Here is a 54,162-nt window from a genome sequence, read left to right as displayed (position 1 = left end):
CTTTCGGCGCGCGGCCAGCAGCGCCTGGATGCGGAGTTGATCCTCGGCCAGGTCGCCCTGCAGCGCCGGGATTACGGGACGGCCGAGACGCGCTTCCGCAACGCCCTGGGTCTGCGGCCGAGCCTGCGCGACGCCCAGACGGGCCTCTATTTCGCGCTGACCGGCCAGGGCCGGATCGCCGAGGCCGATGCGCTGCAGCGCGAGGCGGGGCTGACCATCGCCGGCGCCGGCGAGGCGCGCGCCATCGTCATGCGCGATCGCGCGCTGCTGCTGGACGATCCGGAGGCCCGGCTGGAGGCCCTGCGGCGCGCGCTGGCCCAGGATCCTGGCAATGCCTGGGTGCGGCTCGACGTCGTGCGCCAGCTGCGCGCGATGGATCGGCTGGACGAAGCCCGGGCCCTGCAGGCCCAGATGGAGCAGGACACCAGCGCCGACAGCTCGACGGCCGCGGCCCTTCTGGCGGCTGAGGACGAGCGCTACGGCACCGTGCTGACCCTGCTGGACCGTATCCCGGTCCGGCTGCGCAACAGCGACACGAACCGCCTGCTGGCCAATGCCCGGCGCGAGGCCGAGGTGCGCCAGGTCGAATACCAGGTGCGCGAGGGCCGTCCGGGCGCGCGCGAGGCGCTGCTGGCCCTGGCCGGCCGTCGCGACCCCAGCTTCGCCAGCGGCCCGGCGGCGGTGCGGGCCTTCGCCCGCCTCGGCGACAGCTACGGCGCGGGCCTTGCCGCGCGCGCGGCGCTCGTCGCCAATCCGATGACGACGGCGCAGAACCGCATCGACCTTGCAAGCGCGCTGCTCGAGGCCGACCGGATGGAGGACGCCGCGGCGCTGGCCAATCCGCTCGCGGCCGATACTAGCTTGCCGGTCGAGACGCGGCGTGAGCTCGCGCGGGTGATGGAGCAGGGCGCGGTCCAGCAGGCCGATGCGCTGAACGCCCGCGAGGCGCCGGAGGAAGCCTATCAGGCGCTGCGGCCCAACCTCGAGGCCCAGCCGACCAGCGTGCCGCTGAACATGGCGCTCGTGCGCCTCTATGTCGGCGCGCGCCGCTTCGCCGAGGCGCGGGAGCTCGTGCAGGCCGTGCTGGAGCGCGATCCGCGCAACCTGCAGGCGCGCCTCGCGCTGATCGACGTCGCGACCGCGGAGGGCAACTTTCGCGAGGCGGATGCGCTGCTCACCGAGACGGCCTTCTTCCATCCCAATGACAGCCAGGTGCTGATGGCGGAAAGCCGCGTGGCCCGGGCGCGTGGCGACTATGTGCGCACGCTGCAGGTGCTGGAGCGGGTCGCGGCGCGTCGGCTGGATCACCTGCGGCAGAGCGGGCAGATCGTCGAGGCGGACCAGACCGCCCGCGCCTTCAGCCCCACGCGGCGCGGCACCACCAGCGGCCTCACCGACCGGACCTCGATCCAGATCGCGGAAGAGCTGGTGCGCGCCCGCGACGAGGCGGCGACCTGGCTGCAGGCCGGCGTCCAGATCCAGAGCCGCACGGGCGATGCCGGCCTTTCGCGTGCGACGACGACGGTGGTGCCCGTCGAGGTCTCGACGCCCGTGCCGGGGATCGGCGGGCGCGTCGTGGTCGGGCTCGACACGGTCTCGATGAATGCTGGGCGTCTCGCCAACAACCTCGCGGCGGGGCGCCAGTTCGGCACCAACCCGCTGCTGCCGCAGTCGGAATTCCGCCGGCCCAATGCGGCGGTCGACGGCGCGGCGCTGCGGCTGACCTATCTGCGCAACAACTTCCGCGCCGATATCGGCTCGACGCCGCTTGGCTTCGCCAACCCCACCGTGGTGGGCGGCGTGGAAGTCGTGCCGCGCATCAACGAGCAGTTCCGCGTGCGCATGACCTTCGAGCGCCGCGCCATGACGGACAGCATCCTCTCCTATGCCGGCCAGCGCGAGCGCAACTGGCCGACGAATTGGGGCGGCGTGGTGCGGACCGGCGGCCGGGTGCAGCTGGAATACACGCCGGGCGGACGCTGGGGCGCCTATGCCGGGGTCGGCGGCTATTCGATCGACGGCCAGAACGTGCAGTCGAACAAGCGGATCGAGGCCTCGGTCGGCGCCTACTACAACGTGCTGCGCAACCGGAACCAGAGCCTGACCCTGGGCGTCGGCGGCTTCTACACCGGCTACGACCACAATCTGAGCGGCTTCACCTTCGGCCATGGCGGCTACTTCAGCCCGCAGCAGAGCCTGCAGGGCCAGGTCCAGGCCGAGTATATCGGCCATTGGGGCGACTGGTCCTTCCGCACGGTGGGCGGGGCTGGTTACCAGGCCTATCGCACGAGCTCGAGCGCGGTCTTCCCCACCAATGCCGCCATGCAGGCGCAGCTGGAGCAGGCGGCCGCGCTGGACAGCTCGCTCGCCACGCGCGTCGCGGGCTACCGGAGCACGGGACCGACCGGCTCGATCTTCGCGAACCTGGAATACGCGCTCACGCCGAACCTGCGCCTGGGCGCGGCCGGCCGCTACGAGCGGGTGGGCAACTGGGACGAGGCGGCGGGCTTCTTCTACCTCCGCTGGCGCCTGGATCAGCCGCGGGCGGATCTGCAGCCCTTCTATGACGGCGCGGCCTATCCGCGGCCGAACGTGAACGACCCCATCCAGAGCAGCTACCGGCAGGGACGGCCGGAATGGGTTCAGCTCCCGCAGGGCTCGACCCGGCCGGTCTGGTGAGCCAGGGGATGCGGCTGTGGCTCACGGCCGCCGCCCTGGCCGCCGGGCTCGCCTTGCCCGCCTTCGCGGCATGCCCGGCGCCGCACCGGGGGCTCGCGCTACCGGCGGAAGCGCAGGCGAGCCGGCAACCCTGGCCGCCCTGGGGGGTGGGCGCCGACGCGCTGACGGCGCGGCTGCGGCAGACCAATGTATCGCATAGCCGGCTGGTCTTCCTCGGCGATTCCATCATCGAGGGCTGGCAGGCACAGATCTATCAGCAGTTCTACGGGCATCGCGCGCCGCTGAACCTCGGCCTGGGCGGCGACGCGACCCAGGGCCTGCTGTGGCGGCTGGAGAACGGGCATTGGCCCAACGGGCTGCGCCCCGAGCTCATCGTGCTGATGATCGGCACGAACAATCTCGGCTACGGCTCGACGCCGGAGAATACCGCGGCGGGCATCGGCGCCATCGTGGCCAAGCTGCAGCAGCTTTCGCCGACGTCGCGGATCCTGCTGCTGGGCATCCTGCCGCGCGGGACCACGACGGCCGATCCGGTGCGGCCGCTGGTCGAGCAGACCAACCGCCTCATTGCCTCCTGTGCGGATGGTCGGCGCGTCGTCTTCGCCAATCCTGGCCCGCTGCTGCTCGATGGGGCGGGCAATCTCGGCAACTACGTGTCCTTCGACACGCTCCACCTCACCATGGTCGGCTACGCGATTCTCTCGACGGCGATCGAGCCGATCCTGCGCGACACGCTGCGCTGACGCGGCCTATCGCTCGAGAAAGGCCCGCTCCTCAGGCGTGACGGGCTGGCCGATCACCCGCTCCGGGATTTCCCAGATGACCAGCCGCGGCGGGCTCTCGCGGAAGGTCGCGCCGGAAAAATAGTCCGAGGCGGCGCCGGAGAAGCCGCCGCCCGCCCGGGCCAGATTCGTGACCCTGGTGCCCAGCGCCTCCTGCAGGGCGCCGTGGAAATTGGCGTTCACCGAATAGGAGGAGCCGATCAGCGCCACCTGCGGCGCGCCGGCATCGTCGTCCAGCAGGCCACCGGAGGCCTCGGGCTCGCGGGTATGGGCGAGGTACTGCCGGTCGATCGGCGGCCGCAGCCCGTCGGGCAGGATGTCGAGGCCCATCAGGCGCAGCAGGTCGCCCGGGCCAGGGGTCAGGATGACGTCGCGGGTCGTGGTGAAGCCGCCGGGCCGGTCCAGCGTGAGGCCTGCCGCGCGGGCGGCAATGGCCTGGGCGGCCGTGGCCGCGCCGTCCTGGTTCCAATGGGTGTCCGTGCGCCAATAGGCGTCCTGCCGGGCGGTCAGGGCCTGCAGCGGCGCCAGCAGCGGCAGGGGGGAGAGGTTCCTAGCCTCCAGCGCGGCGAGGAAGCGGTCGTGACGCGCGGCCGCCTGGGCGGAAAGCGGCGCGCCGCAGAGCCGGTCGCCATGCACCCGCGCCTTGTCCGGCACCACCGCCACCAGCAGGGCGATGTTCCGCGCGGCCAGCCGGTCGCGGATGCGTGCCAGCGCCGCGACGCGCTCGCCCATCGCGGCCTCGGCATCGGGCCAGGGGCGGAGTTCCTCGTTCAGGAAGAGCCAGCCGTCGCAGCCCACACGCACCTGCGGCCCGCCGGAGCGGAACAAGCCCCAGCGGAACAGGCCGCCGGCCGCGCGCGCCCAGGGGTCGATGGGCAGGTTGTGGGCCATGATGTGGTTGATCGCCGCGGCCGTCCGCCCGGCGATGAAGGCCTCGCCGGTCAGCGTGGGCTGCAGACGCTGCTGCGCCGCCGGGAGGGCGATGGCGCGCAGCCCCTCGGAGAAGCCCCAGGCGAGGATGGCGATGACCATGACGGCCTGCCAGAGGGCGATCTTGCGAAGCCAGTTCCGAATCCGCATCGCGCCCTCAGAACTGGAAATAGAGGAAGGGGACGGCGGCGCGGCTGTAGAGCAGGATCATGCCCAGCACGAAGCCCGCCAGGGGCGCCGCGGCCCAGCCGTAGCGCCAGAAGGCGCCCATGCTTTGCGGTGCCCGCAGAAAGGGAAGGTGCTCGCCCAGCAGCGGCAGATAGACCAGCACCGTCGCGATCAGCAGGCACCACCACTGGTCCGGCGTCACCTGCCAGGCCAACTCGTCGGAGACCCTGAGGCTGCCGGGCGTGAACATGGCGCCGTACATCGCCAGCGCATTGCCCATGTCGTGCGCGCGGAAGGCGACCCAGCCGAGGATCACTACCAGCATCAGCAGGAGATGGCCGGGCAGGTAGGGCATCGGGCCCCTGCCGGCGGCGCGCCAGGCGCGATGGAGGGCGAGCAGGCTGCCGTGCCAGAAGCCCCAGAAGATGAAGGTCCAGTTGGCGCCGTGCCACAGGCCGCCGATCACCATGGTCAGTAGCAGGTTGGCATAGGTGCGGAAGGAGCCTTTCCGGTTCCCGCCGAGCGAGATGTAGAGGTAGTCGCGCAGGAAGCGGCTCAGCGTCATGTGCCAGCGCTGCCAGAATTCCTGGATGTTCCCCGACAGGTAGGGATTGTTGAAGTTCTCCGGGAAGCGGAAGGCGCACATCTGCGCGAGGCCGATGGCCATCGCCGAATAGCCCGCGAAGTCGAAGAAGAGCTGCAGCGTGTAGCCGACGGCGCCGGCCCAGGCGTCGGCCATGCTGGGATTGGGCAGCGCATAGACGGCGTCCACCATGGGCGAGATGGTGTCGGCGATCAGCACCTTCATGCAGAAGCCGATCATGAAGCGCCGCGCGCCCAGCCCGAACTTCTCGAGCGTGTGGACGCGGTGCTTCAGGTCCTCCTGGAGCTCGGCGTAGCGCACGATGGGGCCGGCGATGAGCTGGCTGAAGATGGCCTTGTAGGCCGCGTAGGAGACGAAGCTGCGGCTGACCGGAACGGTGCCGCGCCAGACGTCGACCAGGTAGCTGACCGATTGCAGCACGTAGAAGGAGAGGCCGATCGGCAGGATGATCTCCGACCAGGCCGTGGGCGTCAGGCCCAGCGCGGTGACCGCGTCATTGAAGGTCTGCACACCGAAATTGGCGTATTTGAAATAGGCCAGCACGCCCAGGATGACGGTGAGGCCGAAGGCCAGCAGCCGGTTCCTCGCTGGCCCGGGCGGGAGGCGATCAATCAGCCGGGCGGTGACGAAGCTGAAGGCCGTGACGAAGACCAGCAGCCCCAGGAAATCCACCCGCCACCAGGCATAGAAGGCCCAGGAGAGGATCAGGATGGTCCAGTTGCGGTGCCGGGCCGGCGTCAGGAAATAAAGGAAAAAGAAGACGGGAAGGAAGAGGAAGAGGAACTCGAAGGAGGCGAAGATCATGCGTCGCGGCCTTCCTTGCGCGGCAAGGATCGGGACCGCATCGCTCCTCCGGAGGCCACGATGCGTTCAGCTGCGCGGCGCATGGTCCTGCCTCAATTCATAGGAGAATTTCTTCGGCCTTAGCATCGCCGACTCGGGTTGCGCAATGCCGCGCGGCCACAACCGTGGAACCCACGAGGCCTTAAACTTTCAGGGGGTGCCCATGCTGTCCCCGGCGGTCGCGGGATGCAGGAAAAGGCATGTATTCCGGAGGCGTACCGCGCAAGCGGAGCGAGGAAGGAGCGTCGCTCAGGCCGTCGCATGCGCCCGTAGATGGGCGATGTCCGCGACCAGCAGTGTCGCCTCATGCGTCGCGGCGAGCACGACCCGCGGCGCCTTGCCGGCGCGGCGCGCCTCTTCCCATCGCGCGGCGCAAAGGCACCAACGGTCGCCGGGCTTGAGGCCGGGGAACTCGTATTCCGGCCGCGGCGTGGAGAGGTCGTTGCCCCTCTCCTGGGAGAAGGCGAGGAATTCGGCCGTCATTTCCACGCAGATGGTGTGGAGGCCGGTATCGGATTCCCCGGTGTTGCAGCAGCCGTCACGGAACCAGCCGGTCAGCGGCGCCATGCTGCAGGGGAGCAGCACGCCGCCCAGAACGTTGCGGGCCACGGGCCGCTCCTCGCGGCGGGGGATGAAACCGTCAGGCATGTCACCATCCCATCCAGCGGGGGCGGAAGAGGGGGCCCGCACCCCCCATCGTCATCGGCGCCGTTTCCACGGCGCGCAGCCCGGGCGGCGGGACCGCCGCCCGGAGGCAGGAGATCAGGCGGCGGCCCGGATGGCCGCGGCCTTCACATCCTCGCTCACGGCGCCGGCGAAGGTCTCGAAGTTCTTCTCGAAGAGGCCGACCAGCTTCTTCGCCGTGGCGTCATAGGCCGCCTTGTCGGCCCAGGAATCGCGCGGGTTGAGGACATTGGCCGGAATGCCCTGCACCGCCTTGGGAATGGCGAGGCCGAAGAAGGGCTCCTGCACGAACTCGACCTGGGCGAGCGAGCCGTCCAGCGCGGCGCGCAGCAGGGCGCGCGTGTGCTGGATGCTCATGCGGCTGCCCGTGCCGTAGGAGCCGCCGGTCCAGCCGGTGTTGACCAGCCACACCTGGGCGCCGTCGCGGGCGATCAGCTCTGCCAGCATCTTGCCGTAGACCTCGGGGTGGCGCGGCAGGAAGGGCGCGCCGAAGCAGCTGGAGAAGGTTGCCTGCGGCTCCTTGCCCAGGCCCTTCTCGGTGCCCGCCACCTTGGCCGTGTAGCCCGACATGAAGTGGTACATGGCCTGCGCCGGGGTCAGCTTGCTGATGGGGGGCAGCACGCCGAAGGCGTCGGCCGTCAGCATCACCACGTTCTTCGGCAGGCCGCCCATGCCGCCCGGCTGCGTGTTCGGGATGAACTCGATCGGGTAGCAGGAGCGCGTGTTCTCGGTCAGCGACCCGTCCTCGAGGTCCAGGCGGCCGTGCTTGTCGGCCACCACGTTCTCCAGGACCGTGCCGAAGCGGTGCGAGGCGTTCCAGATCTGCGGCTCGGCCTCCTGGCTCAGCTTGATGACCTTGGCGTAGCAGCCGCCCTCGAAGTTGAAGACGCCCTTGTCCGACCAGCCATGCTCGTCATCGCCGATCAGCGCGCGCTCAGGATCGGAGGAGAGCGTGGTCTTGCCGGTGCCCGACAGGCCGAAGAACAGCGCCGTGTCGCCTTCCTTGCCCACATTGGCCGAGCAATGCATCGGCAGCACGCCCTGCGCCGGCAGCAGCCAGTTCATGACGGTGAAGATGCTCTTCTTGATCTCGCCGGCGTAGCTGGTGCCGGCAATCGCGATGATCTTCTGGGCGAAGGACAGGCCGATCAGCGTCGTCGAGCCGGGGCGGCCCCCATCCTCGGCGGGAACCGATTCCAGCTCGGGCGCATGCAGGATCGTGTAGTCGGGCGTGAAGCCCGCGAGCTCGGCCTCGGCCGGGCGGATGAACATGTTGCGCGCGAAGAGGGCGTGCCAGGCATTGGTCGTGACCAGGCGCACCTTGATGCGGAACTTCGGGTCGGCGCCGGCATAGAGATCCTGCGTGAAGAGCTCCTTCTGGCTGCCGAGATAGCCGCGGACGCGCTTGAGGAAGACCTCGTACTTCGCCGCGTCGAGCTTCTGGTTGACCTTGCCCCACCAGATCTGAGCGGTCGTCTCGGGCTCGTCCACCACGAACTTGTCGGCGACGGAGCGGCCGGTGTGCTGGCCGGTGAGGCCGATGAAGGCGCCGTCGGCCGACAGGCGACCCTCTTGGCGAACCATGGCCTGCTGGACCAGGGAGGCCGCGGTCAGGTTGGCATGGACGGAGTGAGCGGAGGTGATTCCGGTACCGGCGAGGGGTGCGGTCATAGGGGGTTCCCAGAGAAGCGAGCAGCCAGGATCGATCGCGTGCGACCCCGGCCCGGGCTGTTTCGACGAGACTTGCGACGGAATTAGGGCGGCTAAGCCCTGGTGGCAATGAGAATCAACCGACGCGAGTCGGGATTTGTCGCAAAAAACGTGACCGAGCCCTTTATTGCGATGCAGCATTGCTGGCGCGGCCCAGGCGCGCCGCGCGAATCAGCTCCTTGCGGATGCCCTCGGGCCCGTCGACAGGCGCCGTGAAATCCAGCCGCAGGACGGTTTCCCCCAGCGCGAAATCCAGCCCGTCGACATCCGCCGTGGTGAGCCGCCACGCCCCAGATCCGCCGCCCAGCAGGCCTTGCGCGATGGCGGCGACGGCATCGGCATGGTCGTCGTTCACGTGCTGGAGGATCTCCGCCTCTGCGGCCGCCACCGCCTCCACCGCGGCCGGATCGGGCAGCAGCTCGGCCAGTCGCAGCCGCTTGGCGCGCGCGAAGCCGCCCACCAGCAGGGCCTCGCCGGGCTTCACTTTCCAAAGGGCGAAATCGCCGAAATCGGCATAGATCGCGGCATAGGGATGCCGGGCGAGCCAGCGCGCCTTCAGCTTCGGGTCCTCGATCTGCTCGGCGATTCCCGTGAGGGTAACGCGCGGCGCGGTCTGCGGATTGGCGTCCTGGGCGGGGCCCGTGAAGAGCAGGGCGCAGCGCGGCTGGCGCATCAGCTGCCGCGTATGGGCCGACAGGGTGGAGATCCAGAGCAGGGGCGCGAGGTCCGGCCCGCAGGCGGGCGTGACCAGGCTGGCGAAGGGCTGGCCCTCGAGCTGCGTCGCCAGGGTCGCGGCCCGCGCCGCGCGGATGATCTTCCGGGCCTCGAAGCCCGCCTCGTCGGTCATGGTCCGGTCCTCAACTTCGCAAGCGCGATCAAGCCGGCCTGCGGCATACAACGTCCATGCCGATCAAGACCACGACCCTCACCGACCACGCCGCCCGCATCAGCCGGGTCGTCGGGCACCTGTCGGAACGGCTGGACCGGACCCCGAGCCTGGAGGAGCTGGCCGGCGTCGCCGCCTTCTCGCCCTGCCACTTCCACCGCGTCTACCGCGCGATGATGGGGGAGACGCCGGCCGAGACGCTGACGCGCCTGCGCCTCTCCCGCGCCGCGGCGGCGCTGCTGCGCACCGGCCATCCGATGGGCCGCATCGCCCGCGAGGCCGGCTACGGCTCGGTCGCCGCCTTCACCCGCGCCTTCCGGGAGGCCCATGGCCTGCCCCCGGGCGCCTATCGCCAGCGCGCCGGCATCGGCGCCGTCCAGGAGCATGACATGACCGACGTGACATTCACCGACCTCCCGGCGATGCATCTCGCCACGCTGGCCCATCGCGGGGCCTATACCGAGATCGGCGGCGCCTTCGAGCGGCTGGCCGCCTGGGCGGGCGGCCAGGGGCTCATTGGGCCCGAGACGAAGTTCTACGGCCTCTACTGGGACGACCCGCACACGGTGCCGGCGGAGCAGCTCCGCTCCCGCGCGGCCCTCACCGTCCCGGCGGGCACGCCGCTGGGAGAGGGAGTCGAGGCCCTGTCCCTGCCGCCGCTGCGCTGCGCCCGGCTCCGGTTCCAGGGGCCCTACAGCGAGCTCGAGGGCGCCTATGACCGTCTCTATGGCGAATGGTTGCCGGCGAGCGGCGAGGAGCCGGCCGACCAGCCGGCCCTCGAGCACTACCTCAACGACTGCCGGAGCCTGCCGCCCGCCGAATGGCTGACCGACATTCTGCTTCCCCTGAAGCCGAGGTAGGGGCCTGATGCCAAGGGAGTGGCGAATCGGTTGCGGGACGGGCTGTCTTACGCCCCCGTCGCCGGGTATCTAGGGGGCGATTCAGGCATCGGGATCCCCCGGTGCGATCAGGCCCCGACCGGGCGCCAAGGAGCCACCCCATGCCGCAGACCATCGCGCTCGTGGACGACGACCGCAACATCCTGACCTCCGTCTCCATGACGCTGGAGCAGGAAGGCTACCAGGTCCGAACCTATACCGACGGCGAGAGCGCGCTGCAGGGCCTGATGGGCAAGCCGGCGGATCTGGCGGTGCTGGATATCAAGATGCCGCGCATGGACGGCATGGAGCTGCTGCAGCGCCTGCGCGCCCGCAGCGCCATGCCCGTCATCTTCCTCACCTCCAAGGACGAGGAGGTGGACGAGCTGATGGGCCTGCGCCTCGGCGCCGACGACTACATCACCAAGCCCTTCAGCCAGCGCCTGCTGCTGGAGCGCATCCGCGCGCTGCTGCGCCGGAACGAGGCGATGAAGCAGGAGAGCAGCGGCGTCGTCGCCGGCGGGCTGCTGGTGCGCGGCGACCTCACGCTCGACGAGACGAAGCACACCTGCATCTGGAAGGGGAAGCCCATCCAGCTCACCGTCACGGAGTTCCTGCTGGTGAAGGCGCTGGCGCTGCGCCCCGGCCTCGTGAAGAACCGCGACCAGCTGATCGACGCGGCCTATGGCGAGAACATCTACGTGGACGACCGCACGATCGACAGCCACGTGAAGCGCGTCCGCAAGAAGTTCCGCGCGCAGGATGACGAGTTCGCGCAGATCGAGACGCTCTACGGCATCGGTTACCGCTACAAGGAGCAGTAGCCTGCCCTCAGGCACCGGGCGCGCGCTCTGCGCGGCTGGCTTCGTCGTGCGGCGGTAGCGCCCGGGCCGGGAAGTTGAGCGGGCGGCGCCGGCCGCTGTGCGGCCGGATTCTTCGATGGCGCGCCGCTACCCGTTGGGGGCTTCGAAGCAGCGGCACAATTCGGGGAGCGAGGTGATGCGGGTCACGCCGCTTACGCGCGCGTCGTGCACCTCGCCCCAGAGGCCGCGCGGGATGAAGACCGGATGCATTCCCGCCGCGCGCGCGGGCTCGACATCGTTGTCCAGCCGGTCGCCCACATAGGCGATCTCCGAGGCCGCGGCGCCGGTCGCCTTCAGCACCTCGTCGAAGAAGCGCGGATCGGGCTTCGACACGCCCCATTGGTGCGAGGTGGCGATGAAATCCGCCTCGAGGCGCAAGGCCTGCAGCGCCTCGGCCACGCCGGCCGGCTGATTGCCCGCGATGCCCACGCGGAAGCCCGCCTGCCGCAGCGCCGCGAGCCCCGCCCGCACATCCGGATAGAGGTCCGCCTCGCCCGGGATCTCCAGGCCGTTGAGGCGCGCGCGGTGCGCCTTGATGTCCAGCTGCGGCGCGAGTTCGCGGATGGTGCCGCCGATCCCCTTCTCCGCCGCGATGCCCTCGCGCAGCCGTTCGGTGAAGGCGGCCTCGCCCAGCTCCAGCACACCGGCCCAGCCGCGGATGAGGCGTGCCTCGTCGACCAGCACGCCGCCGACATCGAAGACGACCCAGGAAGGACGGTTCATAGCTCGATCAGGTCCAGATACTTGAAGTTGGTGCCATCGAGATTCTCCCACTGCTGCGCATAGACCGTCCAGCCGCGGGGGCTGCGCACGCCGATCACCGTCGCGCCCATCCGCGCCTGCCGCGCGAGGTTGGGCACCGCCCTGCCCCGGACCGTCTCGCGGTAGCGATGATCCTCCAGGCGCTTCGCGCACCAGGCCGTCTCGCGGGAGAGGCGGGCGGTATCCAGGTGGCCGTTCTTCGTCTGGTAATTGGCATGGCAGATCTCGATGGTCCCGTCCCGGTAGGTCGCCATGCCGAAGGTGCAGCCGGTCATCTCCGAGGTGAACATCAGCATGGCCTCGTTCGGAAGGATCGCCCGCTTCATCTGCCCGGGCTCGTAGGGCAGGTGGAAGGCCGCGCTGCCACCCCTCGCCACGTGGCGGATGTCCCAGACGTTGATCGAGTGGTCGCTCTTCCAGAAGTATTTCGACTTGCGGCTGCAGGTGTAGCCCAGCTCCGCCGTCACGTTGCTGAAGGAGAAGTTATGGACGCCCGCCACCGTCGGAAGGCTGCCGCGCATGCAGAGGAGGTTGGCCGTCAGGAACTCTTTCGGGTGGGTGAAGAGACCACCCGCATCATGCTGGGAAACCGACACCGAAACCTGCTCCTTCCCTGACGTCCGGCCGGGCCTCGCGGGCGTGGGCCGGACACCGTTGCGCCTGCCGGGGGCGATACCCCCTCGCGGCGAGGCCGTCGAAGGGGATGCCCGCCGGGCGGGCAGGCACAGGCGTGCCGGTTCAGCCGTCCAGCCGGATGCCGAGCTCGCGGATCAGCGGGCGCCAGAGCGCATTCTCCGCCGCGACGAACTCCGCGAACTGCACCGGCGTCCAGGGCTGGTAGTCGACACCGAGGCCGCGCATGCGGGAGGTGATCTCGGGCGACTGGATCGCCTCGATCATCGCGGCGGAGAGGCGCGCCACGATAGGCGCGGGCGTGGCGCTGGGCACGCTCATCCCCTGCCAGCCATAGGCGACGGTATTGGGGTAGCCGAGCTCCGCCATGGTCGGCACCTCGGGCGCGCCGGGCGTGCGCGCCTCGGTGAGGACGGCGAGCGCGCGGACCTTGCCGTCGCGGATGAAGGGCAGGCCGGTCGCGGTGTCGATCACCACGCAATCCACCTGGCCGGCCAGGAGGTCCTGCATGGCGGCGGGGCCGCCGCGATAGGGAACATGCGTCACGTCGATCTGCGTGCGCCGCCGCACCAGCTCCATCGCCAGGTGATGCGGCGAGGCGACGGCGGGCGTGCCGTAGGTGATCGACTTCTGGCGCGAGGCGGCGAGGAGCCCGGCGAAATCCGTCGGCGCATTCTCGGTGCGGACGACGATGTAGAGCGGGAAGCGCCCGATGAAGCCGATGCCGGTGAGATCGGTGTCGGGGTTGTAGGGCAGGCGCGAATAGAGCGCCGGGTTGTAGGTCAGGATGCCGTTGTCGACATGCAGCCAGGTGTAGCCATCGGGGGCGGAGCGGGCGACGATCTCGCTCGCCAGCACGGCGCCGCCGCCGGGCCGGTTCTCCACCACCACGCTCTGGCCGAGCCGGGTCGCGAGGCTCGCGCCGATGAGCCGCGCGAAGGTGTCCGAGGCGCCGCCCGGCGGATAGCCGACGACCCATCGGAGGGAGCGGTCGGGAAAGCCCTGCGCCTGCGCGGCGACCGGCAGCGCGGCGGCCATGGCGGCGCCCGTTCGAAGCAGGTTGCGTCGTGGCAGCATGTGTCGATCTCTCCGGAATAGCTGCCCATCATGAAGGCAGGATCGCGGCCTTCCAAGATGGTCATTGCCTTCCGGTCATCCCCAGATGGAGCCGGCCCTGGGCAGGGAGGGATCGGTGCAGACGCGGTTGCGGCCGCTGCGCTTGGCCTCGTAGAGCGCGGCATCGGCGCGCTCGATCAGCTGGGCGGGGCCGTCGCCCGACAGGGCCATGGCGATGCCCAGCGAGACCGTGACGCCAAGCCGCGGCCCCGCTGGGCGAAGCAGAAGGGAGGCGCCGGCGATGCGCAGGCGGATCGCCTCGGCTGCGCCCGTGGCCTCCTTCAGCCCGGCGCCGCGCAGCAGGACGCAGAATTCCTCACCGCCGAAGCGGGCGGGCAGCGCCTCCCCTCCATGCGGAAGCGTCTCGAGAGCTTCTCGCAGCGTCTCCGCGAGCAGGCGCAGCAGATGGTCCCCGGCCGGATGGCCATGTGCGTCGTTCACGGCCTTGAAGTGGTCCACATCCAGCAGGAGGAGGGTCAGCGGCGCCGTCGCGGCGTTCTCCAGCCCGCTGCGCATCGCTTCCTCCAGGCCGCGGCGATTGGCGAGGCCGGTGAGGGGATCGGTGGTGGCGAGGCGCCGCGCCTCGGCGAGCTCGGCCCGGAGCTCCTGCGTCCGCAGCGCGGTCTCGGTCAGCCGGCGGGCGGCGGCATCGCTGCGGCGGGTGATCTCGCGCGTATCGGCCAGCAGGCGCTGCAGCACCGCGCCCAGCGCCTCCGGCTCGTCCGTGAGCCCGTCCGATGCCGCGCGCAGCGAGCCGCCGTAGCGCGAGGCGGCTTCCCGCGCGCCGTCCATCAGGCCGACCGCCTCGCCGACCGCCTCCTCGAGCCGGCGGGACATCTCGTGCAGCGACACCGCCTCCCGGCCCGCATCGAAGAAGCGGGCGCGCAGCTCGTCCATCAGGGACTGGGTGATCCGCCCGCCGCCGGCCAGCCCGGCGTCGATTGCCTCCCGCAGCCCGGGCTCGGCGCCGTCGTGATAGCCGAACCAGACGAGGTAATTGGCCGGGGTGGGGGAAAGCCCCTGCCGCTGCATCGAGGCCATGGCCGCGTGGGCGAGGACGAGATTCGGATCCCGTCGGGCAGTGCCGTCGGACAGTGCCGCGGCTGCGACAGGGGAGGGTGGCATCTCGGCTCGGTCCGGTTCGTTCCGCGGCGAGATTGCCGCGAGAAGGTGAACAGGAGGTTGCCGCGACCTCAGCCCAGCCCGGTGATCGCCTTCACCGCCAGCATCCAGAGCGGCAGCGTGAGGATGGAGAGGAAATGCTCCCAGGAGGTGATGGCCGCCATCAGCGGCGCATCGCCGCCCATGGCGCGGGCCATCACATAGGAGGTCGCGGCCGTGGGCAGGGCCATGAAGAGCACGGCGATGAGCGTCGCCAGCGGCGCCAGGTCCAGCCAGAGGCAGATCGCCAGGGTAAGGCCGGGCACGATCACCAGCTTGAGGAAGGTGGTCGTGAGCTGAAGCGCCATGCGGTCCGTCATCGCGCCGACCGACAGCGCCGCGCCGACGGCCAGCAGGCCGAGCGCCACGGAGGCGCGGCCGAGCGATTCGAGGAGCGGCTTCACGCCCGGCGGCAGGCCGCCGGCCGCCGCCACCGCGAAGCCGAGGGCGCAGGCCAGCATCAGCGGATTGGTCAGGATCTGCCGCAGGATCGGCCAGGGCCGGAAGCCCTTCTCGGAGGCGAAGGCGGCGTTGCTCACGAACTGCACGAAGGGGACGATCAGCCCGGAGGAGACGGCGCCCAGCGCGATCCCCGGCAGGCCGAACATGGCCCCGGCAACGGCGAAGCCGATGAGGTTGTTGAAGCGGATGCCGCCCATCACCACGCTGGTCATCGCCGCATGGCCCTGGCCGAAATAGCGCGAGATGCCGAGCGACAGCAGGGTCCCGAGCCCGAGCGCCACCCAGATGGCGATCAGCATGCCCAGGATCGGCACTTCGCCGAGCTTTACCGAGCCGATGGCCGCGACGAGCAGCGCGGGCAGCAGGACCCAGAAGATCAGCCGCTCGATGCCGGCCCAGATGATCTCCTCGCGCAGCAGGCGCCGCTTGAGCAGCGCGCCGAGCGCGAGCAGCCCGAAGCAGGGCACGAAGGCATCGATATAGGGGAGCACGGGGCCTCGATTGTCAGCGACGGTCGCGCGGGCAGGGGAACGCCGCCCCGGCGCGGAAAGGACCCGTCACGCCAGGCTCACGCGCCGAGCTCGACGGGGGGGGCCTCAGGGGCCGGCGCCTGGTGCGAGGAGCCACGTCCCGCCAGGTCCCGCAGGCAGGAGGTCTCGGTGCGCTGGGCCAGGCCGCCCGCGCGCGCCTGCACATGCGCGACGCGCGGCCCGGCGTCAGAGGGATACATGACGATGTCGAGCTGGCAGCCCCCGCCCGCGTAGAGCCAGACCTGGGCAGGCCCCTCGCTGCGCTGGAGCATGGGCTCGCCGAGCGCGGCCCGCACCGATTCCGGCGAGGCGCCGAGCAGCGTCGAAGCGGCGTGAGGTGCCACCGAGGGGCGTGAGGAGCCGGCAATCCGGCCCGGCACCCTGTTGGGCGCCGGGGCGCGAGGCGGCGCTGAGGGCCGCCCGATCAGCGCGGCCAGGCTCGCCTGCTGCGAGGCCAGGGACGCGCGGGCCGCCTCGACCTCGCGATCCGGCTCCCCGGCACAGGCCGGAAGGAAGAGGGGCAGGAGCAGGATCCAGCGCGGCATCGCGCGAACATCCAGAAAGAGGGTTAAGGCCCGCCGAACGGGGCGGGCCTCAGGATCGAAGTCGGCTCAGGTACCCTCGCCCTGCAGCATCTCCATGCTGCCGACGATCTGGCCACCTTCCTCGACGGAAAGCTTCTTGTACCGCGCCATCCCCTTCACCTTGCCGGTGGAGCGGATGATGAGGTTGCCGCGCGCCGTCAGCGTGCCGTCGAACAGGCCGCCGATCTCGGCGTCCTCGACCTGCACTTCGCCGCGGAAGACGCCGGTCTGCGTCACCGACAGCTCGGCCGCCTGGATCATCTGGCTCTCGACCGTGCCCTCGACCACGAGGCGCTCGGCATCGGCCACCGTGCCCTGGAGGCTGATGCCGCGGCCGACGATCAGCGTGCGGCGCTCGGTCTGGCCCTCGGGGCGGGGCGAGCGGGCGGCGCCGGGGGCCGTGGCCGGCATGCCGGGGCGGGTCGGGGCGGCGCCGGGCTTCGGCGGCATGCCCACGGGCGCGCTGTTCGCCGAGGGGGCGCGATAGGTCGGCATCGTCAGCTCGGCGTCGCGGGCCGTCGGAACACTCACCGATTCCTGCGGCCCCTGAGCCTCAGAACCGTCATCCTTCTTACGGCCGAAGATCGACATGCTGGCAATCCTTACAAGTTCTGGGCGTTGAGGGGAGTTTATAACGCGGCACCTACCCGGGGCAACGCCGGGCTGCAAATTATCGTCCGGGCCTTTGCCATCCGCGGGATTGGCGGCTACGCCTTCCGCCGCGACGCAACAGGAAACGGCCCCGCATGACCTCTCCCACGCTCGATATCCTCGGTATCGGCAATGCCATCGTGGACGTCCTTGCCCCCACGAATGAGGCCTTCATCGTGGAGCAGGGGCTGTCCAAGGGAAGCATGCGCCTCATCGACACCAACGAGGCCGAGGCGCTCTACGCCGCCATGCCCGCCGGCGTCGAGAGCTCGGGCGGTTCGGCCGGCAATACCTGCGCGGTGGCTGCGGCGCTCGGTGCGAAGGTGGGCTTCCTGGGCAAGGTCGCCGACGACCAGCTCGGCCAGGTCTTCGGCCATGACATCCGGGCGGTGGGCGTGCATTTCCCCACGCCGCCGCTCACCGGCGGGGCGCCCACGGCGCGCTGCCTCATCCTGGTCACGCCTGATGGCCAGCGGACGATGAACACCTTCCTCGGCGCCTGCGTCACCTTCGGCGAGAAGGACGTAGACGCGGCCGAGATCGCCCGCGCCAAGGTCGTCTATCTCGAGGGCTACCTCTTCGACCCGCCGGAGGCCCAGTCCGCCTTCCGTGCCGCCGCCCGCGCCGCCCATGCCGCCGGCCGCAAGGTGGCGATCACCCTCTCCGACCCGTTCTGCGTCGGCCGCCACCGCGATGCCTTCCGCGCCTTCGTGAAGGAGGAGGCCGACATCCTCTTCGCCAACGAGGCGGAGATCCTGGCGCTCTACGAGACCGACGACTTCGAGGCCGCCGCCGCCCAGGCCGCGCGTGAGGTCGAGATCGCGGCCCTGACCCGCAGCGAAGCGGGCTCCGTGATCATCTCCGGCGGCGCGCGGCACCTGGTCGCCGCGCAGCCCACGAAGGTGGTCGACACCACCGGCGCCGGCGATGCCTATGCGGCCGGCTTCCTGGCGGCCTGGGCCCGTGGCCTCTCCTTGCCGGAAGCCGGACGCTGGGGCAGCATCGCCGCGGCCGAGGTCATCAGCCATTACGGGGCGCGGCCGCAGGTGGACCTGAAGGAGCTCGTGCGATGATCCGCATCCTCGTCCTTGCCGCGTTGCTGGTGCCGGCCCTGGCCCAGGCGCATAGCGGCAGCCGTTTCGAAACCATCGCCCAGCTCGCGCAGGCCGATTCGGTCCGTGAGCTGCAGCGCTCCCGCGCCAATCCGGACCAGCCGCCCGGCGTGGCCGCCCAGCGGCGCGACCAGGCCGAGGTGGATGCGGCCAGCCTGGACGATGCGGCGGGCCAGCTGCGGGGCGCGCTGACCGCGCTGCGCACCGGCCGCGCCGGTCCGGCCAACGAGTTCCTGGAGCGTGCAGAGACCCGCCTGCTGACCCGCGACACCTCGCCAGCCCGCGCCGGCGAGGCCGTGAGCGGCGGCCCCATCGGTCATATCGCCCGCGCCCGCGCCGCCATCCTGGGCAATGACCGCGCCTCCGCCCAGCGCGAGATCGAGGCCGCCCTGGCGGCGATCGACCGTCCCCTGCGGCCCAGCCGCCAGCCGCGCTGAGATGCCGATGACCCCTGACCTTCCCGACGCCCCCGCCCCGATTCGCGACGCCATCCTCGATTGGCTCGACCGCTTCGCGGCGACGGTGCGCGAGGTGGACTACCGCAGCGCCTATCCCTTCTGGCACCCCCGCATCATCGCCTTCGGGACGGTGCAGGCGCTGGTGGAGGGGCTGGAGCCCTTCCGCGACCGCCAGTGGGAGAGCGTCTGGCCGAAGACGAGCGACTTCCGCTTCCGGCTCGACGTCACGCGCGTCCTGGCCAGCCCGGACGGGCGGATGGCGGTGGCGATCGCGCCCTTCACCTCCACGGGCTACGCGCCCGACGGCACGCCCTTCGACCGGCCGGGCCGCACCACGCTGATCCTGGTGCCGGGCGCCGAGGGCTGGCTCGCGGTGCACAGCCACATGTCGCTCGCGCGCGGCGTTCCCGCCGACAGCCACGGCAACCGCCCGGTGAAGGCGCGGTAGCTTCCGCGGCGGGCGATTCGTCCCGCCGCATGCCAAACTGGTATCGTTCCGGGGGCGCCTGATATCCCGCCCCCGATTCGTCGAGCACGCGGCCGAGCCATGTTCCAGACCGATGCCGCGGCGTTCGATTGCCGCTGGCAATTTTGTTGCGCAGCCCCTATGTGTGCGCCGCAGCAACATCGACACGATAAGTCAACGCCGCCCGGGCAACTTCGCGCGCGGGCTCAGCCACGCCCGGAAACCTGACCCATGTCCATGCGTAACCTCGCGATCATCGCGCACGTCGACCACGGTAAAACCACCCTCGTCGACCAGCTCCTCAAGCAATCCGGTACCTTCCGCGAAAACCAGCAGGTGGCCGAGCGGGCGATGGACCGCAACGACCTGGAGCGTGAGCGCGGCATCACCATCCTGGCCAAGTGCACGGCCGTCGAATGGCAGGGCGTGAAGCTCAACATCATCGACACCCCTGGCCACGCCGATTTCGGCGGCGAGGTGGAGCGCATCCTCTCGATGGTCGACGGCGCGATCCTGCTGGTCGACGCGGCCGAGGGCGTCCTCCCGCAGACCAAGTTCGTGCTCGGCAAGGCGCTGGCCCGCGGCATCCGCCCCATCGTGGTCGTGAACAAGGTCGATCGCCAGGACGCGCGCGCCCATGAGGTGCATGACGAGGTGTTCGACCTCTTCGCCAGCCTCGACGCCAGCGACGAGCAGCTCGACTTCCCGATGCTCTTCGCCTCGGGCCGCCAGGGCTGGGCCGATACGACGATGGAAGGCCCGCGCCAGAACCTGGACGCGCTGTTCTCGCTCGTCGTCAACCACGTCCCGGAGCCGACCGTCCTGCCGGACGCGCCCTTCGCGATGAACGCGACGCTGCTGGAATACGACAACTTCCTGGGCCGCATCCTGACCGGCCGCATCGAGCAGGGCACCGCCCGCCTCAACATGCCGGTGAAGGTGCTGCGCGCCGACGGCACGGTGGCCGAGACCGGCCGCCTCTCCAAGCTCCTCTCCTTCCGCGGCCTCGAGCGCGTGCCGGTGGACGAGGTGCATGCGGGCGACATCATCGCCATTGCCGGCCTGTCCGACACCACCATCCCGGACACGATCTGCTCGCCCGAGCAGCCCACGCCACTGCCCGCCATCCCGGTCGATCCGCCGACGCTGGCCATGACCTTCCGCGTCAATGACGGCCCCCTCGGCGGCCGCGAGGGCAAGAAGGTGACGTCGCGCCAGATCCGCGACCGCCTGCACCGCGAGGCCGAGGGCAACGTCGCCATCCGCATCCGCGACAGCGAGGAGACGGACGCCTTCGAGGTGGCCGGCCGTGGCGAACTGCAGCTGGGCGTGCTCATCGAGACCATGCGCCGCGAGAGCTTCGAGCTCACCATCGGCCGCCCCCGGGTGCTGATGCGGGAGAACCCCGAGACCCGCGTCCGCGAGGAGCCCTTCGAGGAGGTGCTGGTGGACGTGGACGAGGCCTATACCGGCGTCGTCGTCGAGAAGCTGTCGCTCCGCAAGGCGCAGATGCAGGACATGCGCCCCTCGGGCGGTGGCAAGACCCGCATCACCTTCATCATGCCGTCGCGCGGCCTGATCGGCTACCACTCGGAGTTCCTGACGGACACGCGCGGCACGGGCATCATGAACCGCCTGTTCCACGGCTACGCGCCCTATGCCGGCACGATCGAGGGTCGCCGCAACGGCTCGCTGATCTCCAACGTGGACGGCGAGACGACGCAGTACGCGCTCTTCGCGCTGCAGGAGCGCGGCACGCTCTTCGTGGATCCCGGCCAGAAGGTCTATGAGGGCCTGATCATCGGCGAGAACTCCCGTGGCGACGACATGGAAGTGAACCCGGTGAAGGAGAAGAAGCTCACCAACATCCGCGCCGCCGGCAAGGATGATGCGCTGCTGCTGATCCCGCCCCGGCGCATGAGCCTCGAGCAGGCGATTGCCTATATCGAGGACGACGAGCTGGTGGAGGTGACGCCCTCCGTCGTGCGCATCCGCAAGCGCTACCTGGACCCGCATGACCGCAAGCGCATGAGCCGCAAGGCCGAAGGCCTGCCGGTCAAGGGCGAAGCGGCCTGAGAAAAGGCGGGGCCTCGTGCCCCGCCTTTTTTGTGTCGGCGTGATTCACGCCGTTACGTCCTGCCTTGGTTCGGCGGTAATCCAGCCCCGAACCGGCCTTGGGCGGACCCGATCCTTCCCTCGATCGAAATTCCTTCGAGGGAGGATCTGATGCCGAAATTCTTCATTGCCGCCGCCCTGGCCGTTCCCTTCCTTCTGGGGTTCGCCCCCACGGATGGCGCGGCCCAGGCCGCCACGCGCGCGCCGCATGTCGTGGTCGGCAACGCCATCACTCAGGTGCATCAGCCCTATGGCCACCGGGCGCCGCATTACGTCCCGCCGCGGCATGCGCATCGCCACTACGCGCCGCCCCCGCCGCGGCCGCGCCATTACGGGTGGAACACCCCGCCGCACCGCCCCTATCGCCAGTACGGCTGGCGCTGAGCGTGAAGGAAGGGCGGGCCGCAGGGTCCGCCCTTTCGCGTTTTTAGGGCACCACGCCCATCGCCTGGTTCAGGCGCGACCTGGCGCGATTCGCCTCGATCCCCGCGCGCCCTTCCTCGTTCGAGGCTTCCAGCCGGAGCTGGCGCACGCGGTAGAGGTCGAAGGTGCCGGTCTCACCGCTGCGGAAGGCACGAAGGGCGATCTGCTCCTGCTCGTTCGCGACCGAGAGCCGTTGCCGCGCCAGCGTCAGCGTTTGCTCCGACGCGGCGAGCTGCGCGCGGGCGCGGGCGACCTCCGCTTCTACCAGGCGTCGGGCCTGGGCGAGCAGCGCGACGGCGCGGGTCACCTCGCTCTGCGCCTCGGCGCGGCGGGGTGCATTGCGCGCCTCGGTCGCGAGCGGCAGGCGGAAGCGCAGGCCGATGCTCGTCGCGTCATTGGTGCCGACGCCGTTCTCCTGCCGCAGGAAGGTGCCGAGCTCGGGGTTGTCGCGCGGCGTCGCGGCGACCAGGCGCTGACGCGCTTCCGCATGGGCCAGGGTGGCCTCCGCCGCCAGCAGGGCGGGGTGATGCGCGCGGCGCGCCCGCACGACCTCCACGGGCAGGTTGGGCTCCAGGCCGCCGGTCAGCACGCGATAGGCCTCGACGCTCTGGTCGGCCTGGGCCTGGGCCTGGGCGAGGCCGAGCTCCGCCGCCAGCGTCTCGTTGCGCGCCAGCAGCGCCTCGGTGGGCGGGATGTCGCCGAGCTCGGCGCGGCGGGAGACGTCGCGTGCGATCTCGCGCGCGGTGCCGAGCCGGCCGCGCGCAAACTGCACGCTGCGGCGCGCCTCGGCGGCTTCCCACCAGGCCTCGCGCAGCAGGCCCATGACCTCCAGCCGGCGGAGCGCGATGCGCTGCCCGAACTCGGCGACGGAGGAGGTGACCGTGCCGCTCAGCGCGCCGCGCTGGCCGGGCAGCCAGAGGGGGGCGGAGAAGTCCATCTCCATCTCGCGCTGGTCGCGGGGGCCACGCGTGTCCGAACGGAAGGAGCCGCTGATCGAGGGTGGGCCCGCGATCGCCGACCGTGCGGTGACGCCGCGCGCGCCGGCCGCCGTCTGCTGCGCCTCCAGGGCACGCAGGCTGGCATCCAAGGCGAGCGCGGCCTCCAGGTGCCGGGACAGCGAGCCATTCTGCGTCGCAGTGGCGGCCGCACGGCCCCGCGGGGCGGCATTCTGGGCATGGGCGGCGAGGGGCAGCAGCAGGGCCGCGCCGAGCATCAGGATCTTCATGGGGTCACTCCGCCGGCGCCGAGGAGGGGGCGGGCGCCTTCGCCTTCGGAAGGGCGAAGCGCTCGTAGAGGATGGGCAGCAGCACCAGGGTCAGCACCGTCGCCGTCACCAGGCCGCCGATGACGACGATGGCGAGCGGCTTCTGGATCTCGCTGCCCGGCCCCGTCGCGAAGAGGAAGGGCACCAGTGCCAGCGCCGCGATGGAGGCCGTCAGCGTCACCGGCGTCATGCGGCGCCGCGCGCCCTCGCGCACGGCGGCCTGCAGCTCCAGCCCTTCCTCGGCGACGAGGCGGTTGATGTAGCTGATGAGCACCACGCCGTTCAGCACCGCGATGCCGATGAGCGTGAGGAAGCCCACCGAGGCCGGCACCGAGACAAACTCGCCCGAGGCCCAGAGCGCGATCATCCCGCCGATCAGCGCGAAGGGCACGTTGCAGAAGACCAGCGTCGCCTGCCGGACCGAGCCGAAGGTGAGGAAGAGCAGCAGGAAGATCGCCGCCAGCGCGATCGGCACGACGATGGAGAGCGTGGCCATGGCGCGCTGCTGGTTCTCGAACTGCCCGCCCCAGATAAGGCGGTAGCCCGGCGGCAGCTGCACGCCCTGCGCCACCGCCGCCTGCGCCTCGGCGACGAAGCCGCCGATGTCGCGGCCGCGCACATTGGTCAGCACCGTCGCGAAGCGGTCCGCCTGCTCGCGGATGACCTGCACGGGGCCGTCCTCCTCGCGGATGTCGGCCACCTGGCTCAGCAGCACGGTGCCGCCGCCCGGCAGCGCGATCTGCACGCGCGAGAGGCCGACGGCCGAGCCGCGCAGCCCCGCCTCGCCGCGCAGCAGCACGGGGATGCGGCGGTCGCCCTCCAGCACCACGCCGACGTTTCGGCCATCCACCCAGACGCGCAGCGCATCCTGCACGTCGCTGGCATTGAGGCCGACGCGGCCGGCCGCAAGGCGGTCCACCTCGACGGTCAGATAGGCCATGCCGCCGTTGCGCAGCGCGAAGACATCCGAGCTGCCGCGGATGTCGCGCACGGCGGCGGCGATGTCGCGGCCGATGCGGTTCAGCTCTTCGAGGTCGGGCCCGATGACCTTGATCACCACGTCGCCGCGCGAGCCGATGATCATCTCCTGCACGCGCATGTCGATGGGCTGGTTGAAGGAGAAAGTGATGCCCGGGACGCTCTCCATCACCTGGCGGATCGCCTCCATCAGCGCGGGCATTCCGCCCGCCCGCATCTCGGGCCGCCATTCGTCGGGCGGCGCCATGGTGAGGAACATGTCCGTCTCGTTGAGGCCGACGGGGTCGATGCCCAGCTCGTCGGCGCCGGCGCGGGCCATGATGCCGCGCACCTCCGGCACCGCCGTCATGATCTCGCGCTGCATGCGCAGATCCATCTCGGCCGCGGCCTCGACGCTGATGGTGGGATGCTTGCGCAGGGTGATGACGGGCGTGCCCTCGTCCATCACGGGAATGAAGATGCTGCCCACCTGCGAGAAGGCCAGCCCGGCCAGCACAAGGCCCGTGACGGCGGTGCCGCCGACCCAGAGCGGCCGGCGCATGGCCCATTCCAGGAAGGGGTCGTAGACCGCGTGCATCTTGCGGACGAGCCAGGGCTCGCGGGCATGCCCGCCGCGCAGCAGGAAGGCGCACATGACCGGCACGATGGTCAACGCCAGCACCAGGGCGGCGATCAGCGCGAAGGCGATGGTCAGCGCCACCGGCCCGAAGAGTCGCCCCTCCAACCCCTGCAGCGAGAGCAGCGGCACGAAGACAGCGAGGATGATGATGATGCCCGAGACCAGCGGGACCATCACCTCGCGCGTCGCCTCGCCCACGAGGCTGAGGCGCTGCTTCAGCGTGGGGTTGGTGGGCTGCTCGGACAGGCGGTGCGCCGTGTTCTCCACGACGACGACCGCGCAATCCACCAGCAGGCCGATCGCGATGGCCAGGCCGCCCAGCGACATGATGTTCGCGGAAAGGCCGTAGAGCGACATGACGCCGAATGTGACGAGCACGGCCAGCGGCAGGCTCAGCGAGACCACGAGCGCCGCGCGCCAGTTGCCGAGGAAGAGCAGCAGCAGCACGACCACCAGCGCGATGGCCTCCAGCAGCACCTTCTGCACGGTCCAGACCGCTTTCCCGATGAGGTCCGCGCGGTCGTAGAAGGTGACGAGGCGCACGCCCTCGGGCAGCTGCCGCTCGATCTCGGGAAAGCGGGCGCGGGCGCCCTCCACCACGTCGCGTGCGTTCACGCCGCGCAGTCCGAGCAGGATGCCCCAGACCGCCTCGCCCTCGCCGTCGCGGGTGACGACGCCGTTGCGCGGCAGCGCGCCGAAGCGCACATCCGCGACGTCGCCCACGCGCACCACGCCGTTCGGCCGCGCGGCGAGCACGATGGAGCGCACATCCTCCAGGCTGCGGATGCGGCCCTCGACGCGGACCAGCAGCGCTTCCTCGCCGTCGCGGACGCGGCCCGCGCCGTCATTGCGGTTGTTGTGCTCCAGCGCCTCGCGCAGCACGGCTGTGGAGATGCCGCGCGCGGCCATGGCCGCCGGGCTCGGGATCACCTCGTAGGTGCGGACGAAGCCGCCCAGCACGTTCACGTCGGCCACCCCGGGCACGGAGCGCAGGGCCGGCCGCACCACCCAGTCCATCAGGGTGCGGGCGTCCATGGGCGTGATGTTCTCGCCCTCGATCGTGAACATCAGCATCTCGGCCAGCGGCGTGACGATGGGCGCCAGCCCGCCCGAGACGCCGTCCGGCAGGTCTCCCATGGCCTGCTGCAGCCTCTCGTTCACCTGCGCGCGGGCCCAGAAGATGTCGGTGCCGTTGGAGAATTCGAAGGTCATCAGCGTGACGGAGAAGCGCGTCGTGGAGCGCATGAAGACGAGGTCGGGGATGCCCCGCATCATCTGCTCGATCGGGCTGGTGACGCGCTGCTCCAGCTCCTCGGGTGCCAGGCCGGGCGCCCGCAGCGAGACGAGCACCTGTGTCGGCGAGACGTCGGGGAAGGCGTCGATGGGCAGGCCCTGGTAGGAGCGGAAACCCCAGACGGCGAGGCCGGCCGCGAGGATGAGCACCAGCAGCCGCTGGCGCAGCGCGAGCTCGACGAGGCGTGCGAGCATGGCCTCAGCTCTCGTCCAGGTCGGAAAGCTCGCCCAGCAGGGCCAGGATGCCGCGCGTCGCGACCTGATCCGTGGCGGAGAGCTCGCCGCGGATCGAGGTGAACTGCGCGGTCTCGTTCAGCACGGTCACCGGGCGGGCGCGGAAGCCCTCGGGAATGCGGAGGAAGACCCAGCTGCGCTCGCGATGGCGGACGACGCTGCCGGCCGGCACGCGGAACTGCCCGCCGCCATTGCCGCGCAGCTCCAGCGCCACGGTGACGGCTTGGCCGGGGCGCAGCGCGTTCGTGCCCCCCGTCATCTCCGCTACCGCCACCACGCTCTGCGTCGCGGCGTCGACCGAGCGCCCGATGCGCAGTACCCGGCCCTCGGCGCCCTGGGCGGGCACCAGCACGCGCGCGCCGTCCTCCAGCGCCGGCACGCGGGCCACCGGCACCTGCGCGTTGATCCAGAGCACCCGGAGGTCGCCGATGGTGACCAGCGGCGCCGCCTGCGCCACGCGCTCCCCCGCCGTGGCGACGCGCGTGAGCACGACGCCGGCCACCGGGCTGCGCACGGAGAGCGAGGGCTGGATCCGCCGCGTCCGCCGCAGCTGCTCCACTTCCTCGTCGCTGAGGCCGACGAGGTGCAGCAGCTGCACGCGCTCGTCGAGCGCGGCGCCAGCGGCGATGGCTTCCGCGCGGGTGGTGATCAGGCGACGCTCGGCGATGACGCGCTCGCGGTGCAGCTGCTCGTCGCGGCGGAGCTTCTCGGCAGCCAGGTCATGCGCCGTCACGGCCTGGAGGAAGAGGCGCTGCGCCTCCACCAGCTCGGTGCTGCGGAGCTGGGCGATGACCTGGCCGCGCTGGACGGTTTCGTCGGGCGAGACGGTGAGCGTCTCCAGCAGGCCGGCGGCGGGCGCCGCGATGACGCGCAGCTGCATGGGGGGCACGACCACCACCCCCGGCAGCGCGATCTCCGCGGGGCCGCTCTCGGGTTCGGGATTGACCAACTCGAAGGCGCCGACGCGCAGCTGGCGCTCGTCGAGGCGGATGGACACGTCGGACGTGCCGGGCTGAGCCAAGGCGGGCGCCGCGAGGGCGATGAGAAGAGGCGCGCAGAAACGGCGCGCGATGGCCAAGGGCATCACGTACTCCCGAATTTATTGTCCCGGTTTCCCCCCGAGGATGCGGCGCGTGCCTCGACGTCCTGATTGCTGACGTTGAAATTCGTTCACGAATCGGAAATCAAAATTCCCCGCCCCACGTCGATAGGTGGGGGGGGATTTACGGGCGCTGAATGATAGCTTTCGTGAAACTGAACGGAGCGGATTTCACATGATCATCCTGGTTACCGGCGCCACGGCCGGCTTCGGCCTTACCATCGCCCGGCGCTTCGCCGCCGACGGCGCGAAGATCATCGCCGCGGGACGGCGCGAGGAGCGCCTCGAGGCCCTGCGGGCGGAGCTCGGCGAAAATGTCCTGCCGCTGGTGCTGGACGTGCGCGACCGCGAGGCGGTGACGAGCGCGATCGCCTCCCTTCCCGCCGAATGGGCGGAGATCGACGTCTGCGTGAACAATGCGGGCCTCGCCCTCGGCCTCAGCGGCGCGCAGGACGCCAGCCTCGACGACTGGGACCGCATGGTCGACACCAACATCAAGGGGCTGATGTACGTCACCCGCGCGGTGCTGCCGGGCATGGTGGCGCGCAACCGCGGCCACGTGATCAACATCGGCTCGACGGCGGGTGAATTCCCCTATCCGGGCGGGAACGTCTATGGCGCCAGCAAGGCCTTCGTGCGCCATTTCAGCCTGAACCTGCGCGCCGACCTCTGGGGCACGAAGGTGCGGGTGACGGATATCGAGCCCGGCCTCGTCGGCGGCACGGAGTTCAGCAATGTCCGCTTCGGCGACGATGCGAAGGCGGCCGGCGTCTATGCCGGGACCGATCCGCTGCTGCCGGACGACATCGCCGAGGCGGTGCACTGGGTCGCGACGCTGCCGCCGCGCGTCAACATCAACACCCTGCAGATGATGCCGGTGGGCCAGGCCTTCGGCCCGCTGCGCGTGCACAAGGAGTAGGGCGCGCGCGGGCGACGCGACAAATCCGCGCCTCGCGGAATGCCCGCTTCCATGATTTCATGAGGCATCTCGCTGTCTCAGGAGGAAGCATGTCCGTCCGTGGCGGAAGCCCTTTGCCGAATGCGCTCCGCCTTGGATGGGAGCGCAGCTTCGGCGCCGATCTCTCGTCGGTGCGCGTGCATCGCTGCGCGGGCGCGCGGCGCGTCACGCGGGCGCTGCGCACGCGCGCCTGCGCGGTCGACGGGGCGATCCTGCTGGGGGCGGAAGCCTCGGCCGAGGTGCTGGCGCATGAGGTCGTGCACCTCCTGCAGGCGCGCCTGCCCGGGGCGGCAGGGATCGCGGTGGCGGAGCGGGAGGCGCGGCATCTGGCGCGGCGTGCCCTGGCCGGCCTGCCCTGCCGGGTCGAGGTGCCGGCCGATCCGTCCCAGCCTTTGTGCTGGGAGGAGGCGGGCCACTACTACACGATCTACTACACCGCCCTGGCCTGCGGCGTCGCCAACGACGACGCCATGCGGATCGCTTTCTGGGCGCAGTTTCCCGACGAGGTCTCGGAGCTCGACGCGGTGAAGGCCGGCTTCGACATCCCCGGTTCCTTCGTCGGCGATGCGATGGACTGGGTCGGCGTGCAACTCGACAAGGTCCCGACCGGCTTCCACAATTTCTGGGCCGAGGCGAACAACCAGATCTCGGAAAAGTACCTCCGCGGCTATGGGCGCATGGCCTATCGAGCGCCCCGCGAGGCCGAAAAGAAAACCGAGGTCAATCTCAGCGTTCAGAGGGGGCTTCACTGCCTGACCGGCGCCAACTGGAATGACGAGACCGCCCGCCGGGAGAGGATCAGCCTGGCCGCGGACATGTCCGGCGGCTTCTTCGAGTTCGGCTTCTCGCTGCATCCCTTCGGCGACAGCTATGCCCACCGCAATCATGGCACGGGGCGCATGTACCCGCCCTTCCTGGGGCATGGGCCGGAGACGAAATTCGTCGAGATCGCGGGGGATGAGCTGTCGAAGATGGCCCAGCAGCATCACCCCGATGCGCTGACGCCGGCGCGGGCGCCGGAGTACCGCGAATACATCACCCGCCTCTATGGCGTCCTGGCACGGCGCTTTCCGAACCTGCCGCGGCGGGCGGCGGCCGAGGCGGCGGCCGGGGCGCTGGGGGCGGTCGTGGTCGAAAGGCCCAATTCCGCGGCGCAGATCGGGCTGATCCGCCAGTCCGCGGCCTCCGTGCTCGGGGTACGGATGAATGCCTATCGGCCCGAGACGCAGGAAGACGTCTACTTCTCGAAATTCTTCGACCAGCCCAAGCCAGTGGCGGCGAGCCGCTATCACGTCGACCAGGGGCTCTCCCTGGCGCGGCGGTGGGATACGTCAGGCTGATCGGAAGGCTCGACCAGGACCGGCGGTGGCCGGCCCTGGCGTGAGGCGAAGCGTGCCGTCGGCTTATCGGTTGCCGCCGGTGAGGGTCTGCTGCGCCAGGTGCTCGGAGAGCTTGGCGACGGCGGTGTGATCCTCGCCCTTGCCGAGCAAGCTGGCCGCACTGGCCCACATCTCGCGGCAGAGCGCGGCGAAGGGCGTCGGCACCGCCGCCTCCTTGCCGACCTCCAGCGCGATGGAGAGGTCCTTCACCATCAGGTCGAGCCCGAAGCCGGAATCGAAGCGGCGCGAGAGCACGAACTGCTTGAACTTCTTCTGCGTGGAATTGTTCATTCCCGTCGAAGCGTTCAGCACGTCCACCATCAGCCCGGGCTCCAGCCCGAACTTCTGGCCGATCAGCAGCGCCTCCACCGCGATGAGGAAGCCGCCCGCGCTCGTCAGGTTATTCAGCGCCTTCATCGCCTGCCCGGCGCCGATCGGCCCGCAGCGATGGATGGAAGTGCCGACGGCCTTGAGGTAGGGCTCCGCCGCATCGAGGTCGGCCTCGGTGCCGCCGGCCATGATGGCGAGCTCGCCCGTCTTCGCGCGCGGCACGCCGCCCGAGACGGGGCAGTCCACCATGCGGATTTTCCGGGCCGACAGCTTCTCGGCGATCTCGCGCGTGCGCGTGGGATTGCCCGAGGTCATGTCGATGAAGAGCGCGCCTTCCGGCAGCGCCTCGGCCACGGCCTCCGCGACGAGCGCCACTTCCTTGCTGGTGGGCAGGATGCAGATGAAGGCATCCACGCCCTTCACGGCTTCCGCCGGCGAGGCGGCGGCGTGGCCGCCGACCTCGGAGGCAAATTGCGCCGTGCGCTCGGCCGAGATGTCGGTGACGACGACATCGAAGCCGGCCTTGACCAGGTTGGCCGCCATCGGCCAGCCCATGTTGCCGATGCCGGCGAAGGCGACGCGTGCCATGGGAGTTACTTCTCCTTGGGCTTGATCGCGCCCTCGGCCAGCAGGACCTCATGCGCGGCCTTGAAGGCGTCGAGGCCGGCGGGGATGCCGCAATAGGCCGTGGCGTGCAGCAGGGTGGCCTTGATCTCTTCGACCGAGATGCCGTTGTTCAGCGCACCCTTCACGTGCAGCTTGATCTCGGGCGTGCGGCCGAGGGCCGTCAGCATCGCGAGGTTGAGCAGGCTGCGCGTCTTGCGCGGCAGCGTGTCGTCGCCCCAGGCCCAGCCCCAGGCGATCGCCGTCGTGGCGCGCTGGAAGGACATCATGAAGTCGTCGGCCTTGGCCATGCTCGAATCGACATATTCGGCACCGAGCACGGCGCGGCGGATGGGCATGCCCTTCTGGAACAGGGCTTCGTCGTCGGCGGACATCTCTCTCTCCTTATGAATCCTATGGCCGCACGCTCGCGCAGGGCCTCTGGCCGGTCAATGGGCAGGCTTCCGGAACGGGGCTAGCCTGTCGGGGCCGACCATCGCGGCCACCATCGGGAGAAGCTTATGTTCTTCGAAGGATTCACGCTGGAGACGCGAAGCGTCGACGGCCATGCCGTGCGCTTCCGCAAGGGCGGCAAGGGGCCGCCGCTGCTGCTGCTGCACGGCAACCCGCAGACGCATGCGATGTGGCACAAGGTGGCGCCCGAGCTCGCGAAGCGCTTCACCGTCGTCGCCCCGGACATCCGCGGCTACGGCTATTCGGAAAAGCCGCCGGCGACGGCCGACCACATGCCCTATTCGAAGCGCGAGATGGCGAAGGACGTGGTCGGGCTGATGCACGAGCTCGGCTTCCCGCGCTTCCAGGTGGTGAGCCACGACCGGGGCGCCCGCCTCGCGCATCGCGTGGCGCTGGACCATCCTGCGAGCGTCGAGCGGCTCTGCACCATGGACATCGTGCCGACGCTGCATCACTTCGAGCATGTCGATATGGCCTTCGGCCTCGGCTACTATCACTGGTTCTGGCTGGCGCAGCCGCATCCCGGCCCCGAGACGATCATCGAGCAGGACACGGAAGTCTGGTTCGACATCCACACCTCGCGCGAGCCGAAGGACAAGAGCTTCTTCCACCCCGAGGCGCGCGCGGACTACCTGGCCGCGCTGAAGCTTCCCGGCACGGTGCGCGCCATCTGCGAGGATTATCGCGCCGCCACCAGCATCGACCTGGAGCATGATCGCGCCAGCCGCGCGGCCGGTGAGAAGGTGCAGTGCCCGCTGCTGGTCCTATGGGGCGCCAAGGGCAAGATCGGGCAGTGGTACAAGCCGCTGGAGGTCTGGGGCCAATACGCCCAGGGGCCCGTCAGCGGCCATGCCGTGAACAGCGGCCACTACCTGGCCGAGGAGGCGCCGCAGGAGGTCCTGGCGGCGCTCGATCCCTTCCTCAGTGCGTGACCTTGGGGTCGCGCGGCGCCTTGCCCAGGGCGCCGAGCACCTCCTCGCACCAGGCGGCCATGCGCAGCAGCGCCGCCTCGCCGCGCGGTCGGCCCAGGATCTGCAGGCCCACCGGCATCCCTGAGGCGGTGAAGCCGCAGGGGATGGAGATAACCGGGCAGCCGGTCAGCGACAGCGTGAAGGTGATGGCGATCCAGTCGATGTAGGAATCGAATTCGTGATTCCCCAGCCGCTCGACCCGGCGCCATTCGGCGGGGAAGGGCGTCATGATCGCGGTCGGGCAGATGAGGAATTCGTGCGTGGCGAGGAAGTCCATCAGCCGCTGGAACATCGCAACGCGGGCATTCTCGCCCTTCGCGTAGTCGGCAATGGGCAGCGCCGCCGCGCGCTCGGTGCTCGAATGGATCTCGGGGATCACGCGCTCGCCATGCTGCGCGATCAGCGGCGCGAAGGCCGCGAGATGGTTCACGCCGCGGATGGCGTGGAAGACGTCGCGCCCCTGCGAGAGATCGGGCGCCGTGGCCTCGATCCCCGCGCCGGCCGCAGCCAGCCGGGCGATCGCCGCCTCGACCACCTTGGCGACCTCGGGGTCCACCGGCGTCACGCCCAGATCCATGGAGAAGCCGACGCGGCCGGGCTTGCGCGGCGTCACCGCGGCCTCGCCGAAGGTGCCGGGCGGGGCGCTGGGCAGGCTCAGCGGGTCGGTCCAGACCTCGCCGGACATGGCATCCAGCATCAGCCCGCAATCGCCGACGGTGCGCGTGATGGGACCGACGACGGGGAGCATGGAGAAGCTCATGCCACGCCGCGCGCGCGGTACGCGGCCGGGGGAGGGACGCAGCCCCACCACCGAGCAGAAGGCGGCCGGCAGGCGGATCGAGGAGCCGAGGTCGGAGCCGAGCGCCATCCAGGCCTCGCCCGTCGCGACGGAAGCCGCCGCGCCGCCGGAGGAGCCGCCCACCGTCAGCCGCGTGTCGAAGGGGTTGCGCGTGGGCCCGAAGAGCTCGTTGATCGTGCTGGCGTTGAAGCCGAATTCCGGGGAGTTGGACTTGCCGAGCGTGACGCCGTCATTGCCCTCGAGCAGCTCCACCGAGGGGCTGGACTTCGTGGAGACGTAGTTCTCGAAGAGCACCGAGCCGCCGCTGGTGTGACGCACGCCCGCGACCTCGTCGAGGTCCTTGATGGTGAGGGGCAGGCCGGCCAGCCAGTTGGGATCGCCGCTCCGCGCCGCCGTGCCGGCGATGGCGCGCGCCTGGTCGCGCGCGCGGTCCAGGCAGAGGATGGGCAGCGCGTTCACCGAGGGCTCGACCTCGGCGATGCGGCCGGCCGCGGCCTCCACCAGCTCGAGGGGCGAGACCTTTCCCGTGCGCAGCAGGGCCACCGCCTCGCGGGCGGTCAGGTTGATCAGGGACCGGTCGTAGATCATCTCGTTCCGCCTTCGCGCCGGACGGCGCATGACAAGGGATTCTAGGCGCCGCCCTGCCAGGCCTTCACGCTCTCCAGCGGCCAGAGCAGCATCAGCACGTTGAGCGTCAGGTTGTCGCGAATCATCCAGCCCACGCCGATCTCGAAGACCAGCACCATCAGGACCGAGGCCCAGACCGGCAGGCGCGAGGCGAGGAAGAAGCCCAGCCACATGGCGAAGATGTCGCTGACCGAGTTGATGACGCTGTCGCCGAAATAGTCGAGCGCGATGGTCGCTTCGCGATAGCGGCTGATCACCGCATTGGTGTTCTCGGCGATCTCCCAGGCGGCCTCGACGATCGTGGCGATCGCGAGCCGCGGCAGCAGGCCGAGGCGCCGCGCGACGAGGTGCAGCGCGCCGTAGAACAGCACGCCATGGATGATGTGGGAGGGGGTGTACCAGTCGGTGAGGTGCTGCGAATTCTCGGAGCTGTTCACCGCGCCGTGCCACAGCTTCACGCTGCCGCAGGTGCAGATGGGCACGCGGCCCATCGAAAGGAGGATGGCCGCCGTGACGGCGACCATCCCCAGCAGGATCGCGACCCAGAGGGTCTTCGGAAAGCGGTTCAGCGCCTGGATCAAACCGACCTCACCAAACCGCTTTCCGATGCGAGCCTCAGATCAGAAACTCGATCAGGAACGGCGCATCCTGCGCGAGGCTCTGCGACACGAGGTCCGCCAGCTCCTCCAGCGTCGACGCCGTCGCGGCCTCGACGCCCATGCCGTTCGCCAGCTGCACCCAGTTGATGTCCGGGTTGCCGAGGTCGAGCATCTGCATCGCCGTCGGGCCGGGATTGGCGCCCACGTTCTGATACTCGCCGATCAGGATCTGGTACTTGCGGTTGGACAGCACGATCGTGGTGATCGGCAGCTTCTCGCGCGCCTGGGTCCAGAGCGCCTGCACCGTGTACATGCCCGAGCCGTCGGCCTGGAGCGAGATCACGCGCCGGTCGCCGCCGGCCACCGCCGCACCGGTCGCGACCGGGAAGCCGTAGCCGATGGCGCCGCCGCGGTTCTGCAGCCAGTCGTGCTTCGGCGCGCAATGGGTCAGCGGCGAGAGGCCACGGCCATAGGTCACCGATTCATCGACGATGATCGCGTTCTCGGGCATCAGCGCCGCGATCACGCGGGCCAGGCCTTCCGGCGAGGGCGCGCCGCGCGGCAGCTCGGGCTTCGGGCCGTTGTCGGGCATCGCCACCTTCGGCGCGCCCAGCTCCTCGGCCAGCGCGGTCAGCGCGGTGACGGCGTCCTGCTCCTGGCGCGTGAGGACCGTGAGGATGGCATTCGGCGGGTAGTGCAGCGAGGGGTGGTTCGGATAGCCGAAGAAGCCCGTCGGCGCCTTGGAGCCGACCAGGATGATCTGCTCGTAGTCCTTGAGGCGCGCCACGGCGTGATCGGGCGGATAGGGCACGCGGTCCAGCTGCAGGCGGCCCTGGCCGCGCTCGATCTTGGCGTTGGAGGTCTCGGCCAGGATATGCGCGCCGGTATGCGCGATGATCCGCTGGGCCTGGACCTGCGCCGCCTCGGTCAGCGCCGTCGGGCCGCCGAGCAGGATCAGGACGTTCTTCTTCTCGCGCAGCACCTTCGCGGCGTTGCGGATGGCATGCGCCTCGGCCTGCGGCACGGCCGGCACGGGCAGGGCCTCGGCGACCACGCCGCCCTCGTCCCAGCAGGTGTCCGACGGGCAGATCAGCGTCGCCACCTGGCCGGGCGAGGTCTTCGCGGCCTGCACGGCATTCGCCACGTCCTGGCCGACTTCGCTGGCCTTGGTGGCGGTGCGCACCCAGGCGGAGACGCCGCGCGCGAAGCCCTCGGTGTCGGCCGTCAGCGGCGCGTCGTAGACGCGGTGGTAGGTGGCCTGGTCGCCCACGCAGTTCACGACGCCAGAATGGGCGCGGCGCGCGTCATGCAGGCCGGCGAGGCCGTTGGCGAGGCCGGGGCCGCAATGCAGCAGCGTGACGGCGGGCTTGCCCTTGATGCGCCAATAGCCGTCGGCGGCGCCGGTCACCACGTTTTCCTGCAGACCCAGCACGCAACGCATGCCCGGCACGCGGTCGAGCGCGGCGACGAAGTGCATCTCACTGGTACCGGGATTGGCGAAACAAACATCTACGCCGCTTTTCAGCAGGCTATGCACCAGGCTTTCCGCACCGTTCACGCGTAACTCTCCTCAAAGGTCCGGGGGCTTGGCCCGCCGTGATTGTCCTCATGGACGTCGCGCGCAGCCTGGGCCGAAGATGGCGAATCGGCAAGACGGGGCGGCGCGCGACGTGGGAGGGTTATGAGGACACCACCGACCTTCGGCGTCATCCTCGCCGGCGGGCTTTCCCGGCGGATGGGCGGCGGCGACAAGCCGCTGCGCCGGCTCGGCGGCCGGCCGATGCTGGCCCATGTGATCGAGCGGCTGGCCCCGCAATGCGAGGGCCTCGCGATCAACGCCAATGGCGACCCCGCGCGCTTCGGCTCCTTCGGCCTGCCGGTCTGGCCGGACAGCGTGCCGGGGCATCCCGGGCCGCTGGCGGGGATCCTCGCGGCGCTGGAATCTTCGCCGCTGCCCTGGGTGGTGACCGTCACCGGCGACGCGCCCTTCCTTCCGCCGGACCTGGTGGAGCGGCTGCACGGCGCGGGTGCGGCGCTGGCCTGCGCTGCCTCGGAGGGGCGCGCGCATCCGCCGGTGGCGCTCTGGCCGCGGCGGCTGGCCGGCGAGCTCCGCGCGGCGATCCTCGACGGCGAAAGGCGCGTCGGCGCCTGGGCCGCCCGGCACGGCGTGGCCACGGTGGCCTGGGAGGGCGATCCCTTCTTCAACGTGAACACCCTCGAGGAACTCGAGGCGGCCGAGCGGCTGCTGGCGCATCCGGGACCGTCCTGACGAATTGCCCTTCCACTGCCAGGAAAGAGAGCTTCCATGCGTCGCACGGCGTCGATCGGTCTATTCCTCGCCGCGGCGCTGGGCGTCTTCGCCTGGTGGGGCCTGCTGACCGCGGAGGGCAGCCGCCGCTTCGACGAGATGGACGGCCTGATCCCCTTCGCGGCCGGCGTGCTGAGCGCGCTGCTCGCCCTCGGCGGCATCATCGCCTGGGCCTTTTTCAGGTACGCGCCGTCGCTGCTAGGCGCGGCCGTCCCGTCCTGAACCTAGGGCAGGCCGTCCAGGCTCTGCTGCACGGCCGGCCGCCAGGGCGCATCGGCCGGCGCCTCGGCGAGCAGCGCCTGCCAGGTCGCGCGGGCCTCCTCCGGTCGGCCGGCCCGCACCAGGGCCAGGCCCTTGAGGAAGCGAAGGCGCGGATCGGGCTCGGTCACGAGGCTGCGGTCGATCCAGGCGAGCGCGTTCTCCGTCTCCCCGCGCTCGATCTCGACCTCCACGAAGCGGATGGCGAGGCCGAGGTCGAAGCGGTTCTCCAGCGCGCGGCTATAGGCGGCGGAAGCTTCCGCGAGGCGGCCCCGCGCGCGCTCGGCATTGCCGAGCAGGATGAAGCCTTGCCGCCCGGATTCCGTCGCCGGATCGGCGGTGCGCAGGCGCTCCCGCAGGCGGAGGATGATGAGGTCGTCCGCCGCCGCGGCCTCGCGGCGCTCGGTCAGCGTGGCGGAGGGCATGCCGGGATGGCCGCGGTCCAGGTACAGCAGCACGCCCGTCACCGGCACGAGGACCAGCGCCGCCAGCAGCACGGGCGAAGGGCGGTCCGCCGGCAGCGCCGCCTCGGGGGCCGGGGCCGCGATCAGGCGTCGCTGCACCTCCAGCGTGGCGGCCCGATGCGCGGTCTCGTCGAGCCGGCCCTCGGCGCGCTGGGCGTCGAGCTCGGCGAGCTGCGAGCGGAACAGCGCGAGGTCGGTCTCCGCGCGGCCGCGTGCGCGCGGCGGGCGCAGCGCGGCCCAGGCGAGCGGCGAGAGGATGAGGGCGGCCAGGAGGCCGAGCGCGAGCCAGGTCACGTACGGGGTTCGCCCTGAGACTTGTCGGACAGGGAAGGGCCGAGGCGTTCGGCGAGGCGCGCACGCTCGGCCTCGGTGAGCTCGCCCACGGGCACCGCGCGGCGACGGCGCAGGCGCCAGATGGCGAAGAGCCCGCCCAGCAGGGCCAGCACGGGTGTCGCCCAGAGCAGCAGCGTCGAGAGCCGGAAGGGCGGGCGCAACAGCACGAAGTCGCCGTAGCGGTCGTGCACGAAGCGCATCACCTCGTCATGCGAGGCGCCGCGGGAGACCTGCTCGCGGACGATGCGGCGCAGGTCGCGCGCAAGGTCGGCCTCGCTGTCCTCGATGGACTGGTTCTGGCAGACGAGGCAGCGCAGCTCGCGCCCGATCTCGCGGGCGCGCGCCTCGGCGACAGGGTCGGCCAGGCGGTCGGCGATCTGGGCGGAAGCGGGCGCCAGCGGCGCGGCCAGCAGCAGCACCAGCAGGGACAGCATCCGCGCCATCACGCGCGCCCGAGCGAGCGGATCAGGGGAACGATGCTTTCGCTCATCACCTCGGGCGTGATGGGGCCGGCCCAGCGCCAGCGGATCACGCCCCGGCGGTCGAGCACATAGCTCTCCGGCACGCCGTAGACGCCCCAGTCGATGGCGGTGCGACCGGGGAAGTCCGCGCCCAGCCGCGTGAAGGGATTGCCATGGCGCGTCAGGAAGTTGCGCGCATCGGGCGCGCGGTCCTTGTAGTTGATGCCGAGCACGGGCACGCCCTGGCGATGCAGCGCCATGAGCTGCGGATGCTCGACGATGCAGGGCACGCACCAGCTCGCCCAGAAATTCACGACGATGGGCCGGTCGAAGGTCAGCAGGTCCGGTGAGGACAGCGGCGGAAGGTCGAGGCCCTCGACGCCCGGCAGCGAGAATTCCGGCGCCGTCTTGCCGATCAGCGCGGAGGGAACGCCGCGCGGATTGAAGCTGCCGTCGCCGAGGCCGCGGAGCATGGCCCAGAAGCCCAGGCCTCCCACGCCCGCGACGGCGAGCGGCGCGTAGAGCATCAGCTTGCGGCGGGACGGCCGGGCGGGCCGCGCCGCGTCCTGGTCGGCATTCCCGCTCATGCCCGCGCCTCGGCCTCGCGCCGCCGGGCTGCGGGGGCGGCGACGCGCACGCGCCGGTCGCTCAGCGAAAGCGCGCCGCCCAGCGCCATGATGAAGGAGCCGAGCCAGATCCAGGGTGCCAGCGGATTGACGTGCAGCCGTAGCACGGCGAGGCCCTCATGCTCCTCGCCCAGCACGGCATAGAGGTCGCGGACCAGGTTGGTGCGGATGGAGGTCTCGGTGGTGGTGGTGCGGCCCTGCGGGAAGAAGCGGCGCGACGGTTCCATGACATGGGCGACGTGGCCGTCGCGCAGGAGGGTGAGGGTGGCGCGGCGGGCGGTGAAGTTGGGGCCCGTCACGTCGCGCACGCCGTCCAGGCGCCATTCGTAGCCGGCGTAGGAGGTCGATTCGCCAGCCCGCAGCGAGGCGAGGTGCTCGGTGGCGAGGCCCATGCCGGCGACGCCGAGCAGCGTCACGCCCATGCCGGCATGCGCGACCGCGGCGCCCCAGGCGGAGCGGGGCAGATTGCGCGCGCGGTTCAGCACATTGGCGAGGCGCGTGCGGCCGAGGCCGGCGCGGTCCGCGATATCGGCCGCCGCACCGCCGATCAGCCAGAATCCGCAGGCGAAGCCGAAGGCCGGCAGTACGTGCCAGCCGGCGAAGGCCAGGGTCAGCACGAAGGCGGCCAGCGCCAGGCAGGCGGCCCACCACAGCCGCTGCAGCACCGGCCAGAGCGTCGCGCGCTTCCAGGGCATCATGGGGCCGATCGCCATGCCGGCGATCATCGGCACGGCCAGCGGCGCGGTGGCGGTGTTGAAGAAGGGGGGGCCGACCGAGATCATCTGGCCCGTCAGCAGGTCGAGGAAGAGCGGGTAGAGCGTGCCCACCAGCACCACCGCCGTGATCGAGCAGAGCAGCAGGTTGTTCAGCACCAGCGCGCCCTCGCGCGAGACCGGGGCGAAGACGCCCGTCGGCGCCATCGCCGGCGCGCGCCAGGCGAAGAGCAGGAAGGCGCCCGCGATGTAGATGCCGAGCAGCACGAGAATGAAGACGCCGCGCGACGGGTCGGAGGCGAAGGAGTGCACGCTATTCAGGATGCCCGAGCGCACCAGGAAGGTGCCGAGCAGCGAGAGCGCGAAGGCCAGCAGCGCCAGCAGCACGGTCCAGATCTTCAGCGCCTCGCGCTTCTCGACCACGATCGCCGAGTGCAGCAGCGCCGTGCCGGCCAGCCAGGGCAGGAGTGAGGCGTTCTCCACCGGGTCCCAGAACCAGTAGCCGCCCCAGCCGAGCTCGTAATAGGCCCACCACGAGCCGATCGCGATGCCCAGCGTCAGGAAGGACCAGGCGCCCAGCGCCCAGGGCCGCACCCAGCGGCCCCAGGCCGCGTCCACGCGCCCCTCGATGAGCGCGGCCACGGCGAAGGCGAAGGTGACCGAGAAGCCGACATAGCCCGCGTAGAGCAGCGGCGGATGCACGGCGAGGCCGAGATCCTGCAGCAGCGGGTTGAGGCCGTTGCCGTCCGGCGGCGGCGGCCAGACACGCTCGAAGGGATTGGAGGTGAAGAGGATGAAGGCGAGGAAGCCGAGCGAGATCGTGCCCAGCACCGCGATGACGCGGGCCTGGAGCGCGGAAGGCAGGTCCCGCCCGAAGCCGGCGACCGCCGCAGCGCAGATGGCCAGCACCAGCACCCAGAGGACCATCGAGCCCTCGTGGTTCCCCCAGGTTCCGCTGATCTTGTAGATCATCGGCTTCGCGGAATGGCTGTTGGCCACGACATTGGCGACGGTGGTGTCGTTCGTCGCATAGCTCCAGACCAGCGCGCCGAAGGCGACGGCGACGGCGATGAGGCCGGCCAGCGCCAGCGGCGGAGCGGAACCCATCAGCCGCGCGTCGCCGCGCTGCGCGCCGATGAGCGGCAGGATCGACTGCGCGATGGCGAGCGCCGCCGCGAGGATGAGCGCAAAATGTCCGAGTTCAGGGATCACGAGCCAGTCCGTGTCGCCGGGCTCAGCGTGTTCCACGTCGCGGCCGGCGGCGCGGCCCCCTGCGAGGGGTTCCAGTGGCCCGAGCGGCGGAGCGCGGCGGCCACCTCCGGCGGCATGTAGGTTTCGTCGTGGCGCGCCAGCACCTCGCGCGCGGCGAAGGTGCCGTCAGGGCCCATCACGCCCTGCGCGACCACGCCCTGGCCCTCGCGGAAGAGGTCGGGCAGGACGCCGCTGAAGGTGACGGAGATGGTATGGGCGCCGTCCGTCACGCGGAAGCGCACCGTGGCGCCGCCCCGCTCGACGCTGCCGGCCTCGACCAGGCCGCCGAGGCGGAAGGCGCGGCCGGGCGGCGGCGCCTCGCGGGCGATGTCGCTGGGGGCGAGGAAGAAGACGAGGTTGTCCTGGAAGGCGGTCAGCGTCAGCGCGGTCGCCGAGCCGATGCCGATCGCGCAGAGCAGGAGGATGTAGAGGCGGCGCTTCTTGCGGTTCATCGCCGGGTCTCCAGGCGCGAGAGCAGGCGCTTCGCCCGGCGGTAGCGCGTCACCGACATGGTGGAGAGGGCGAGGAAGACGGCGCCGGCGAGGCCCCAGGCGATGGCCACATAGGTCCAATGGGTGCTCATGCCGAAGCCTCGGCACGGCGGGCGGCCGCCATCTGCAGGGCGCGCACGCGCCGCTCCATCACGGCCGCGCGCGTGGCGGCCAGCACCAGCGCGGCGAAGGCCAGGCTGAAGCCCACGGCGCAGACCAGCAGGGGATACAGGATATCGACATGCATGCCCGGTGCGTCGATCCGCGTCAGGCTCGCGGGCTGATGCAGCGTGTTCCACCAGTCGACCGAGAACTTCACGATGGGAAGGTTCACCACGCCCACCAGCGCCAGGATCGCGCCCATGCGTGCGCCGCGCTCCGGATCGTCGAAGGCGCGGACGAGGGCCGCATGGCCGAGCCAGAGGAAGAACAGCACCAGCACCGAGGTCAGCCGCGCGTCCCAGACCCACCAGGTGCCCCACATCGGCCGGCCCCAGAGGCTGCCGGTGACGAGGCAGAGGGCGGTGACCGCGGCGCCGATCGGCGAGAGCTCGCGCGCCGTGAGATCGGCCAGCGGATGCCGCCAGATCAGCGACATGAGGGAGAGCACAGCGAGGCCGAGATAGCCGCCCATGGCCAGCCAGGCCATCGGGACATGGACGAACATGATCCGGACGGTCTCGCCCTGCTGCCAGTCGGGCGGCGCGAAGAACAGGCCCCAGACCACGCCCCAGCCGAGCACCAGCGCCGCCGCGGCGGCGAGCACGGGCAGCCAGCTGTCCGTCAGCCGCAGGAAGCGGCCCGGATTGGCGAAACGATGCAGCGACCCGCCGGGACGAGGCAGGTTGGCCGAAGGAGAGGTGGCGTCCACGCCGCGCAACATAAGCCTTAGCGTCCTTCGTTCAAAGCCAGGGGGGCGGTATGATGCCTTTGCCGAACGGCCTTGGCTCCGACTATCGGCCCTCGCCTTGGCTTCCCTTGATCTGGATCATGTCCTGGCGGATGGCGCCCGGGTGTTTCGTCCCGGCGCCGTGCGCTCTAGGCTGCAGCGCCTCCCAGGAAACGCCCGCATGCCCGCCCGATCGCCGAAAATTCCCGTCCATCTCGTGAAGTCCGAGCCCGATGCCTTCAGCTGGGACCAGCAGGTCGCCAACGGCATCGAGCCCTGGACCGGGGTGCGCAACCACCAGGCCGCCGCTTTCCTCAAGGCGATGAAGAAGGGCGACCGCGCCTATTTCTATCATTCCAACATCGGCAAGGAGATCGTGGGCATCGTGGAGGTCGTCCGCGAGGCCTATCCCGATCCGAGCGACGAGACCGGCCGCTGGGTCTGCGTGGACATGAAGGCCATCGAACCCGTGAAGCATCCGGTGACGCTGGCCGCCATCAAGGCCGAGCCGAGGCTCGAGGGCATTTCCCTCGTCCGGCAGTCGCGCCTTTCCGTCATGCCCATCACGCCGGAGCATTCCGCCGTGATCCTGGAGATGGCGAAGGGGTGAAGGCCGCCAGCCTCCGCGACCATAGGCTGGTGGGCGCGCCGGCGATGATCCCCGCGCGGCACGCCGCCGTCATGATCCCTGGGAAGCCCCGCGCATGAGCGAGTGGCGCACCCTCTGCCGCCTCGAGGACCTCCCCGATGGCGAATCGCGCGGCTTCGATGCCCCGCCCGGCGGCTTCACCGGCCTCTTCGCCATCCGGCGGGGCGAGCAGGTGCTGGTCTATGTGAATTCCTGCCCGCATGTCGGCGTGCCGCTGGAGCTGGTCCCGCATCGCTTCCTGGACCGCAAGGGCGAGCGAATCGTCTGCGCGGCCCATGGCGCGCGTTTCCGGATCGAGGATGGCGAGTGCATCTCCGGCCCCTGCATCGGCGACGTGCTGGAGGCGGTGGCCGTGCGGATCGAGGAAGGCGAGGTCCGCGTGCCGGTGGAGGCCGGCCGCTAGGCCCGGCGACTAACGCCCGTCCGGGCCAGGGCCCGGGCGACGGCGGGCGCGCCGCCGAAGAGGGCGAGGAGCAGCGCCAGCGGCAGGGTCGTCGCATAGCCGGCCAGCGCGAAGCCTAAGGCGCCGACCACCCCGCCCAGGAAGAACATGGCCAGCAGCGCAGTCAGCAGCCGGAGCTTGGGGCGGTCCGCCCGCACGGCGGGGCCGGGCCAGAGCGGGTCGCGGTTCCAGTAGGCGAGCTTGCCGAGCTCGATGCCGATATCGGTCACGATGCCCGTCACATGGGTGGTCCGCATCCGCGCGCCCGAGACCTTCGTGATGGTCGCGTTCTGCAGCCCCATGATGAAGCAGAGCAGCGGGACGGCGAGGGCGGCGAAGGCGCCGCCAGCGGGCAGCGCCAGGCCGGCGAGGCCGAATCCGGCCAGCAGCGCGGCCTCGAGCAGGAGCGGCAGCGCATATTGCTCGCCGACCCGGTGCCGCCTTCCCCAGTTGATGAGCCAGGCCGAGGCGGCGGCGCCCAGCGTGAAGGCGAGCAGCGCGCCGATCCCGCCCGCCACCAGCATCCAGGCCCCCAGCGCGAGGTTGTCCGCGACGGCCGAGACGATGCCCGACATGTGCGAGGTGTACTGCCCGACCGCGACCAGCGCGCCCGCATTCACCGCGCCCGCGACGAAGGTAAGCACCAGGGCCAGCAGCCGGTCGGTCCCGGCATTGCGCTCGGGCGCCACGGCCTCGTGCAGCGGGCCGACGGCCTGGATCAGGAGACGATGGGGGAAGACGCTCACGGCTCGCCTGTCTCGGGGAAGGAAGCATGGCGGGTGGAGCGGGCGGGGGGAATCGAACCCCCGACATTCAGCTTGGGAAGCTGACGTTCTACCTCTGAACTACGCCCGCGCGCTGACCTAGGCTTAGCGCCCGCCGGTCCGCTCCTCAAGCCCCTCGATGCCGGCGGGATGGGAGCCGCCCGAATCGGCACGGCCCGGCCATCTGGACAGCAGGCACCGCCCGGCGCATGTCGTCGGCGTCACCTGGGTGAGCCGACATCGCCCGCTCCGCCATTCCCCTGCCGTCCGGCCGGGGAGGTTGCGGGGCAGGCGCGGCGGCTGAGAGGCGGGACGTATCCCGCGAGCCCTGGAACCTGATCCGGTTCGTACCGGCGAAGGGAGCGGTGCGCATCGATGATGCCTTTCCCCTTCCTGCGCCGCCGTGCCGCATGGAGGAAATGGATGGACCGTCGTTCCCTGCTGATGGCGCCGGCGCTGCTCGCCGCCCCGGCTTTCGCGCAGAATGCCCGCGCCCGCACGCTGCGCTTCATGCCGCAGGCCGGGCTCGCCGTGCTCGACCCGATCTTCAACCCGACGACGATCGTCACGACCCACGCCTATTGCGTCTTCGACACGCTCTACGGCGCCGATCGCGCGCTGCGCCCGCACCCGCAGATGGCGGCGGGGCACGAGGTCTCGGCGGACGCCCTCACCTGGCGCATCTCGCTGCGCGAGGGCCTGCGCTTCCATGACGGCGAGCCGGTACGCGCGCGGGACTGCGTGGCCAGCATCCGCCGCTGGGCGGTGCGCGACGGCTTCGGCCAGGCGCTGATGCTGGCCACGGCCGAGCTTTCGGCGGCCGACGACCGCACCATCGTCTTCCGCCTGCACCGGCCCTTCCCGGCGCTGCTCGATGCCCTGGCCAAGCCGGGCTCCTCGCCCTGCTTCATGATGCCGGAACGCCTGGCCAGCCAGCCGGCCGACCGTCCGATCACCGAGGCGGTGGGCAGCGGACCCTGGAAGTTCCTGCCCGACGAATTCGTCGCCGGCGCCCGGGCCGCCTATCTCCGCAACGACGCCTATATCCCCCGCGACGAGCCGGCCGAGGCCGCGGCCGGCGGCAAGCGCGTCCATTTCGACCGGCTGGAGCTGGTCTGGATCCCCGATGGCGGCACCGCCGCCGCCGCGCTGCGCACCGGCGAGGTCGACTGGATCGAATATCCGCTGCCCGACCTCGTCCCCGTACTGGAGCGCGACCGCAACACCAGGACGCAGATCTACGATCCCAACGGCTTCCTGGGCTTCCTACGCTTCAATTGCCTGCATCCACCCTTCAGCGACGTGCGCGTCCGACGTGCCATCCGCGACGTGATCTCGCAGCCGGACTTCATGCAGGCCGTGGCCCTGCCGCAGGACTGGCAGGAATGCCACGCCATGTTCCCCTGCGGCCTGCCCAATGTCGTCGAATCCACGCCCGCGCTGCGCGGCGAGGCGGCCATGGAGCGTGCGCGCGCCGCGTTGCGCGAGGCCGGCTACCGGGGCGAGCCCATCATCCACATCAACCCGAGCGACTTCCCCGCCGTGACGCAGCAGGGCCGGCTGACGGTGGACCTGATGCGGCGCCTCGGCGTGAACATCCAGGCGGTGGAGAGCGACTGGGCCACCATCATCGCCCGTCGCGCCAATCGCGCGCCGCCGGCGCAGGGCGGCTGGAATCTGCACAACACCAACGGCCCGGCCGCGACCATCGCCAACCCGGCCGTGAGCTGGACCATCCGCATGAACGGCGCCCAGGCCTGGCCCGGCTGGCCGGAGGATGCGGCGGTGGAGGGGGAGGTCGCGGCCTGGCTGCAGGCGCCGGACGTGCCCACGCAGGAGGCGGCGATGAAGCGGCTGCAGGAGCTGCTGTGGGACGCGGTGCCCATCGCGCCGACCGGGCTGTTCCGGCTCCGCACGGCCTTCCGCGCGGATCTGACGGGCGTGCTGCAGGCGTCCAACCCGATGCTGTGGAACCTGCGGCGGATTTAGCCGGGGGAGGGGCGCCGCCCCTCCCGGGCCTCGTCAGCCCTTGTGGACGAGGCTCTTCACTTCCTCGAGCGCCTCGCTGAAGCGGCGGTTGAGGACGCCGACGGCCTCGCCGTTCGACTTCTGGATGAGCTCGGCGACCTCCTGCATATTGGCCACCGCGCGCTCATAGGCCTTCTTCATCATCTCGGCCTGGAGCGAGGCCTTGTGCTGGGGCGAATCATCCGTCGCGGAGAGGCTCTGCACGGCCTGGCTCATCTCGCCCATGACCTGCTGCATGATCTCCATGTTGCGCCGCGCCACCGCCTGCGCGCCTTCCATGGCGAGCCGGTTCGCCGAGGTCAGGGCCTCGAGGTTGCGCTTCTGCGATTCGGCCAGGGCCTGGAAGTCCGGCATGTTGGGCATCTTCAGCGAACCGAAGATCTTCATCAGCTCGTCCGGATTGAAGTTGCTCGACATGGTGGCCTCCCGACAGATCGCCCGGACCGGGGCGGTCCAGGCCGATTGGATTGCAGTCCTGATCGGCCGAACCCTACACCCGGCAGGCTTGGGGAAGTAGCCGGTCCACTGGGCTCAACGTCTCAAAGGGCCTGGGGCTGCGGATCGGCACCGCCCGTCGGCGCGTTGGAGCCTAGCTCGGACTCGATCGCGGAGGCACGCGATGTTTCCGCGAAACCGAAGGTCCGCGCGATCCGGTCGGCCCGGTCCAGCGCGCGGTCCAGCGCGGCCATGGTCGAGGAGAGGTCCGCGCTCTCGTCCTTCTCCCAGGCCCGGAGCGCGGCGAGCCAGATGGCGCCGAGCCCCTTGGCCCGCAGCAGGCCGGACGGGCCGGTGGCGTCGAGCCCCGCGGCCTCCAGCATCCAGGCCATCGAAGGGAGCATCCGGGTGGAGAGCCAGATCGCGAGCAGCGGCGCGGTCGGCAGATCGCGCATCAGCCGGATCACGCCCGCGCGATCCGGCTGCAGGGCGTCCAGCCGGCGCATCACCACGTCGAAGAGGCGATCCCGGGCGGAAGCCGCGGGGTCGTCGACGGTGCCTTCGAGCACGGTGGCGTCCACCGTGCGGCCATGGGCCTCCAGCAGGGCCCAGGGACCCTCGAAGGACCGGCGCAGCTCGGCGAGCGGCAGGCCCGCTTCGGCGGCGATGGCGCGCATCGTCACGCCGTGCCAGCCGCGTTCGGCCAGGACGCGCCAGAAGGCGGGGAGGATCGCATCGGGGGAGGTGAGAGCGGTCATGCCCGAAAGATCGTGCCGCAATCCGCCCGGCGCAAGCGCCAAGCCTCTCCGCCTCGTCGCGCGCGCCGGGCCGCGATAGCTTCCGGCGCATGTTCGACGCCTATCTGCGCCGCTGGAACCTCGCGCCGGACGGCGCTTCCCTCGAGACCCGGGTGGCCCGGCTGCTGCCGGTGCGTCATCTCGGGCGGCCCGCCATGCTCCGCCTCGCCGCCGGCGAGGACGAACGGCGCGGCGGGGCGCTGATGGCCTGGTGGGAGGGCGACGGCGCCGCCCGCGTGCTGGCCCGGGACGACGGGGCCCTGCTGCTCGAGCGTGCCACCGGACCCGGATCGCTGGCCCGGATGGCCCGCGCTGGCTAGGACGACGAGGCATGCCGCCTCCTTTGCGGCGTGGCGGCCCGTCTGCATGCGCCCCGGCTGCCGCCGCTGCCCGAGCTGGTGCCGCTCGATCTCTGGTTCCGGGAGCTGGCCCCGGCCGCCGCCACGCATGGAGGCATCCTGTCGCGCTGCGCGGCGGCGGCGCGCGACCTGCTGGCCGGCCCGCGCGAGGTGGGCGCCCTGCATGGGGACCTGCATCACGACAACGTGCTCGACTTCGGGGCGCGGGGATGGCTGGCCATCGATCCCCATGGCCTGTGGGGCGAGCGCGGCTTCGACTTCGCGAATATCTTCACCAATCCGGACCTCGCTGACCCCACGCAGCCCGTCGCGACCCTGCCCGGCCGCTTCGCGCGGCGCCTGGAGGTGGTGGCGGAGGCGGCCGGGATGGAGCGCCGCCGCCTGCTGCGGTGGATCCTCGCCTGGACCGGGCTTTCGGCGGCCTGGTTCCTCGGGGACGGCGACGAGCTGGCGGCGATCGACCTCCAGGTCGCGGCCCTGGCCGAGGCCGAGCTGGATCGCGCCTGACGACATCCCTTACCCCCCGTCTCCTTGGCCTCGCCGCCTTGCCGGCGCGGCCGGGCCGGGGTTCTCTGGCCCCATCCCGGATCATGACGGCACGAATTCCGGAACGAGCGAGGCGAGCGAAAGGCGATCCATGAGCATCTGGCGTCAACCCACCACGATCGAGGCCCTCCAGGCCCGATGGGGCGACAGCGTGAACACGCTGCTCGACATCGAGATCACCGAGATCGGGGCCGACTTCGTGAAGGGCGTGATGCCCGTGGACGGCCGCCACGTGCAGCCCTTCGGCATCATCCATGGCGGCGTCTCCGTCGTGCTGGCCGAGACGCTGGGCAGCCTCGCCTCGATGATGGCCTGCGACCCCGGCTTCCACGCGGTGGGGCTGGAGGTGAACGCCAACCATCTCCGCCCGAATCCGAAGGGCGGGCGGGCCCATGGGCTCTGCACCCCGGTCAGGATCGGCCGCAGCGTGCATGTCTGGAACATCGAGCTGCGCCGCGACGACGGCGAGCTCTTCTGCGTCTCGCGCCTCACCACCGCGATCCTCGAGCGGAAGGCTTCGGCATGAGCCGGCCGAAGATCGCCCTGATCGGGACGGGCGGGACCATCAGCTCCATGGGGCGCGGGCCCTTCGACATCGCCGACTACGGCACGCTCGGGAAGGTGATGAGTGCCACCGAGCTGCTGGCCTTCTGGCCGCAGGTGGCCGAGGTGGCGGAGGTGATCGCCATCCCCTACCGCGCGGTGCCCTCCACCGCGCTCGGCCCGCAGGAATGGCTGGAGCTGGTGCGGCTCTGCGACGAGACGGTCGCGAAGCACCCGGACATCGACGGCATCGTGATCACCCACGGCACCGCGACGCTGGAGGAGACCGCCTATTTCCTCTCGCTGACCGTGAAGGTGGAGGTGCCGGTCGTGGTGGTCGGCGCGCAGCGGCCTTCCACCGGGCTGTCCTCCGATGCGGGCATGAACCTCGCCAATGCCTGCCGCGTGGCGGGCGACAAGCGGGCGCGCGGCCTTGGTGCGCTGGTCCTGCTCAATGACGAGATCCATGCCGCGCGCGAGGTCACGAAGACCAGCACCAGCCGGATGCAGACCTTCCGCAGCCCGGATTTCGGCTGCCTCGGCCATGTCGACGCCGATGCCATCGCCTGGTACCGCCGGCCCCTGCGCAAGGCGGGGCGGGAGACGGAGTTCGACGTGCGCGGGCTGGAGAGCCTGCCGCGCGTCGACATCGTCTATTCCTATGCGGGCGCCGACGGTGCGGCGGTGCAGGCCTTCGTCGCGGCCGGTGCCCAGGGCCTCGTCTCCGCGGGCTTCGCGCCCAGCTTCGTCAGCCCCGCCATGGGCGAGACGATGATCGCGGCGATGAAGGCGGGCACGCCCATCGCGGCGAGCACGCGGGCGGGCTCGGGGCGGATGTTCTACACGACGCGTATGCGTGAGGCCGGCTTCGTGAACGCCGACAACCTCAACCCGCAGAAGGCGCGCGTGCTGCTGATGCTCGGTCTGACGGTGACGCGGAAGCTGGACGAGCTGAACCGCATCTTCGCGGAATACTGAGCCACCGGAACGGCGCCGCGCCGGGCAAAGCGCTTTCAAGTCGGGCGGAAACGCCCGACGACCCTTCCCGGTTCAGGCCTCGACGGGCGCGAAGCGCTCGGCGGCCTCGCGCCAGGCGTCCAGTAGGGGCGCCGGACGCCGCGTGACGCGGTCCATGAAGACGATCACGCTCTCGGCCGCGGCGAAGCGCCGCTCGCCGAGGAAGAGCTCCTGCCGGATGGTGATCGAGGTGTTTCCCACGCGGGCGATGGCGCTGCCGATGCGCACCCGGCCGGGGTAGTGCACCTCGGACAGGTAGTCGATCGTCACGCGGCGGAGCGCGGCCGCCAGCGGGCGGGTGCGCGCATCGCCCGCCACGGCGAAGATGATCTCGCCGCGACCCGCCTCGCAGAGGCTGGCGATCGCGGCGTTGTTCACATGCCCGTTGAGATCCGTGTCCTGGATGCGGAGCTTCTCGTCCGTCCAGAACGGGAAGCTCGCCTCAGTTGGCACGCAGGCCGGCGTTCGTGACGGTGATCTGGCTGGCGACGCAGAGGTTCACGCCCCGGATCTCGGCGGCGCGGCCGTTGTTCCACACCACGCGGAAGTCGTAGGCGCCGGGGTTGCTCGCGCGATAGTTCACGTAGCGGCCGGGATAGAGCATCGAGGCGCCGAGCTGGTCCGCGCCCCAGCTGCCCAGCGACGAATGGCTGAAATAGAGCTGGTTCACGATGTAGGAGGAGTTGTTCACCACCCGGAAGCTGGTGTCGCAGACCCGCGCGGGGGCCATCGGCGCCACCATCACCGGCTGGACATAGGGCTGGGGCTGCACGCAGCCGGCCAGGAGGGTTGCGCCGGCCAGGGCCGCAATCGCCGTCAGTCTCTTCACGCGCTGTTCTCCGCCTCGCCGTGGAATCATGTAATCCGCATATATTCCCCCGGGCGCGGCCCCTTCGTCCAGGGGGCGAGGCGCGCGATCAGCGCGCCTCGACGCCGAAATTCGTGATGACGATCTGCGTGTTCTTGCAGATGTTCGCCCGCCGGAGGTCAGAGGTGGTGCCATCCGCGCGGACGATGCGGAAGTCGTGCGGCCCGGGGCTGTCGGCCTGGAGGTCGCGCGACTGGCCGACATCGAGGATGCTTCGGCCCAGCCGGTCGCGGCCGAAGGAGGAGAGCGCGGAATCCGAGAAGAAGACCTGCTGCACCGGGCGCGAGCTGGAATTGGTCACCCGCAGCGTCGCATCGCAGGACGCCCGGGATGCGGTGCGCGTCGCCGGCTGGTCGTCAGGCGGTTCGGAGGAGCAGGCGGCCAGCGCGACGGCGCCGGCCAGGGCCAGGATGACCTTCTTCATGGAATCGCTTCTCCTCCGGAAATGGACGCGTCAGGCGCGGCCGGCGGCCTTGTCGGCCTCGTACTTCGCCTTGTTCTCGGCATTCGCCGGATAGAGCCCGGGCAGCGCCACGCCGTTCTCGACCTGGACCATGATCCAGGCTTCCAGGCGCTCCTGCTCGACCGCCTCGTCCGTCACGGCCTCGACCAGGTCCTTGGGGATGAGCACGCAGCCATCCGCATCGGCCACGATCACATCGCCCGGGAAGACGGCCACGCCGCCGCAGCCGATCGGCTCCTGCCAGGCCACGAAGGTGAGGCCGGCGACGGAGGGCGGGGCCGCGCCGCCGGCGCACCAGACCGGCAGGCCCGTGCCGTTCACGCCGGCCACGTCGCGCACCGCGCCGTCGGTCACCAGCGCCGTCACGCCGCGCTTCTTGAGGCGGGCGCAGAGTATGTCGCCGAAGATGCCGGCATCGGTGATGCCCATGGCGTCGGCCACCGCGATGCAGCCCTCGGGCATCGCCTCGATGGCGGCGCGGGTGCTGATCGGGCTCGCCCAGCTCGCCGGCGTCGCGAGATCCTCGCGGGCGGGGACGAAGCGCAGCGTAAAGGCCTCGCCGACCAGGCGCACGCCCTGCGCGGTGGGCGAGAAGGGCGCGGCGCCGCGCATCCAGACGTTGCGGAGGCCCTTCTTGAGCAGCACCGTCGTCAGCGTGGCGGTGGTGATCTTCTCGAGCTTGGCCTTGTTGGCGGCAGACAGGGACATGGGAGCTTCTCCGGGAACGTCCCTTGCCTGTTATGACGCGGCCTGTTCCGGGTCAACGCGCGCCAAGCCGCGCCGCGGCCTCGGCCGCCACGCTTTCGGGCGAGGCGGCGATATCGAGAATGAGCGCCTGCTCCTCCGCGCCGGGGGCCTCGAGGGTGGCGAACTGGCTGGCCATCAGGCTGGGAGGCATGAAATGCCCCTCGCGGGCGCCCTGCCGGGCCGCGATGAGCGCCGGCGCGCCGGCCAGGTGCACGAGGCGCAGCCCCGGCACCCAGCCCCGCAGGCGGTCGCGATAGGTGCGCTTCAGCGCGGAACAGGCGACGACGCCGCCCTTCTCCTCGGTGGCCAGCCAGGTGCCGAGCGCGTCCAGCCAGGGCCAGCGGTCGGCATCGGTGAGCGGGATGCCGGCCGACATCTTCTGGACGTTCTCGGGCGGGTGGAAGGCATCGGCATCGGCGAAGGGAAGGCGGAGGGCCTCGGCCAGCAGGGCGCCAATGGTCGACTTGCCGCAGCCGGAGACGCCCATGACCAGGATGTGCCGGGCCGGAGCGGGCAGGCTCATTCGTTCTTCGGCTCCAGATGGCCGCCGAAGCCCTTGCGCATGGCGCTCAGCGCCTTGTCGGCGAAGCTCGCCTCCTGGCGGGAGCGGAAGCGCGCGAAGAGGGCGGCGGCCAGCACGGGCACCGGCACCGCCTGCTCCACGGCCGTGTCCACCGTCCAGCGGCCCTCGCCGCTGTCGCTCACATGGCCGCTGTATTCCGCGAGGTCGGGGTCGTAGGCCAGGGCCTGCGCCGTCAGGTCCAGCAGCCAGGAGGAGACGACGGAGCCGCGGCGCCAGGCCTCGGTGATGTCCGGCAGGTCGAGCTCGAAGGGCGCGGCGCGCATGAGGTCGAGGCCTTCGGCCATGGCCTGCATCATGCCGTATTCGATGCCGTTATGGACCATCTTGGCATAGTGGCCGGCGCCGTTCGGGCCGCAATGCACATAACCCTTGGAGGGGCGCGGATCGCGGGATTCGCGGCCCTCGGTGGGAGGCGCCGAACCCTCGCCGGGCACCAGCGCGGCCAGGATGGGGTCGAGCCGGCGCACCACCTGCGTCTCGCCGCCGATCATCAGGCAATAGCCGCGCTTGAGGCCCCAGACGCCGCCGGAGGTGCCGATGTCGAGATAGTGCAGGCCATGCGCGGCCGCCTCCTCGCCGCGGCGGGCGGAATCCTTCCAGAAGGAATTGCCGCCCTCGATGATGATGTCGCCCTCGTGGAGCAGGCCGTGCAGCTCGCGCAGCGTGGCCTCCGTCGCCTCGCCGGCGGGCAGCATGACCCAGACGGCGCGCGGGGCGCTGAGGCTGGCGACGAGATCGGCCAGCGAGGACGCGCCCTGCGCGCCCTCCGCGACGAGGGCCGCGACGGCGCCGGCGTCGCGGTCATAGGCCACGCCGACATGCCCGGCCGTCATCACGCGCCGCAGGATATTGGCGCCCATGCGCCCCAATCCGATCATGCCGAGCTGCATGCCTGTCTCTCCTCCGTTGCTCCGGATGCTACACGGCCCGCGGCGGCAGGCGAGAGCGCTTCCATGCTTACTCGCTCGGGACCACGCCCGTGGCGCCATAGTCCTGCAGGCAGGCCGGCATATCCTCCATGCCCCGCTCGATGCAGACGACGAAGGCGCGGCGGTCCCGTTCCTGCCGCTGCTCCCGCTGCGTTTCCGCGGGTAACTGGGGCGTAGGCGGCTCGGGCGATACCATGATGGGGACGGCCGTGGCGGGGCTGTCCGGGACGCTTTCCTGAGGGAGGGCGGGGGCCGGCGTCCGGGCCGGTGCGCGCGCGCGCATGACGGGCCGGCGGCGGTTCTGCACCTGGCTGCGCTCCGGTGGCGGTGGTGGCGGCGGCGGCGTGGCCGCGCAGGCGGCGACGCCGAGAGCCAGGAGCAGGACGGCCCACCTCATCCGGAAGCCCCGCTCCTGCCGCGGGTCCGTTTGTGCCTCACGCCTCGACAAGATAGCGGGCCGTCAGATGCTGCTGGAAATCCTGGGGATCGAGCGGCTTGCCCGTCGCGGCGCGCAGCAGGTCCTGGAAGCCGAGGCGCGAGCCCTGGGAATGCACCTTCTTCCGCAGCCAGCCGAGCAGCGGCGCCATGTCGCCCTGGGCGAGCGCGGCGTCGAGCCCCGGCGTCGCGGCGCGGGCGGCCTTCATGAGCTGCGCGGCGGCCATGGCGCCCAGCGTGTAGCTCGGAAAATAGCCGAAGCCGCCATCGTGCCAGTGGATGTCCTGCAGGCAGCCGCGCGCGTCGTCGGGCGGGGTGATGCCGAGCAGGGAGTTCAGGCCCTCCGCCCAGGCGCCGGGCAGGTCGGCGACGGCGAGGCGGCCCTCGATCATCGCGCGCTCCAACCGGAAGCGCAGGATGACATGGGCGGGATAGGTCAGCTCGTCCGCATCCACGCGGATGAAGCCGCGCGAGACATGGCGCCACAGGCCGGCGAGGTTCTGCACCGCATAGGCCGCGGGATCGCCGCCATAGGCCGCCTGCAGTTGCGGGCCGAGGAAGGAGAGGAAGGCGTCGGAGCGCGAGGCCTGCATCTCCACGATCAGGCTCTGCGACTCGTGCGCGGCCATGCCGGCCGCCTCGCCGACGGGCTGGCGGGCATAGGACTCGGGCAGACCGCGCTCGTAGAGGGCATGGCCGGTCTCGTGCAGCACGCCGAGCAGCGCCTTGGCGGGGTCGGCCTCGCTGTAGAAGGTCGTGATGCGGACGTCGGTGGGCGTGCCACCGCAGAAGGGATGCAGGCTTTCGTCGAGGCGCGAATGGTCGGCCTCGAGGCCGATCCGCAGCGAGAGGCTGCGGCAGAGTTCGCGCTGCTTACCGACAGGGAAGGGGCCGGTCAGGGGAATGGGCGTTCCCCGCTTCGCCTGGATCTCCTCGGCGCGGGGCAGGGCCTCGCGGAGAAAGACCTCGTAGGCGTCGAAGATGGGTTCGATCTCGGCGGCGGTGACGCCGCGCTGGTAGCTCTCCATCAGCGCGT

General features: G+C 70.8%; 57 protein-coding genes, 1 tRNA gene and 1 pseudogene (2 of these 59 running past the window's edge). 20 read left to right on the top strand and 39 right to left on the bottom strand.

The window, feature by feature from the left end; translation table 11 throughout:
- Window positions 1–2,679 carry the 3' portion of a cellulose biosynthesis protein BcsC gene (locus KHU32_RS03190; RefSeq protein WP_213668578.1) on the top strand. It extends 1,224 nt beyond the left edge of the window, so 2,679 of the gene's 3,903 nt are visible here — the last part of the coding sequence; its start codon lies off the left edge, out of view; the stop codon is at window positions 2,677–2,679.
- Window positions 2,637–3,422 (top strand): GDSL-type esterase/lipase family protein, encoded by a 786-nt coding sequence (locus tag KHU32_RS03185; protein ID WP_213668577.1) that lies wholly within the window; start codon window positions 2,637–2,639, stop codon window positions 3,420–3,422. The genes KHU32_RS03190 and KHU32_RS03185 overlap by 43 nt, the downstream gene beginning before the upstream one ends.
- Before the next feature lie 6 nt (window positions 3,423–3,428).
- Here the strand turns inward: KHU32_RS03185 and KHU32_RS03180 are convergent, their stop codons facing one another.
- The 5 genes from KHU32_RS03180 to KHU32_RS03160 all read right to left on the bottom strand — a co-directional run bounded on the left by KHU32_RS03180 (window position 3,429) and on the right by KHU32_RS03160 (window position 9,247).
- The gene (locus KHU32_RS03180; protein ID WP_213668576.1) at window positions 3,429–4,541 is read right to left on the bottom strand and encodes an alginate O-acetyltransferase AlgX-related protein; all 1,113 of its coding nucleotides are present in this window, start codon (window positions 4,539–4,541) and stop codon (window positions 3,429–3,431) included.
- A 7-nt stretch (window positions 4,542–4,548) separates the two neighbouring features.
- Window positions 4,549–5,967, bottom strand: coding sequence for an MBOAT family O-acyltransferase (locus tag KHU32_RS03175; RefSeq protein WP_213668575.1), 1,419 nt, complete (start codon window positions 5,965–5,967; stop codon window positions 4,549–4,551).
- A 288-nt stretch (window positions 5,968–6,255) separates the two neighbouring features.
- Window positions 6,256–6,654, bottom strand: coding sequence for a DUF2237 family protein (locus KHU32_RS03170; RefSeq protein WP_213668574.1), 399 nt, complete (start codon window positions 6,652–6,654; stop codon window positions 6,256–6,258).
- 114 nt (window positions 6,655–6,768) lie between these two features.
- Entirely contained in the window at window positions 6,769–8,361 is a 1,593-nt protein-coding gene (pckA, locus tag KHU32_RS03165; protein ID WP_213668573.1) for a phosphoenolpyruvate carboxykinase (ATP), read from the bottom strand.
- Between the two features lie 163 nt (window positions 8,362–8,524).
- On the bottom strand, window positions 8,525–9,247 hold the full coding sequence (locus KHU32_RS03160) for a HugZ family pyridoxamine 5'-phosphate oxidase (protein ID WP_213668572.1): 723 nt from the start codon (window positions 9,245–9,247) through the stop codon (window positions 8,525–8,527).
- A gap of 56 nt (window positions 9,248–9,303) precedes the next feature.
- Here KHU32_RS03160 and KHU32_RS03155 point away from each other — a divergent pair, with 56 nt between their 5' ends.
- Both KHU32_RS03155 and KHU32_RS03150 read left to right on the top strand, forming a co-directional pair.
- Window positions 9,304–10,146: an AraC family transcriptional regulator gene (locus KHU32_RS03155; RefSeq protein ID WP_213668571.1), complete on the top strand. Its 843-nt coding sequence runs from the start codon at window positions 9,304–9,306 to the stop codon at window positions 10,144–10,146.
- A gap of 140 nt (window positions 10,147–10,286) precedes the next feature.
- Window positions 10,287–10,988, top strand: a complete 702-nt coding sequence (locus tag KHU32_RS03150) for a response regulator transcription factor (RefSeq protein ID WP_131550464.1) — start codon at window positions 10,287–10,289, stop codon at window positions 10,986–10,988.
- Window positions 10,989–11,114: 126 nt separating this feature from the next.
- On the opposite strand, the gene KHU32_RS03145 is transcribed toward KHU32_RS03150, so the two are convergent.
- From KHU32_RS03145 to KHU32_RS03115, 7 genes are all read right to left on the bottom strand, one after another.
- The gene (locus KHU32_RS03145; protein WP_213668570.1) at window positions 11,115–11,750 is read right to left on the bottom strand and encodes an HAD family hydrolase; all 636 of its coding nucleotides are present in this window, start codon (window positions 11,748–11,750) and stop codon (window positions 11,115–11,117) included.
- Window positions 11,747–12,385 (bottom strand): hypothetical protein, encoded by a 639-nt coding sequence (locus KHU32_RS03140; protein WP_213668569.1) that lies wholly within the window; start codon window positions 12,383–12,385, stop codon window positions 11,747–11,749. Before KHU32_RS03140 ends, KHU32_RS03145 begins: the two co-directional genes overlap by 4 nt.
- A gap of 142 nt (window positions 12,386–12,527) precedes the next feature.
- Window positions 12,528–13,499, bottom strand: coding sequence for a Bug family tripartite tricarboxylate transporter substrate binding protein (locus tag KHU32_RS03135; protein WP_213668568.1), 972 nt, complete (start codon window positions 13,497–13,499; stop codon window positions 12,528–12,530).
- A gap of 75 nt (window positions 13,500–13,574) precedes the next feature.
- On the bottom strand, window positions 13,575–14,663 hold the full coding sequence (locus tag KHU32_RS03130; RefSeq protein WP_213668567.1) for a GGDEF domain-containing protein: 1,089 nt from the start codon (window positions 14,661–14,663) through the stop codon (window positions 13,575–13,577).
- A gap of 68 nt (window positions 14,664–14,731) precedes the next feature.
- Window positions 14,732–15,652 (bottom strand): AEC family transporter, encoded by a 921-nt coding sequence (locus tag KHU32_RS03125; RefSeq protein WP_213668566.1) that lies wholly within the window; start codon window positions 15,650–15,652, stop codon window positions 14,732–14,734.
- A gap of 77 nt (window positions 15,653–15,729) precedes the next feature.
- Window positions 15,730–16,236 carry a hypothetical protein gene (locus tag KHU32_RS03120; RefSeq protein ID WP_213668565.1) on the bottom strand — a complete coding sequence of 169 codons (507 nt, stop codon included), beginning with the start codon at window positions 16,234–16,236 and terminating at the stop codon, window positions 15,730–15,732.
- A 66-nt stretch (window positions 16,237–16,302) separates the two neighbouring features.
- Window positions 16,303–16,806: a bactofilin family protein gene (locus KHU32_RS03115; protein WP_347265501.1), complete on the bottom strand. Its 504-nt coding sequence runs from the start codon at window positions 16,804–16,806 to the stop codon at window positions 16,303–16,305.
- A 215-nt stretch (window positions 16,807–17,021) separates the two neighbouring features.
- Between KHU32_RS03115 and KHU32_RS03110 the strand changes: the two genes are divergently transcribed.
- The 5 genes from KHU32_RS03110 to KHU32_RS03090 all read left to right on the top strand — a co-directional run bounded on the left by KHU32_RS03110 (window position 17,022) and on the right by KHU32_RS03090 (window position 21,461).
- A complete protein-coding gene (locus KHU32_RS03110) occupies window positions 17,022–17,999 on the top strand; it encodes an adenosine kinase (protein ID WP_213668564.1) in 978 nt (325 codons plus the stop codon).
- Window positions 17,996–18,475: a hypothetical protein gene (locus tag KHU32_RS03105; protein WP_213668563.1), complete on the top strand. Its 480-nt coding sequence runs from the start codon at window positions 17,996–17,998 to the stop codon at window positions 18,473–18,475. Before KHU32_RS03110 ends, KHU32_RS03105 begins: the two co-directional genes overlap by 4 nt.
- 7 nt (window positions 18,476–18,482) lie before the next feature.
- On the top strand, window positions 18,483–18,944 hold the full coding sequence (locus KHU32_RS03100; protein WP_213668562.1) for a YybH family protein: 462 nt from the start codon (window positions 18,483–18,485) through the stop codon (window positions 18,942–18,944).
- A gap of 249 nt (window positions 18,945–19,193) precedes the next feature.
- Window positions 19,194–21,038, top strand: a complete 1,845-nt coding sequence (gene typA, locus KHU32_RS03095) for a translational GTPase TypA (RefSeq protein ID WP_213668561.1) — start codon at window positions 19,194–19,196, stop codon at window positions 21,036–21,038.
- A gap of 150 nt (window positions 21,039–21,188) precedes the next feature.
- On the top strand, window positions 21,189–21,461 hold the full coding sequence (locus KHU32_RS03090; protein ID WP_213668560.1) for a hypothetical protein: 273 nt from the start codon (window positions 21,189–21,191) through the stop codon (window positions 21,459–21,461).
- 43 nt (window positions 21,462–21,504) lie between these two features.
- On the opposite strand, the gene KHU32_RS03085 is transcribed toward KHU32_RS03090, so the two are convergent.
- The 3 genes from KHU32_RS03085 to KHU32_RS03075 are packed head-to-tail and all read right to left on the bottom strand — an operon-like array spanning window position 21,505 to window position 26,972.
- Window positions 21,505–22,725, bottom strand: a complete 1,221-nt coding sequence (locus KHU32_RS03085; protein WP_213668559.1) for a TolC family protein — start codon at window positions 22,723–22,725, stop codon at window positions 21,505–21,507.
- Window positions 22,726–22,729: 4 nt separating this feature from the next.
- Window positions 22,730–25,849 (bottom strand): efflux RND transporter permease subunit, encoded by a 3,120-nt coding sequence (locus KHU32_RS03080; protein ID WP_213668558.1) that lies wholly within the window; start codon window positions 25,847–25,849, stop codon window positions 22,730–22,732.
- A 4-nt stretch (window positions 25,850–25,853) separates the two neighbouring features.
- Window positions 25,854–26,972, bottom strand: a complete 1,119-nt coding sequence (locus tag KHU32_RS03075) for an efflux RND transporter periplasmic adaptor subunit (protein WP_213668557.1) — start codon at window positions 26,970–26,972, stop codon at window positions 25,854–25,856.
- Between the two features lie 190 nt (window positions 26,973–27,162).
- Between KHU32_RS03075 and KHU32_RS03070 the strand changes: the two genes are divergently transcribed.
- Entirely contained in the window at window positions 27,163–27,906 is a 744-nt protein-coding gene (locus KHU32_RS03070; protein ID WP_213668556.1) for an SDR family NAD(P)-dependent oxidoreductase, read from the top strand.
- An 89-nt stretch (window positions 27,907–27,995) separates the two neighbouring features.
- Window positions 27,996–29,285, top strand: coding sequence for an eCIS core domain-containing protein (locus KHU32_RS03065; protein WP_213668555.1), 1,290 nt, complete (start codon window positions 27,996–27,998; stop codon window positions 29,283–29,285).
- 63 nt (window positions 29,286–29,348) lie between these two features.
- Here KHU32_RS03065 and KHU32_RS03060 read toward each other — a convergent pair whose 3' ends face one another.
- Together KHU32_RS03060 and KHU32_RS03055 are read right to left on the bottom strand one after the other, a co-directional pair.
- Window positions 29,349–30,242, bottom strand: coding sequence for an NAD(P)-dependent oxidoreductase (locus KHU32_RS03060; RefSeq protein ID WP_213668554.1), 894 nt, complete (start codon window positions 30,240–30,242; stop codon window positions 29,349–29,351).
- Window positions 30,243–30,247: 5 nt separating this feature from the next.
- Entirely contained in the window at window positions 30,248–30,652 is a 405-nt protein-coding gene (locus KHU32_RS03055) for a carboxymuconolactone decarboxylase family protein (protein ID WP_213668553.1), read from the bottom strand.
- Window positions 30,653–30,778: 126 nt separating this feature from the next.
- Here KHU32_RS03055 and KHU32_RS03050 point away from each other — a divergent pair, with 126 nt between their 5' ends.
- The gene (locus KHU32_RS03050; RefSeq protein WP_213668552.1) at window positions 30,779–31,663 is read left to right on the top strand and encodes an alpha/beta fold hydrolase; all 885 of its coding nucleotides are present in this window, start codon (window positions 30,779–30,781) and stop codon (window positions 31,661–31,663) included.
- On the opposite strand, the gene KHU32_RS03045 is transcribed toward KHU32_RS03050, so the two are convergent.
- From KHU32_RS03045 to KHU32_RS03035, 3 genes are read right to left on the bottom strand one after another with little or no spacing between them, the layout of a single operon-like run.
- On the bottom strand, window positions 31,653–33,089 hold the full coding sequence (locus KHU32_RS03045; protein ID WP_213668551.1) for an amidase: 1,437 nt from the start codon (window positions 33,087–33,089) through the stop codon (window positions 31,653–31,655). The genes KHU32_RS03050 and KHU32_RS03045 overlap by 11 nt on opposite strands.
- Before the next feature lie 41 nt (window positions 33,090–33,130).
- A complete protein-coding gene (locus KHU32_RS03040; RefSeq protein ID WP_249680518.1) occupies window positions 33,131–33,709 on the bottom strand; it encodes a DUF2585 domain-containing protein in 579 nt (192 codons plus the stop codon).
- 34 nt (window positions 33,710–33,743) lie between these two features.
- Window positions 33,744–35,285 carry an acetolactate synthase large subunit gene (locus tag KHU32_RS03035; protein WP_213668550.1) on the bottom strand — a complete coding sequence of 514 codons (1,542 nt, stop codon included), beginning with the start codon at window positions 35,283–35,285 and terminating at the stop codon, window positions 33,744–33,746.
- A gap of 123 nt (window positions 35,286–35,408) precedes the next feature.
- Here KHU32_RS03035 and mobA point away from each other — a divergent pair, with 123 nt between their 5' ends.
- Together mobA and KHU32_RS03025 are read left to right on the top strand one after the other, a co-directional pair.
- Window positions 35,409–35,996, top strand: coding sequence for a molybdenum cofactor guanylyltransferase MobA (mobA, locus tag KHU32_RS03030; protein WP_213668549.1), 588 nt, complete (start codon window positions 35,409–35,411; stop codon window positions 35,994–35,996).
- 36 nt (window positions 35,997–36,032) lie between these two features.
- Window positions 36,033–36,257, top strand: a complete 225-nt coding sequence (locus KHU32_RS03025) for a hypothetical protein (protein WP_213668548.1) — start codon at window positions 36,033–36,035, stop codon at window positions 36,255–36,257.
- Window positions 36,258–36,259: 2 nt separating this feature from the next.
- Here KHU32_RS03025 and ccmI read toward each other — a convergent pair whose 3' ends face one another.
- From ccmI to KHU32_RS02990, 7 genes are read right to left on the bottom strand one after another with little or no spacing between them, the layout of a single operon-like run.
- A complete protein-coding gene (gene ccmI, locus KHU32_RS23390) occupies window positions 36,260–37,051 on the bottom strand; it encodes a c-type cytochrome biogenesis protein CcmI (protein WP_213668547.1) in 792 nt (263 codons plus the stop codon).
- Entirely contained in the window at window positions 37,048–37,533 is a 486-nt protein-coding gene (locus KHU32_RS03015) for a cytochrome c-type biogenesis protein (protein WP_213668546.1), read from the bottom strand. The genes ccmI and KHU32_RS03015 overlap by 4 nt, the downstream gene beginning before the upstream one ends.
- Window positions 37,533–38,138 carry a DsbE family thiol:disulfide interchange protein gene (locus KHU32_RS03010; RefSeq protein ID WP_213668545.1) on the bottom strand — a complete coding sequence of 202 codons (606 nt, stop codon included), beginning with the start codon at window positions 38,136–38,138 and terminating at the stop codon, window positions 37,533–37,535. Before KHU32_RS03010 ends, KHU32_RS03015 begins: the two co-directional genes overlap by 1 nt.
- Window positions 38,135–40,102, bottom strand: a complete 1,968-nt coding sequence (locus KHU32_RS03005; protein ID WP_213668544.1) for a heme lyase CcmF/NrfE family subunit — start codon at window positions 40,100–40,102, stop codon at window positions 38,135–38,137. The genes KHU32_RS03010 and KHU32_RS03005 overlap by 4 nt, the downstream gene beginning before the upstream one ends.
- Window positions 40,099–40,593 (bottom strand): cytochrome c maturation protein CcmE, encoded by a 495-nt coding sequence (gene ccmE / locus KHU32_RS03000; protein WP_213668543.1) that lies wholly within the window; start codon window positions 40,591–40,593, stop codon window positions 40,099–40,101. Before ccmE ends, KHU32_RS03005 begins: the two co-directional genes overlap by 4 nt.
- On the bottom strand, window positions 40,590–40,724 hold the full coding sequence (ccmD, locus tag KHU32_RS02995) for a heme exporter protein CcmD (RefSeq protein WP_213668542.1): 135 nt from the start codon (window positions 40,722–40,724) through the stop codon (window positions 40,590–40,592). The genes ccmE and ccmD overlap by 4 nt, the downstream gene beginning before the upstream one ends.
- Window positions 40,721–41,515, bottom strand: a complete 795-nt coding sequence (locus KHU32_RS02990) for a heme ABC transporter permease (RefSeq protein ID WP_213668541.1) — start codon at window positions 41,513–41,515, stop codon at window positions 40,721–40,723. The genes ccmD and KHU32_RS02990 overlap by 4 nt, the downstream gene beginning before the upstream one ends.
- Before the next feature lie 187 nt (window positions 41,516–41,702).
- Here KHU32_RS02990 and KHU32_RS02985 point away from each other — a divergent pair, with 187 nt between their 5' ends.
- Together KHU32_RS02985 and KHU32_RS02980 are read left to right on the top strand one after the other, a co-directional pair.
- Window positions 41,703–42,131 (top strand): EVE domain-containing protein, encoded by a 429-nt coding sequence (locus KHU32_RS02985; protein ID WP_249680517.1) that lies wholly within the window; start codon window positions 41,703–41,705, stop codon window positions 42,129–42,131.
- A 94-nt stretch (window positions 42,132–42,225) separates the two neighbouring features.
- Window positions 42,226–42,573, top strand: a complete 348-nt coding sequence (locus KHU32_RS02980) for a Rieske (2Fe-2S) protein (protein ID WP_213668540.1) — start codon at window positions 42,226–42,228, stop codon at window positions 42,571–42,573.
- Here KHU32_RS02980 and KHU32_RS02975 read toward each other — a convergent pair.
- On the bottom strand, window positions 42,570–43,358 hold the full coding sequence (locus KHU32_RS02975; RefSeq protein ID WP_347265500.1) for a YoaK family protein: 789 nt from the start codon (window positions 43,356–43,358) through the stop codon (window positions 42,570–42,572). The two genes, KHU32_RS02980 and KHU32_RS02975, sit on opposite strands and share 4 nt — an antisense overlap.
- Window positions 43,359–43,392: 34 nt before the next feature.
- Window positions 43,393–43,467: transfer RNA gene (locus KHU32_RS02970), tRNA-Gly, on the bottom strand.
- Window positions 43,468–43,799: 332 nt separating this feature from the next.
- On the opposite strand from KHU32_RS02970, the gene KHU32_RS02965 reads away from it, so the two are divergent.
- Window positions 43,800–45,365 (top strand): ABC transporter substrate-binding protein, encoded by a 1,566-nt coding sequence (locus tag KHU32_RS02965; protein WP_213668539.1) that lies wholly within the window; start codon window positions 43,800–43,802, stop codon window positions 45,363–45,365.
- 33 nt (window positions 45,366–45,398) lie between these two features.
- Here KHU32_RS02965 and KHU32_RS02960 read toward each other — a convergent pair whose 3' ends face one another.
- Complete coding sequence (locus tag KHU32_RS02960) at window positions 45,399–45,821, bottom strand: phasin family protein (RefSeq protein ID WP_213668538.1); 423 nt, start codon at window positions 45,819–45,821, stop codon at window positions 45,399–45,401.
- 122 nt (window positions 45,822–45,943) lie between these two features.
- Complete coding sequence (locus tag KHU32_RS02955) at window positions 45,944–46,597, bottom strand: helix-turn-helix domain-containing protein (protein ID WP_213668537.1); 654 nt, start codon at window positions 46,595–46,597, stop codon at window positions 45,944–45,946.
- A gap of 89 nt (window positions 46,598–46,686) precedes the next feature.
- On the opposite strand from KHU32_RS02955, the pseudogene KHU32_RS02950 reads away from it, so the two are divergent.
- From KHU32_RS02950 to KHU32_RS02940, 3 genes and pseudogenes are all read left to right on the top strand, one after another.
- A pseudogene (locus tag KHU32_RS02950) lies at window positions 46,687–47,502 on the top strand (aminoglycoside phosphotransferase family protein).
- Between the two features lie 130 nt (window positions 47,503–47,632).
- Window positions 47,633–48,067 carry a PaaI family thioesterase gene (locus KHU32_RS02945; protein ID WP_213668536.1) on the top strand — a complete coding sequence of 145 codons (435 nt, stop codon included), beginning with the start codon at window positions 47,633–47,635 and terminating at the stop codon, window positions 48,065–48,067.
- Window positions 48,064–49,062, top strand: a complete 999-nt coding sequence (locus KHU32_RS02940; RefSeq protein ID WP_213668535.1) for an asparaginase — start codon at window positions 48,064–48,066, stop codon at window positions 49,060–49,062. The genes KHU32_RS02945 and KHU32_RS02940 overlap by 4 nt, the downstream gene beginning before the upstream one ends.
- A 72-nt stretch (window positions 49,063–49,134) precedes the next feature.
- Here the strand turns inward: KHU32_RS02940 and KHU32_RS02935 are convergent, their stop codons facing one another.
- The 8 genes from KHU32_RS02935 to KHU32_RS02900 form a co-directional block, all read right to left on the bottom strand.
- Complete coding sequence (locus KHU32_RS02935; RefSeq protein WP_213668534.1) at window positions 49,135–49,554, bottom strand: acyl-CoA thioesterase; 420 nt, start codon at window positions 49,552–49,554, stop codon at window positions 49,135–49,137.
- Window positions 49,544–49,930, bottom strand: a complete 387-nt coding sequence (locus tag KHU32_RS02930; RefSeq protein WP_213668533.1) for a hypothetical protein — start codon at window positions 49,928–49,930, stop codon at window positions 49,544–49,546. Before KHU32_RS02930 ends, KHU32_RS02935 begins: the two co-directional genes overlap by 11 nt.
- An 88-nt stretch (window positions 49,931–50,018) precedes the next feature.
- Window positions 50,019–50,393 (bottom strand): hypothetical protein, encoded by a 375-nt coding sequence (locus KHU32_RS02925; RefSeq protein ID WP_213668532.1) that lies wholly within the window; start codon window positions 50,391–50,393, stop codon window positions 50,019–50,021.
- Window positions 50,394–50,423: 30 nt separating this feature from the next.
- Window positions 50,424–51,140 carry a ribonuclease activity regulator RraA gene (locus tag KHU32_RS02920; RefSeq protein ID WP_213668531.1) on the bottom strand — a complete coding sequence of 239 codons (717 nt, stop codon included), beginning with the start codon at window positions 51,138–51,140 and terminating at the stop codon, window positions 50,424–50,426.
- A 52-nt stretch (window positions 51,141–51,192) separates the two neighbouring features.
- A complete protein-coding gene (locus tag KHU32_RS02915; protein ID WP_213668530.1) occupies window positions 51,193–51,702 on the bottom strand; it encodes a gluconokinase in 510 nt (169 codons plus the stop codon).
- A complete protein-coding gene (gene gnd, locus KHU32_RS02910; RefSeq protein ID WP_213668529.1) occupies window positions 51,699–52,652 on the bottom strand; it encodes a phosphogluconate dehydrogenase (NAD(+)-dependent, decarboxylating) in 954 nt (317 codons plus the stop codon). The genes KHU32_RS02915 and gnd overlap by 4 nt, the downstream gene beginning before the upstream one ends.
- A gap of 67 nt (window positions 52,653–52,719) precedes the next feature.
- Window positions 52,720–53,088 (bottom strand): hypothetical protein, encoded by a 369-nt coding sequence (locus KHU32_RS02905; RefSeq protein ID WP_213668528.1) that lies wholly within the window; start codon window positions 53,086–53,088, stop codon window positions 52,720–52,722.
- A 37-nt stretch (window positions 53,089–53,125) separates the two neighbouring features.
- Window positions 53,126–54,162, bottom strand: the 3' portion of a protein-coding gene (locus tag KHU32_RS02900) for a carboxypeptidase M32 (protein ID WP_213668527.1). 454 nt of this gene lie beyond the right edge of the window; only the last 1,037 of its 1,491 coding nucleotides appear in the window; its start codon lies off the right edge, out of view; its stop codon occupies window positions 53,126–53,128.

The sequence above is a fragment of the Roseococcus pinisoli genome, from assembly GCF_018413645.1.
Classification (GTDB): Bacteria; Pseudomonadota; Alphaproteobacteria; order Acetobacterales; family Acetobacteraceae; genus Roseococcus; species Roseococcus pinisoli.
Note: the sequence above shows the minus strand (reverse complement) of the source record. Positions and strands in the feature narration are given on the sequence as shown.

Coding starts and splice junctions, on each gene's coding strand:
- KHU32_RS02965 (WP_213668539.1), top strand. CDS start 43,800: ATGGACCGTCGTTCCCTGCTGATGGCGCCGGCGCTGCTCGCCGCCCCG.
- KHU32_RS02940 (WP_213668535.1), top strand. CDS start 48,064: ATGAGCCGGCCGAAGATCGCCCTGATCGGGACGGGCGGGACCATCAGC.
- KHU32_RS02905 (WP_213668528.1), bottom strand. CDS start 53,088: ATGAGGTGGGCCGTCCTGCTCCTGGCTCTCGGCGTCGCCGCCTGCGCG.
- KHU32_RS02915 (WP_213668530.1), bottom strand. CDS start 51,702: ATGAGCCTGCCCGCTCCGGCCCGGCACATCCTGGTCATGGGCGTCTCC.
- KHU32_RS03090 (WP_213668560.1), top strand. CDS start 21,189: ATGCCGAAATTCTTCATTGCCGCCGCCCTGGCCGTTCCCTTCCTTCTG.
- KHU32_RS03155 (WP_213668571.1), top strand. CDS start 9,304: ATGCCGATCAAGACCACGACCCTCACCGACCACGCCGCCCGCATCAGC.
- KHU32_RS03185 (WP_213668577.1), top strand. CDS start 2,637: ATGGGTTCAGCTCCCGCAGGGCTCGACCCGGCCGGTCTGGTGAGCCAG.
- gnd (WP_213668529.1), bottom strand. CDS start 52,652: ATGCAGCTCGGCATGATCGGATTGGGGCGCATGGGCGCCAATATCCTG.
- KHU32_RS03110 (WP_213668564.1), top strand. CDS start 17,022: ATGACCTCTCCCACGCTCGATATCCTCGGTATCGGCAATGCCATCGTG.
- KHU32_RS03080 (WP_213668558.1), bottom strand. CDS start 25,849: ATGCTCGCACGCCTCGTCGAGCTCGCGCTGCGCCAGCGGCTGCTGGTG.
- KHU32_RS02945 (WP_213668536.1), top strand. CDS start 47,633: ATGAGCATCTGGCGTCAACCCACCACGATCGAGGCCCTCCAGGCCCGA.
- KHU32_RS02990 (WP_213668541.1), bottom strand. CDS start 41,515: ATGTTGCGCGGCGTGGACGCCACCTCTCCTTCGGCCAACCTGCCTCGT.
- KHU32_RS03075 (WP_213668557.1), bottom strand. CDS start 26,972: ATGCCCTTGGCCATCGCGCGCCGTTTCTGCGCGCCTCTTCTCATCGCC.
- KHU32_RS03085 (WP_213668559.1), bottom strand. CDS start 22,725: ATGAAGATCCTGATGCTCGGCGCGGCCCTGCTGCTGCCCCTCGCCGCC.
- KHU32_RS02920 (WP_213668531.1), bottom strand. CDS start 51,140: ATGTCCCTGTCTGCCGCCAACAAGGCCAAGCTCGAGAAGATCACCACC.
- typA (WP_213668561.1), top strand. CDS start 19,194: ATGTCCATGCGTAACCTCGCGATCATCGCGCACGTCGACCACGGTAAA.
- KHU32_RS03150 (WP_131550464.1), top strand. CDS start 10,287: ATGCCGCAGACCATCGCGCTCGTGGACGACGACCGCAACATCCTGACC.
- KHU32_RS03145 (WP_213668570.1), bottom strand. CDS start 11,750: ATGAACCGTCCTTCCTGGGTCGTCTTCGATGTCGGCGGCGTGCTGGTC.
- KHU32_RS03130 (WP_213668567.1), bottom strand. CDS start 14,663: ATGCCACCCTCCCCTGTCGCAGCCGCGGCACTGTCCGACGGCACTGCC.
- ccmE (WP_213668543.1), bottom strand. CDS start 40,593: ATGAACCGCAAGAAGCGCCGCCTCTACATCCTCCTGCTCTGCGCGATC.
- KHU32_RS03135 (WP_213668568.1), bottom strand. CDS start 13,499: ATGCTGCCACGACGCAACCTGCTTCGAACGGGCGCCGCCATGGCCGCC.
- KHU32_RS03180 (WP_213668576.1), bottom strand. CDS start 4,541: ATGCGGATTCGGAACTGGCTTCGCAAGATCGCCCTCTGGCAGGCCGTC.
- KHU32_RS02960 (WP_213668538.1), bottom strand. CDS start 45,821: ATGTCGAGCAACTTCAATCCGGACGAGCTGATGAAGATCTTCGGTTCG.
- KHU32_RS03060 (WP_213668554.1), bottom strand. CDS start 30,242: ATGGCACGCGTCGCCTTCGCCGGCATCGGCAACATGGGCTGGCCGATG.
- pckA (WP_213668573.1), bottom strand. CDS start 8,361: ATGACCGCACCCCTCGCCGGTACCGGAATCACCTCCGCTCACTCCGTC.
- KHU32_RS03170 (WP_213668574.1), bottom strand. CDS start 6,654: ATGCCTGACGGTTTCATCCCCCGCCGCGAGGAGCGGCCCGTGGCCCGC.
- KHU32_RS03065 (WP_213668555.1), top strand. CDS start 27,996: ATGTCCGTCCGTGGCGGAAGCCCTTTGCCGAATGCGCTCCGCCTTGGA.
- KHU32_RS03055 (WP_213668553.1), bottom strand. CDS start 30,652: ATGTCCGCCGACGACGAAGCCCTGTTCCAGAAGGGCATGCCCATCCGC.
- KHU32_RS03105 (WP_213668563.1), top strand. CDS start 17,996: ATGATCCGCATCCTCGTCCTTGCCGCGTTGCTGGTGCCGGCCCTGGCC.
- mobA (WP_213668549.1), top strand. CDS start 35,409: ATGAGGACACCACCGACCTTCGGCGTCATCCTCGCCGGCGGGCTTTCC.
- KHU32_RS03160 (WP_213668572.1), bottom strand. CDS start 9,247: ATGACCGACGAGGCGGGCTTCGAGGCCCGGAAGATCATCCGCGCGGCG.
- KHU32_RS03050 (WP_213668552.1), top strand. CDS start 30,779: ATGTTCTTCGAAGGATTCACGCTGGAGACGCGAAGCGTCGACGGCCAT.
- KHU32_RS03070 (WP_213668556.1), top strand. CDS start 27,163: ATGATCATCCTGGTTACCGGCGCCACGGCCGGCTTCGGCCTTACCATC.
- KHU32_RS03045 (WP_213668551.1), bottom strand. CDS start 33,089: ATGATCTACGACCGGTCCCTGATCAACCTGACCGCCCGCGAGGCGGTG.
- KHU32_RS03120 (WP_213668565.1), bottom strand. CDS start 16,236: ATGCCGCGCTGGATCCTGCTCCTGCCCCTCTTCCTTCCGGCCTGTGCC.
- KHU32_RS03010 (WP_213668545.1), bottom strand. CDS start 38,138: ATGAGCGGGAATGCCGACCAGGACGCGGCGCGGCCCGCCCGGCCGTCC.
- KHU32_RS03100 (WP_213668562.1), top strand. CDS start 18,483: ATGACCCCTGACCTTCCCGACGCCCCCGCCCCGATTCGCGACGCCATC.
- ccmD (WP_213668542.1), bottom strand. CDS start 40,724: ATGAGCACCCATTGGACCTATGTGGCCATCGCCTGGGGCCTCGCCGGC.
- KHU32_RS02980 (WP_213668540.1), top strand. CDS start 42,226: ATGAGCGAGTGGCGCACCCTCTGCCGCCTCGAGGACCTCCCCGATGGC.
- KHU32_RS03175 (WP_213668575.1), bottom strand. CDS start 5,967: ATGATCTTCGCCTCCTTCGAGTTCCTCTTCCTCTTCCTTCCCGTCTTC.
- KHU32_RS02925 (WP_213668532.1), bottom strand. CDS start 50,393: ATGAAGAAGGTCATCCTGGCCCTGGCCGGCGCCGTCGCGCTGGCCGCC.
- KHU32_RS03025 (WP_213668548.1), top strand. CDS start 36,033: ATGCGTCGCACGGCGTCGATCGGTCTATTCCTCGCCGCGGCGCTGGGC.
- KHU32_RS03015 (WP_213668546.1), bottom strand. CDS start 37,533: ATGGCGCGGATGCTGTCCCTGCTGGTGCTGCTGCTGGCCGCGCCGCTG.
- KHU32_RS02955 (WP_213668537.1), bottom strand. CDS start 46,597: ATGACCGCTCTCACCTCCCCCGATGCGATCCTCCCCGCCTTCTGGCGC.
- KHU32_RS02985 (WP_249680517.1), top strand. CDS start 41,703: ATGCCCGCCCGATCGCCGAAAATTCCCGTCCATCTCGTGAAGTCCGAG.